Origin of the sequence: Ramlibacter alkalitolerans (assembly GCF_016722765.1) — a bacterium.
Classification (GTDB): Bacteria; Pseudomonadota; Gammaproteobacteria; order Burkholderiales; family Burkholderiaceae_C; genus Ramlibacter; species Ramlibacter alkalitolerans.
On sequence record NZ_JAEQND010000005.1, the window covers coordinates 54,541 to 111,890 of the forward strand.

Sequence of the window (57,350 nt, forward strand, 5' to 3'; positions counted from 1 at the left end):
CCGTGCCAGCCCTCACAGCCCCCATGCCAGTCCGCCTGCCCCGTCCCCGCTTCGCCCGCTCCGGTCTTGCCGGCGCGCTGATCTGCCTCGCCGCGGCTGCGGCATGGGCGTCGCCTGAACCCTCTGCGCTCGCGAGTTCCGCGACCGGCGCGGCTGCCACGCACCATGCCGCGGTGGCCCAGCCAGGGCCGTTGGCGCAGTTCGGCTCCACGCGCGTCTCCGCCGGCGTGCGCGAGGTGGCGAACTGGGCCTTCTTCACCCGCGACAACCGCGGCCGGGCGGTGGTGATCCTGGACAAGCACGAAGCGACCGTCTACGCCTTCGACCCCCAGGGCAAGCTGCTGGCGACGGCACCGGCGCTGCTGGGCCTGACCATCGGCGACGACACGCCGCCGGGCGTCGGCGACAAGCCCTTGTCCGAGATCCCGGAACACGAGCGGACCACGCCCGCCGGCCGCTTCATCGCGCAGCCGGGAGAGGACGACACGGGTGTCGACGTCGTTTGGCTGGACTACGGTGCGGCCGTCGCGATGCACCGCGTGATCACCACGTTTCCGGCGCAGCGCCGGCCGGAACGGCTCGCTTCGCCCGATCCCAAGGTGCGGCGCATCTCGTATGGCTGCATCAACCTGCCGATCCCGTTCTACGAGCAGGTGCTGAGCCCCACGGTGCGCAAGATCGGCGCGGTGGTGTACGTGCTGCCCGAGACGCGGCCCCCGGGCGAGGTCTTCGGCTCCTGGGACGTCACCGATCCCGCTGCGCGGCCCCCGGCGGGCGCGCCCGCGGCGTCGGCGCGACCGGCCAGCCCCCAGGCGCACGCGCTGCGCACGGCGGCCGCGGCGGCGGGGTTCTGAGCGTGCCTCAGGAGTCGGCGACGTTCCAGAACGGCCGGATCTCGATGTAGCCACCCGCGCGTGCACAAGGGGTCTCGGCCACCAGGCCGATCACCTCTTCGATAGCATCCGCTTCGATCACCGAAAAGCCCGCGAGCGCGAGCGCATGCTGCGCATAGGCTTGGGTCGTGACGACCGGCTCGTCTTCCCAGTTGCGCACCGTGCGGACTTCCGGGCGCACCGCGGCCATCAGGCTGCCGCGCCGGCGGATCACATCGTCGGCAGCGGTCACGCGCGCCTTGTCGGCTTCACTCAACGCGTTCCACCCGGCTTCATCGCCGTAGGCCAGGCACAGGAACTTCATCGCTACCTCCGGAGGGTGTGGGTGCGAGCGGATTGTGCGGCTGGCTGGACTCTGCTTGGCAAGGCTCACGCCAGCAGTTGGTCCGGCCGGGTGTGCCCGGCCGTGGGAGCGAAGCCACGGCCCGGCGGGACGTGGCCACGCGCCCGTTCGACAATCCGCGCAGGAGAACCCCATGAGCTTGCCGTCGCCCGGGCGCAGGGAGATCGACCACCGCACCATCAAGCTGCTGGTCGGCCTGATCGCGATCACCTTGCCGCTCCTGACCAGCGCGTTGTCCCCCTCGCCGCTCGGCTCGATCAGCGCTTCGTACTACGAAGGCGGCTGGCCGCAGAGCATCTTCACGGGCTTCCTGTTCGCGATCGCCGCCTTCCTGCTGGCGTACAACGGCTACTCGAGGCGCGAGATGGCCTTGAGCAAGACGGCAGCGGCAGCCGCACTGGGCATCGCGCTGTTTCCCTGCAAGTGCGGCACGCACACGGAACTCGTCCCCGGGGTGCACGCCATTTCGGCCGCCGTCATGTTCGTGATCCTGGCCTTCCTGTGCCACGAGTTCCGCCTGCGGGCGCTGGTCAAGGGGTACCCGGAGGCGAAGCTGCGCGCGCACATCTACGTCGCCTGCGGTTCGGTCATCGCGATCTGCATCGCGGTGCTGGCCCTCGATTCGTTCAGCGGCGGCGCCTTGAGCGCGCGCGCTCCGCGGCTGACCTTCTACGGCGAGGCGGCGGCCCTGCTTGCCTTCGGCGTCTCGTGGCTCACGGCCAGTCGCGTGCTGCCGGGGCTGACCACGCAGGGGGAAAGGTTCTCCCCCTTGAAGGAATCGGCGCCGGACTAGCGCCGGCCCGGCGCCGCACGCCCGCTCGCCATCGGCCGCCCGCTACAATGGCGCGACGCGGCTGTAGCTCAGTGGATAGAGTATTGGCCTCCGAAGCCAAGGGTCGTGGGTTCGATCCCCGCCAGCCGCGCCACTGGAAAGCCTTTTCGAGATCTCAGTGACCAGAGGAGGGGCCGCAACGACGCCCGCCGGCTCGGGCACCGCCAGTGGTTCTCCTGCGTCCGGGCCCCAACCGGAGCCGGCCGGCCATCCAGCGTCACGACAGTATCCAGCGGGCGAGCTGCCTTGCTTCCCGATCGCTGATGCGGGGGCGCTCGCTGCCGTTCGGCATCCTCGCGCGACCCCAGTGCGGCCCGAGGTTCGCGTCGTTGCCTTCCTGGATGACGGCCATGAGGCTTGCTTCAGGATTCTTCATCCGCTGGTAGACGGCCTTGATCGTCTGGAAAGACGGACCGATGCTGCCCCTGTCCATGGCGTGGCACTGCATGCACTGCTTCTCTTCGGCCAACTGCGCGTTCGCGAGAGCGGGTCTCGAAGCGCCGAGGGCAAGGAGGGCGATGGCGGCGATCGCGAATTTCACGGATCTTCTCCAGGAGGGAACGCCAGACTCAAGCTACTCGCCAGGTCGCCATCCGGTTTGATGCGCCTCAGGATTCCAACGCCCCGTCCCGCTGCTCCCTGCATCAGAGTTCCACGCGCTGCAGGTGTTCGGCCACGACACAGGACCACTTGTGCTGCTCCTCGATCGCCTGGCGCAGGCTGTCCGCGGCGACGGGCTCGCCGTGCGTCAGGAACACGCGCTTCGGCGCACGCGGCAGGAGGCCGATCCAGCGCAGCAATTCGCTTCGGTCCGCGTGGGCCGAGAGCGAGCCGAGGCTGGCAACCTCGGCGCGAACCTTGACGTACTCGCCGTGGATCTTGATCTCCCTGGCGCCGCCGGCCAGGGCTGCGCCGCGCGTGCCTGCCGCCTGGTAGCCGGCGAGCAGGATCGTGTTCCGCCGGTCCGGCGCAAACGCCTTCAGGTGGTGGACCACACGGCCCCCGGTTGCCATGCCGCTGGCCGAAACGATCACTGCGGGGAAGCGCATGTCATTGAGCTTGCGCGACTCGTCGACTGAATTCACCACCCGCGCCGCATGGCACATCAGGTGGCACTGGTCCTCGTCGAGCCGGTGTTCGCTGCGGTGCTTGTGGTAGATGGCCGTCACGTCGGCGGCCATGGGACTGTTCAGGAAGACCGGCAGGTCAGGAATCCGATGCTGCTGCTTGAGGACGGCGACCAGGTACAGCAAGGCCTGCGCGCGGCCGACGGCGAAAGCGGGCACCACGACGATCCCGCCTCTTGCCGCCGTCCGGTTGATCACTTCGGCGAATTGCGTGGCGGCATCTTCGTGCAGGTGCATGCGGTCGCCGTACGTCGACTCCATCACGACGTATTCCGCAGCCGGCGGGGCGTCCGGCGGGCGCATGAGGATGTCTTCGTCGCGCCCGAGGTCACCGGAAAACAGCAGCGACCCCGTGTCCCAGCGGACGTGCACGCTGGCCGCGCCCAGGATGTGTCCGGCGAGGCCCAGACGCATGCGGACACCTGGAACCGGCTCGAACTCTTCTCCGAACGCCTTGGTCCGGAACAGGGGAAGGACCTTGCGCGCGTCCTGTTCGGTGTAAAGCGGCAGCGCGGGGTGATGCTTCGAGAACCCATGGCGGTTCGCGAAGAAGGCGTCCTCCTCCTGCAGGTGACCGGAGTCGGGCAGCATCAACGCGCTGAGGTCGCGCGTGGCTTCGGTGGCGAACACGGGTCCACGAAAGCCCCGTTGCGCCAGCGCCGGCAGGTAGCCGCTGTGGTCGATATGGGCATGGGTCAGTACCACCGCATCGATGGACCGGGCATCCACCGGGAAAGCATCCCAATTGCGCAGGCGGAGTTGCTTGAGGCCCTGGAAGAGCCCGCAGTCCACCAGCACCCGCTTGTCCTCGTGCTCGAGAAGGTAGCGGGAGCCGGTGACGGTGCCCGCCGCACCCAGGAAGGTCAGACGCATGCCATCCTCCATTCAGGCCAGCCTGAGACACCCAGCCAATGTAGGAGTCGCGGTGCCACGGACCTTGAGCACCGTCAAGCGCACGGCGGCATCCGGACCGCGCCAGTTCCCCCGTCGGCGTACTTCAGCACCGCTTCGGCCTGGCCGGGACGCGCTTGATGGCCATCAAGGTCCTGCGGCGAACGCGCCCTAGATTGGATCCACGTCCTTGCGGGGCGATGGAGGAAGCCATGTCACGGATCGCTCTCGTCACCGGCGGAACCCGGGGAATCGGTGCCGCCACCGCGCTTGTGCTCAAGCAGGCGGGCTACCGCGTGGCCGTCACCTACGCCGGCAATGAAGCGGGCGCCCAGCGATTCCGGGAAGCCACGGACATTCCCGCGTACCAGTGGAGCGTGGCCGACTTCGCCGCTTGCCAACGGGGCGTGGACCGGCTCGCGACCGAGCTCGGCCCGGTGGAGATCCTGGTGAACAACGCCGGAGTGACGCATGACAGCATGCTGCACAAGATGACGCACGAGGCCTGGGAATCGGTCATCGGCATCGATCTCGGCGGCTGCTTCAACATGTGCCGTGCCGTGATCGGTGGAATGCGCGCGCGCAGCTTCGGCCGCATCGTGAACATCGGTTCCGTCAACGGGCAGCAAGGGCAGGTCGGCCAGGCGAACTACGCAGCAGCCAAGGCCGGCATCCTCGGCTTCACCAAGGCGCTCGCGCTCGAAACGGCCTCCCATGGGATCACCGTCAACGCCATCGCGCCGGGCTACACCGCCACCGACATGGTGACCGCCGTGCCGGCCGCCATCCTGGAGACCATCGTCGCCCGCATCCCGGTCGGGCGTCTCGGAAAGCCGGAGGAAATCGCCCGGGCCGTGCTGTTCCTGGTGGCCGACGAGGCCGGCTTCATCACCGGTTCGACCCTGTCCGTCAACGGCGGGCAGCACATGGAGTGAGCCGGGAGACGAGTGTGGCGCAGGCCTCCAGCACCTTGTCGGCATCGACCCGTTCATGGCCGCAAGCGGCCGGCATCGGCGTGCGATGACACGCCCGCCGCGGCGGCGCTCATTGCATGGCCGTCCCGAAACCCGGATACACCATGAAGGGCTCCGAAGGATGGTCCGCCCGATCAATCTTCCCTGGAAGGTCGTTGGCGCGGCCGTCGCCGTAGGTGCACTCCTCGGGCTTCTCATGCGTGGCAGCGGTCGATGACCACGCGTGAGCCGTGGACGCGGCTAAACGTCCACGGCTCCCGAATGACGAACGCCCGTCCGGCGAAGCACCGCGCGGGCGTTCTTGCATGCCTCAGGCGACGAAGTCCTGCGGCTGCGCGGCGAATTCCGCAGCGCCGATCACCCCGAGCACCTCCGGCGCCGCGGCGGCCAGTGCGCCGTTGTGCGCATAAACCATCGCCAGCTCGCCACCCACGGCCGCCGTGTCGCTTCCCGACACCAGGACACCCTCGAGAGCGGGCTGCAGCGCCCAGTTGGGCGCCGCGCCCTGCTGCTCGAACTGCGACGCCAGTCCGGCGAAGTCGAAGGTGACGACCTTGCTGTGATGCAGGACATCGGCCGCCGTCGGGTCGTAGTCCGCCGTGCCGTCGATCACCATCTGCAGCGTGGACACCGTCTGCTGGCCGGCGAACCAGTCCTTCAGCACGAGACCCTGGCCCGCGCCGGTGGACAGCGTCAGATCGTTGCCACCGCGCGTGAAATGCAGGTCGGCGAACTGCACCTTGCCCAGCGACAGGGTGTCGTTCTGCGCGCCGGAAGCCGCCACCGTGTCCAGGCCGTCGCCCGCATTGAACGCGATCACCTGCGCATCGGCCGCGCCGGTCTCGATGCGGTCGTTGCCGGTGCCCCCCGCGAGGAAGGCCTTGCCGCCGGCCTGCAGGGTGTCGGCGCCCGCGCCTGCGTCCATGGCGCTGCTGCCCTCGAAGTCCCGCAGCAGGTCGTTGCCGGCCAGCCCTTGCAGGAAGTCGTCGCCGGCCTGGCCGTCCAGCGTGTTGGCGCCGGCGTTGCCCGTGATCCGGTTGGCCAGCGCGTTCCCCGTGCCCGCCACGGCGGCCGCGCCCGTCAGCACCAGGTCCTCGACGTTGGCGTCCAGCGTCCACGCGACCGCCGACTTCACCGTGTCCACGCCCTCGGCGGCCTGCTCCAGCACGCTGTCATGCAGGCCGACGACGTAGGTGTCGTCGCCGGCGCCGCCGGCTAGCACGTTGGCCGCGCTGTTGCCCGTCAGCACGTTGTCCTGCGCATTGCCGGTTCCGTCGATCGCCGCCGTCCCGGTCAGCGTCAGGTTCTCGAGGTTGTCGCCCAGCGCGTAGCCCAGCGAACTGCGGACCGTGTCCGTGCCCGCGCCGGCGTTCTCGATCACCACGTCACCGGCGGCATCGACCACGTAGGTGTCGTTGCCGGCGCCGCCCGCGAGCGTGTCGTTGCCCGCCTTGCCGTCGAGGGTGTTGGCCCCGCTGTTGCCGGTGAGGCTGTTGTCCTCCGCGTTGCCGGTCCCGGAAATCCCGGAGCCGCCGGCCAGCACCAGGTTTTCCACGTTGAGGCCCAGCGTGAAGCTGGTGCTCGCCACCGCAGTGTCCGTACCTTCGCCCCCGTTCTCGACGATCGTGTCGATGGAGGTCACGAAATAGGTGTCGTCGCCGGCGCCGCCCGCCAGCACGTTGGCCGCCGCGTTGCCGTGCATCTCGTTGTCGAGGGCGTTGCCGGTGCCGCTGATGGCGCCTGCGCCGGTCAGCGTCAGGTTCTCCACCGTGGCAGCGAGCGTCCAGCTGACGCTGCTCTGCACGGTGTCGCGCCCTTCGCCTGCGTTCTCGACCACCAGGTCGCCGGCGTTGTCGACGACGTACGTGTCATCGCCCAGGCCGCCGGCCAGGATGTCGGCACCGGCCTTGCCGTCCAGGACGTTGGCGCCGTCGTTGCCGGTGATCTCGTTGGCCAGCGCGTTGCCGGTTCCCTTGAGGTTCGCCACGCCGGTGAGCGCCAGGTCCTCGAGGTTGGCGGCAAGTGTCAGCGAGACGCTGCTGATCACCGCATCGCGGCCTTCGCCGGCGGCTTCGCCCACGATGTCCAGCACGCTGTCGACCAGGTAGGTGTCGTCGCCGGCGCCACCCCGCATGGTGTCGCGCCCGGCGCCGCCATCGAGCACGTTGTCGGCGCCGTTGCCGGTGAGGATGTTGGCCAGTTCGTTGCCCGTGCCGTCGATGCTCGCCACACCGGTGAGCGTGAGGTTCTCGAGGTTGGCACCCAGCGTCCAGCCCACCGAACTGCGCACGGTGTCGGTGCCGGCCCCTGCGGCCTCGATCACGACGTCGCCGGCCTCGTCGACGACGTAGGTGTCGTTGCCCAGGCCGCCGGCCATGGTGTCGGCGCCGGCTGCGCCGTCCAGCGTGTTGATGCCGGCGTTGCCGGTGATCACGTTGTCGGAGGCGTTGCCCGTCCCGGAGACGTTGACCGTGCCCGTGAGCGTCAGGTTCTCCACGTTGGCGCCCAGCGTGAAGCTCACGCCCGAGCGCACGGAGTCCAGGCCTTCGCCGGCCTGTTCCACCACGCTGTCGCCGAAGCCCACGACGTAACTATCGTTGCCCAGTCCCCCCGCGAGCACGTTGGCGCCGGCGTTGCCGGTGATCACGTTGTCCGCCGCGTTGCCGGTGGCACTGGCCGCGGCCGCGCCCACCAGCGTGAGGTTCTCGAGGTCCGCGCCCAGGACGTAGCTGATGCTGCTGTTGACGGTGTCGGTGCCTTCGCCGCTTTGCTCCACGACCACGTCGCCGGCGTTGTCGACGAAGTAGCTGTCGTTGCCCAGGCCGCCGGTCAGCGTATCGGCGCCGGCCTTGCCATCCAGCGTGTTGTTGCCGGTATTGCCGGTGATCACGTTGGCCAGCGTGTTGCCGGTGCCGGTCACGCCCGCCAGCAGCTTCAGGTTCTCCGTGTTCGCCCCGAGCGTCCACGAGCCGGAGGACACGACCGTGTCGACGCCCGCGTTCGCCTGCTCCACCACCGTGTCGCCCAGGCCCACCGTATAGCTGTCGTCGCCCAGGCCGCCGGACAGCACGTTGGCGGCGCCGTTGCCGACGATCACGTTGGCCAGCGCGTTGCCGGTGCCGTCGATGGCGGCCGTGCCGACCAGCGTCAGGTTCTCGAGGTTTTCGCCCAGCACGTAGGTGACGGAGCTCTTCACCGTGTCCGTGCCCTCCAGTGCGTTCTCCAGCACCTGGTCTCCGGCCGCATCGACGACATAGGTGTCGTTGCCGGCGCCGCCACGCAGGGTGTCGTTGCCGCCCTGGCCGTCCAGGGTGTTGTTCCCGGTGTTGCCGGTGATCTCGTTGTCCAGGCCGTTGCCCGTGCCGGAGATGTTGCTCGCGCCGCCCAGCACCAGATTCTCGACTTCGGCGGCGAGGCCCAGGGTCGTCGTCACGACGGCCGTGTCGATGCCCTCGCCCGCCTGCTCCACGATGGTGTCCAGCGCCGTCACGAAGTAGGTGTCGTTGCCCGCGCCGCCGCTCAGCACGTTGGCCGCCGTGTTGCCGCGCATCTCGTTGTCCAGGGCGTTGCCGGTGCCGTTGATGGCCGCGGTGCCCGTGAGCGTGAGCTTCTCCACGTTGGCGCCGAGCGTCCAGTCGATGCTGGCGAGGACGGTGTCGTCGCCCTGGCCCGCCTGCTCCAGCATCGTGTCGCCGGCGCCGACGATGTACGTGTCGTCGCCAGCGCCTCCGGCGAGCACGTTGGCGGCGGCGTTGCCGGTGATCACGTTGGCCTGCGCGTTGCCTGTACCGTCGATCGCAGCGGCGCCGGTCAGCGTCAGGTTCTCGAGGTTCGCACCGAGCGTCGTGCTCACGCTGGCGCGCACGGTGTCGACACCGGCCGCGGCGTTCTCCGTCACCGTATCGCCGGCGTCGTCGACGACATAGGTGTCGTCGCCCGCGCCGCCGGCGAGCGCATCGGCGCCGCCCTGGCCGTCCAGGACGTTGGCGCCGGCGTTGCCGGTGATGGTGTTGGCGAGCGCGTTCCCCGTGCCGTCGATCGCGGCCGCCCCGGTCAGGACCAGGTTCTCGACGTTGCCGCCCAGCGTGTAGCTCACGCCGGAACGCACCGTGTCCGTGCCTTCGCCGGCGTTCTCGGTCACGCTGTCGCCGGCATCGTCCACCACGTAGGTGTCGTCGCCCGCGCCGCCCGCGAGGCTGTCGGCACCTGCGCTCCCGTCCAGGGTATTGGCCGCCGCATTGCCCTGGATCACGTTGGCCAGCGCGTTGCCGGTGCCGTCGATCGCGGCACTGCCGGTCAGCGTCAGGTTCTCCACGTTCGCGCCCAGCGTGACGCTGAGGCTGGCGAGGACGGTGTCGGTGCCTTCGTTCGCGTTCTCGGTGACGGTATCGTCGGGAGCGTCGAGGACGTAGGTGTCGTCGCCGGCACCGCCGATCAAGGTATCGCCGCCGAGCAGCCCGTCGAGGACGTTGTTGCCGCTGTTCCCCGTCAGGACATTGTCCACCTCGTTGCCGGTGGCGGACACGTTGGCCGTTCCGATGAGGGTGAGGTTCTCGAGGTTGGCGCCCAGCGTCCAGTCGATCGCGGAGTCGACCTCGTCCTTGCGGCCTTCGCCGGCCAATTCGATCACCGTGTCGCCAGCATCGACGAAGTAGACGTCCTCCCCGAGGCCTCCGATCAGCACGTTGGCAGCAGTGTTGCCGGTAAGGACGTTGTCCAGGTCGTTGCCGGTGCCGTTGATCGCATCGGTTCCGGTCAGCGTCAGGTTCTCGAGGTTCGCGCCCAGCGTCCAGCCGATGCTGCTCTGCACGGTGTCCTTCACGCCCTCGCCGGCGTTCTCCACCACGACGTCGCCGGCGTTGTCCACCACGTAGGTGTCGTCGCCCGTGCTGCCGATCAGCGTGTCGGCCCCGCCCAGGCCATCCAGCACGTTGTCGGTGTCGTTGCCGGTGATGGTGTTGGCCAGCGCGTTGCCGGTACCGTCGATGCGGTTGGTGCCGGTCAGCGTCAGGTTCTCGACGTTCGCCTCCAGCGTCCAGTCGATACTCGTGAACACCGAATCGATGCCCTGGTTGGCCAGTTCCACGACGGTGTCGCCGGCGTCGACGAAGTAGGTGTCGTTGCCCAGGCCGCCGGTGAGGATGTTGCGCCCGCTGTTGCCCGTCAGGACGTTGTCGAGCGCATTGCCGGTTCCGTCGAGCTTGTTGCCGGCACCGACCAGCGTGAGGTTCTCGACGTTCGCCGCCAGCGTGTAGCTGACGCTGGCTTGCACGGTGTCCGTGCCCTCGCCGGCGTTTTCGATCACCACGTCGCCCACGTCGTCCACCAGATAGGTGTCGTTGCCGGTGCCGCCGCTCATGGTGTCGGCGCCGGATCCGCCATCGAGCAGGTCGTTGCCGCCGTTGCCGATCAGGGTGTCGTTGCTGCCGCGGCCATCGAAGATGTCGTCGGCGGCGGTGCCTGTGAGGATGTCGGACTGGGCGGTGCCGGTGAAAATGGCCATGGAATGGGCTCCCTTGATGTGACTTGCTTGCACGCACCTGCTGCGGCTGGGCAGCAGGTCGTCGATGAACATGGAACGGGGCGCCCGCGCGCAGGTGCGCAGCGGACGCGGATCGGCAGGCAGGCAGGCGTGCGCGCCGTCGAAGGCACGCCCGTCGCTCGCTTGGCGACGGTTGCTGGGTGTTCTTCCTCCCTCCCTTGCCGCGCCGCTGGACGACCGGCACGGCGCTACGCGTTGGAACGAATGCGGCTGAAGCTGTTCGACTTCTTGTTGCGAAACGGGTGCAAGAAGCGGACCATCGATCCGTGTGAAAACTTTCGCATGCTGCGAGCGTCGGCGGGGAGAAATCCCCGGCGCAAGACCCAACTCCGCGGAAAGCTTGATCCACGGCAAGGTTCTTCCCCCACTCCCGGGGGCGGCCGGAAGCGACGGTCCCTCGCGTCTCGCCTTCGAACCCACATGACAGGAAAGTCGCGTGAAGTGCCGCCCATCGACACGTGACTTCTTCACGTCCAGGCGGGCCTTCTGTCGCGCAGGCCGTCGCGCGTGCAATTGCGGCTTCACTCTTGCTTGCAGGGCCGATACTCTGCGCGGTTGCTTCTCGCCCCCATGCCCATCCCATTGAACCGCCGCCCCTGTTGCGGCAGCGTCCGAGCACGGCGCTGCACTGCATGCGGCCGCCGCCATCCCTCATGAATTCGGATGAACTCCGGGCCGCGGTCGCCCAGACGGCGCCCCTGCTGCGCACCGCGGCCCTGTTCGCCCTCGCCGGGGCGCTGCTCCTGCTCGTCCCGAGCTGGTACATGCTGGAGGTGTACGACCGCGTGGTCGGCAGCCGCAGTCACTCCACACTGGCCATGCTGACGCTGCTGGCCGTCGCCGCCTACCTGGTGATGGAGGTGATGGACTGGGCGGCCGCCAGCGTGCTGCGCGCCGCGGGCGCCCGCTTCGAGCGGCAACTCACACCGCGCGTGTTCGATGCCTGCTTCGCTGCCCGCCTGCGCAAGCTGCCGGCCGGCAGCCTGCAGCCGCTGCAGGACCTGCATCTGCTGCACGTTTTCTTCCCGGGTCCCGCGGTGCGCGCCGCGCTCGAGCTGCCGGTCGCGGCCGTGTTCCTGGCGGTGGTGGCGGCGATCCACCCCCTGCTCGGCTGGCTCACGCTTGGCGGCGCGCTGGTGCAGGCGGCCGTGGCGTGGGCCAACGAACGCAGTACGGCGCAGCGGCTGGTCGCCGCCAACCGCGCTGCGCGCGAAGCGCAACTGCAGGTGGACGCGTCGCTGCGCAACGCGCAGGTCATCGAGGCGATGGGCATGCTGCCGGACATCCACCGCCGCTGGATGCAGCGCCAGCGTGACTACTTGGCGCTGCAAAGCCTCGCCTCCGACCACGCCGGCACCTGGCAGGCCGCGTCCCGCTTCGTGCAGACCACCATGGCCTCCGCCCTGCTGGGCGTGGCCGCGTGGCTGATCCTTCGCGGCGAACTGCACAACGGAGGCGGCCTGATGATCGTGGCCTCCACCCTCGGCGGCCGCGTGCTGGCGCCGCTGGTCACGCTGATCGCGCAGTGGCGCAGCGTCGCGGGCGCGCGCGATGCCTGGCAGCGCCTGTCACGACTGCTGGCAGCCCTGCCTGCGGCGACCCCCGCCATGGCGCTGCCGGCCCCGAGCGGCCGCTTCGCCGCCGAGAACCTCGTCGTCCCGGTGCCGGGCACCGGCATCCCGGTGCTGCGCGGCGTGCGCTTCGCGCTCGAGCCAGGCGAAGTGCTGGCGGTGGTCGGCCCGTCCGCTGCGGGCAAGACGACGCTGGCGCGCGCGCTGGTGGGCCTGTGGCCTTCCACGGGCGGCCGCGCACGCCTCGACGGCGTCGATGTCGCCGCCTGGGACAAGGCCGAACTCGGGCCCCACCTGGGCTACCTGCCGCAGGCGGTGGAACTGTTCGACGGCACGGTGGCCGACAACATCGCGCGCTTCGACACGCCGGACCCGGCCAGCGTCGAGGCGGCAGCGCGCAAGGTGGGCCTGCACGACACGATCCTGGCGCTGCCCCAGGGCTACGCCACCGAGATCGGCAGCGACGGTGCGCGCCTCTCGGGCGGCCAGCGGCAGCGTCTGGCGCTGGCGCGCGCCTTGTACGGCGATCCCGTGTTCGTCGTGCTGGACGAACCCAACGCGAGCCTGGACGAGGCCGGGGAGCGGGCCCTGGCCGAAGCCATCGCCGCTGGCAAGGCGCGCGGCACCACCTTCGTCGTGATCACACACCGGACGAGCATCCTGGCGGTGAGCGACAAGATGCTGGTGCTGGCCGACGGCCAGATGCAAGGCTTCGGTCCGCGCGACAAGGTGCTGGCGGCGCTGCAGGTGGCGAATGGCGACACGCGCCGGCAGGGCGAGCCGCCACGCAGTCCTGCAGCGGCGCGACCGGGCGTGCTCGGCTGGCCAACGCGCCAGGAGGAGGCGTGATGCGCGCCGCCTCGCACGCCAGGCAGGACGCCGGCGCCCTGCTGCGCCCGTTCCGCCGCGAGTTCGCTGCCGTGGGGGTGTTCAGCGGCGTGGCCAACCTGCTGCTGCTGGCGCCCACCATCTACATGCTGCAGGTCTACGACCGCGTGCTGGTCAGCCAGAGCGAGCTGACGCTGCTGGCCGTGTCCGTCATCACCCTGTTCCTGTTCGCCGTGCTGGCGTTCGCCGAGGGCGTGCGGTCGCGCGTGCTGGTGCGCACCAATACACGCCTGGACCGGCAGCTGGGCACGCAGGTCTTCAACGCCAGCTTCGAGGCTTCGCTGCGCGAGACCGGTCACAGCCCGGCGCGCTCCTTCGCCGACCTGGCCGTCGTGCGCCAGTTCCTCACCGGGCCGGGCGTGTTCGCCTTCTTCGACCTGCCCTGGGTTCCGATCTACCTGGGCGTGAGCTTCTTCCTGCATCCGATGCTGGGCTGGGTGTCCACCGCCTTCGCGGTGCTGCAGGTGCTGCTGGCCCTCTTCGGCCACCAGCGCACGGCCGGGCCCGCCGAGGCCGCGGCGCGCAGCGCCTCGGAAGGCGACCTGTACCTGCAAGCCAAGCTGCGCCATGCCGAGACGCTGGACGCCATGGGCATGCTGCCGCGGCTGCGCGCGCGCTGGCGCCAGCGACGCGAGGCGGCGCTGGCCCTGCACGCGGCCGCCGCCGAACGCAACCAGCGCATCGCCAGCCTGAGCAAGTTCGTGCGCTACACGCAACAGTCGCTCACGCTGGCCGCCGGGGCGCTGCTGGTGATCGACGGCCAGCTCACGCCGGGCGCCATGATCGCTGCCAACGTGCTGGCGGCGCGCGCGCTGGCGCCGATCGACCACGTGGTGGGCAACTGGCGCGCCTTCGTCGGCGCCCGGGGCGCCTGGCAGCGCCTGCGCGGCCTGCTGCAGTCCTTCCCGCTGCAGCCTGCTCAGGAGCCGCGCGCGCGTCCCGCCGGGGCAGTGCGACTGCGCGGGCTGACCGCCAGCGCACCGGGGCGCGCAACGCCGATCCTGCGCGGAATCGACCTGGACATCGAGGCCGGCCAGACCCTCGTGATCCTTGGCCCCTCCGGCTCCGGCAAGTCCACGCTGGCGCGCTGCCTGGTGGGCATCTGGCCGGACGCGCAGGGCGAGGTGCTGCTCGATGGCCGGCCGCTGGCGGGCTGGAACCGCGAAGCGCTGGGCCCGCACGTCGGCTACCTGCCGCAGGACGTGGAGCTGTTCGACGGCAGCGTCGCAGAAAACATCGCCCGCATGGCCGTGGCCGAGCCGGCGAAGGTGATCGCGGCCTCGCGCGCCACCGGCCTGCACGATGCCATCCTGCGCCTGCCCCAGGGCTACGACACGCCGATCGGCGAGGCCGGCGGCGTGCTCTCCGGCGGCCAACGCCAGCGGCTGGCGCTGGCGCGTGCCCTGTATGGAGACCCGGCGCTGCTGGTGCTGGACGAGCCGAATGCCTACCTCGACGACGCTGGCGAGCTCGCGCTGCTGCAAGCCATGCGGGAGCTGCGCCGCCAGGGTCGCACGCTGGTGCTGGTCACGCACCGCCTGCCGGCGCCACAGCTGGCCGATCGCGTGCTGGTGCTGCGCGATGGCGCCGTCGCCGCCTACGGGCCGCCCGCGCAAGTGCTGTCCTCCGGGCCCGCCGGCGGTGCGCCCGGCGCCGCCCTTCCCCAACCTGCCTGAGTCGAAGCTGAGCGAGTTTCCATGGCCCTCGTCTCCTTTTCCCGCCGCAACGCGCGGCCGCCGCCCCCGCCGGCCGAAGAGGCCCAGCCCGCGCCGGCCGGCGAAGACGCGCGCCGGCCGGTGCGCATCGGCCTGGCGGTGCTCGTCCTCGGTTTCGGCGGCTTCCTGTTGTGGGCGTCCGTGGCGCCGCTGGACGAAGGCGTGGTCGCGCCGGGCAGCGTCTCCATCGATACGCGGCGCAAGGCGGTGCAGCACCTCACCGGCGGCATCATCAGCCAGGTGCTGGTGCACGAAGGCGAACGGGTACGCGCCGGCCAGCCCCTGGTGCGGCTCGACGCCGCCGCGGCCAAGGCCAACTACGAGTCGGCCCGGCAACGCTACCTGGGCCTGCGCGCGGTGCAGGCGCGCCTGCTGGCGGAGCAGGCCGGCGCTGGCCAGATCGCATGGCCCAGCGAGCTCGTCGAGGCCGCACGCGATCCGCTGGTGCGCCAGCAGATGGACAACCAGCAGCAGCTGCTGGCATCGCGTCGCGCGGCGCTCGCCGCCGAAGTGCAGGCGCTGCAGGAAAGCGTCCGCGGCCAGGAAGGCCTGATCGTGTCGTACCGCCAGATGATGGACAGCCGTCGCGGCCAGCTCGCGCTGCTGCAGGAGGAGCTGAAGAACACGCGCGAGCTGGTGCAGGAAGGCTACGTGCCGCGCAACCGCCAGCTGGAACTGGAGCGCATGGTGGCCGACTCCGTCACCGCGCAAGCCGACCTGCAGGGCAATGCCGTGCGCGCGCAGCAGGCGATCCTGGAATTGAAGCAGCGCGAGCTGGCGCGGCGCCAGGACTATCGCAAGGAGATCGAGCAGCAGCTCGCCGACGTGTCGCGCGACGTGATCGCCGAGGGCGAGCGCTTCCGCTCGGTGCGCAACGACCTGGAACGCACCGAGATCCGGGCGCCGGCGGACGGCCAGGTGGTGGGACTCGCGACGCAGACGGTCGGCGGCGTCGTGCAGCCGGGGCAGAAGCTGATGGACATCGTGCCCGAGCACGATCCGCTCCTGCTGGAGGCGCGGGTGCCGCCCCAGTTCATCGACCGGGTGCATGCGGGACTGGCGGTGGACATCCGCTTTTCCTCCTTCGCGCATTCGCCGCAGCTGGTCGTCGCCGGCCAGGTGCGCTCGGTGTCCGGCGACCTGATCACCGAGGGGCAGAACACGCCGCCCTACTACCTCGCGCGCGTGTCGGTCACGCCCGAAGGCCTGCGCGCGCTCGGTCCGCGCCAGCTGCAGCCGGGCATGCCCGCCGAAGTCGTGTTCCGCACCGGGGAGCGCTCGCTGCTCACGTACCTGCTGCATCCCCTGGCCAAGCGCATGGCGGCCTCGATGAAGGAGGAATGAGCTTGAGGGCACGGAGCAAGAGCGCGGCGTGGCTGCGCTGCCTGGCGCTGGCGTGCGCCAGCGGCGGGTTCGTGCCGGCAGCCGGCGCGATGGACCTGCTGCAGGCCTGGCAGGCCGCCGTGATCAACGACGCGCAGCTGCGCGCCGCGCGCGCCGCTGCAGCATCGAACCGCGAACGGCTGCCGCAGGCGCAGGCGCAGCTGCGCCCGCAGGTGAACCTGAGCCTGCAGCGCAGCCGGAACGACCTGAACAGCGAGTCGGCCGGGCCGCTGGGACGGCCGGTGCAGGATCAGCTGGTCTACACGAGCGCGGCCGATTCGCTCACCGTGCGCCAGCCGATCTACCGCCCGCAGTTGCGGGCGCAGGTGCGGGTGGCCCGCGCCCTGGTGGAGAACGGCGAGGCCGTGTTGCAGCAGGAAGAGCAGCGGCTGGCGATGCGCGTCACGCAGGCCTACTTCGAAGCGCTGCTGGCGGAGGAGCAGCTGCGGCTGGTGGGCGTGCAGCAGGCCGCCACCACCGCGCAGCTGGAGGCCGCCCGAAAGGGCTTCGCCGGCGGCAGCGGAACGCGCACCGACATCGAGGAGGCCCAGGCGCGACTGGACCTCAACTTCGCGCAGGAGCTGGAGGCGCGCCAGGCCGTCGAGTTCACGCGCCGGCAGCTGGCGCAGATCGTCGGCCAGCCGGTGGCGCAGCTCGCGCCGGTCGACGCCGAGCGGCTGCCGCTGGCGATGCCGCAACCGGCGCTGCTGGAGGACTGGCTGGCGCGCGCCCGCACGGCGAGTCCGGAGCTGCGCGCCGCGGCCGCGAACGTGGAAGCGGCGCGCCAGGCGGTGGAGCGCGCGCGCGCCAATCACCTCCCGACCCTGGATGCGCTGGCGCAGGTCGTGCGCAGCGACAGCGACAATCCCACTCGCGTGGACACCCGCTACACGCAGAAGGCGATCGGGCTGCAATTGAACGTGCCGATCTACCAGGGCGGCCTGGTCGACTCGCAGGTGCGGCAGGCGCTGGCCGACGTCGAGCGCAGCGAGAGCGTGCTGGAGGCCACTCGCCTGGACCTGGAGGCGCGCGTGTTCCGCGAGTTCCGCGGCGTCGGCGAAGGCATCGCGCGCATCCGAGCCCTCGAGCAGGCCGTGCGCTCGGCAGAACAGCTGGTGCGCTCCAGCCGCCGCTCGCAACAGGGTGGCAGCCGCAGCGTGCTGGACGTGCTGAACGCGGAGCAGCAACTCGGATCGGCGCAGCGCGACCTCGCGCAGGCGCGCTTCGCCTACCTGCTGTCGCTGGTGCGGCTGCGAGCGCTGGCCGGCGAATGGCAGGATGCCTCGCTGGCGCAGGTCAACGGCTGGCTGCGGCCCTGAGGTCAGGCCTGCCTGGGCGGGATGTCCAGCCCGCGCTGCACCGCGGGCCGCGCCACGAAGGCATCGAGCACGCGCCTGACCTCGGCGAAGCGCTCGAACTCCACGAGCTCCCCCGCGCCGTAGAAGCCCACCAGGTTGCGCACCCAGGGGAAGATCGCGATGTCGGCGACGGTGTAGTCGTCGCCGACCATCCACTGCCGGCCCCTCAGGTGCTGGTCCAGCACGGCGAGCAGGCGCTTCGATTCGCTGACGTAGCGATCGCGCGGGCGCTTGTCCTCGTAGTCCTTGCCGGCGAACTTGTGGAAGAAACCGAGCTGGCCGAACATGGGCCCGACGCCTCCCATCTGGAACATCAGCCACTGGATCGTTTCCCAGCGGCGTGCCGGCTCCTGCGGGATCAGCTTGCCGCTCTTCTCGGCCAGATAGAGCAGGATCGCGCCGGACTCGAACAGCGGCAGCGGCTGCCCGCCCGGGCCTTGCGGATCGATGATGGCCGGGATCTTGTTGTTCGGGTTGAGCGACAGGAACTCGGGCGAAGTCTGGTCGTTGCTCTCGAAGCCGACGCGATGCGGCTCATAGGGCAGCCCCGTTTCCTCCAGCGCGATCGACACCTTCACGCCGTTGGGCGTGGGCAGCGAGTAGAGCTGGATGCGGTCGGGGTGGCGGGCCGGCCACTTCTTCGTGATGGGAAAGGCGCTCAGGTCAGGCATTCGGTTTCCTTGCTGCGAAACCCGCGAGGCTACGTGCAACCTGCCGCGGGATCAACCCGCTGCGGCGGCTTGCTTCATGAAGTGGGCGACCCCGACGATCTTCTCGACCGGCACGACGAAGGCGATGCCCTTGCCGGTTTCGTTCAGCTCCGCGGCCCGCACGATCTCGGCGAGGATGGTGTCGACCAGGTCGGCCCGCACCACCGTCAGCACGATCTCCTTCTCCGGCTCGATCGAGACGCCGAAGATCTTTTCCTGCTCGTTGATGCCGCCGCCGCGGCCGACCAGCACGGTACTGCCGCGCGCACCGGCCTGCACGGCGGCTTCCAGCACGGTGCTGCCCCAGCCGCGGCGCACGATGCTGACGATCAGCGATGTCTTCATGACGGCGACTCCTTGCGTTGCCCCTTGCGGCCCACCACGATGCCCAGCACCATCACCGACAGCGCTGGCGCCAGCGCGATCAGCGCGACCAGACCCAGGCCGTGGACCAGCGGATCCTGCCCGCCCATCGTCGACGAAGCACCGAAGGCCAGCGCGAGCAGGAAGCTGTTGGCCAGCGGCCCGGTGGCGACGCCGCCGGCATCGGCACCGATCGCCACGAAGTCGGTGCGGCACAGCCACATGGCGCCCAGCATGATGCCGTAGCCGGGCACCAGCAGCACCAGCAGCGGGATCTCGTGGTCGATGCGGAACAGGCCCAGGCCGACCGCCAGCGCGACGCCCACGCACACGGTGACCAGCACGAGACTGCGGCGGATCGATCCGCCCGAGGCTTCCTCCACCTGGTCGGCCAGGATGCGCACGGCCGGCTCACCCCAGGTGGTGACGAACCCGAGCAGCACCCCGAGCGGCACCACCAGCCACTGCTGCGGCAGCGCGCCGAGTGCTTCGCCGGTGATCCGCCCGAAAGGCAGGAACGCCAACCCGACGCCGAGGAGGAAGAGGAACAGCCCCAGCGCCGCCAGCACCGTGCCCAGGAGGATGCGCCGCACTTCCCTGGCCGGCATGCGCAGGAAGAGCGCCTGGAACACCAGGAAGACCAGCGCGAGCGGCAGGATCGCGAGCAGCACGCTCCAGCCGGTCTCCAGCACCTGCTCCAGCCAGGGCGCGGCATTCATCGCGCGAACACTCCCAGCAGCAGGATCGCGAGGATCGGACCGATCGACGCCAGGCCCAGGAGCCCGAAGCCGTCCTCGGAAGTGGAGCGCCCGGCCAGCACGGAACTCACGCCGAGGGCCAGCGCCAGCAGGGCCGGCGCGGCCACCACGCCGGTGGTCACGCTGCCGGCGTCGTAGGCGAGCGGAACGAAGCTCGCGGGCGCGAGCAGCGACAGTGCGATGACCAGCAGGTAGCACGCGGCCAGCAGGGTGCGGAAGGAAGAACCGCGGACGATGCGCAGCAGCGCGACGACGGCCAGCAAGCCGACGCCCACCGCGATGACGTACACGAGTTGCTGGCCCGAGATGGCACCTTGCGTGACCCGGTCGACCTGCTGCGCGAGGATCAGCACGTCGGGCTCGGCGGCCGTGGTCGCGAAACCCATCGCGAAGCCCACGATGGCGATGAGCCAGGCGGAGCCCTTCGTGGGCAGGTCGGCCCCGATGTAGCGCCCCATCGGCAGCACGCCGATCTCCACCCCGGCGAAGAGCAGCAGCAGCCCCAGCACCACCAGCAGCGCGCCGCCGAGGAACTCGAGGAACAGCGGCGCCGGCGCGTGGACGACGGTGAACTGCAGCACGCACACGACGGCGATCAGTGGAGCGATCGACTGCAGGACTTCGGGCAGGCGTTCGCGCAGCAGCGCGAGGAGGACGGCCCCGGCGCCGCGTCGTGCGGGCGAGGGGCTGTCAGTCTGCCGTGCAGCCGTTGCGGGCTGGGGACGGGTGCGACGGGAGGGAGAGCTCACGCGTGCCGATTCGATGCTGTGCCGCTGCATGCATCGTGGGTCCCCTGCGGCGCGCTGTCATTGCGCGAGCGCAATCACGCGGTCAGGTTTTCGCGAGCCGGAAAGAAGAAACCCGCGGTACGCTTGGGGCGCCACGGCGGGTCGATCGAGTTGGTTGCGCGGGCACGCACTGGCATTTCCTACACAACCTGCACCGTCGTGGTCGTCCCAGCGAGAGCCCGCAGGGCTGGTCCCTCCAGCTAGTACTCGGTTCGTGGCGTTCCCTTCGAATGCCCGGCACTACGGGTCACGCATGTACGGCAGCACGACCGGCAAGCAACGAGGAGCTGCCCTCGGACTGGTCGCGGTATCGCTGTTGCGAAGGAACGACATGGCCTAGTTGCCGAGCGCCTCTGTTACCGACCAGCTGTGAGCCGAATCACAACCCAGGACACACGGGAAGCGACGGTTGGCACCGCGGCCGTTATCGTCGCCTTGTCCATTTGCTCGTGTACTCAGAGGTCCCATGGTCACCGCCAACACAAAACACAAAGCTCTCCGCTCTTCGCTAGACACCATCATTGACGAATCGCTGTTGGCGCTCCACGCGGAAGCAGCACGCGTGTCGCAACCGATTTCACTTATTGAGTGGAAGCAGGACCACTCGGAATTGGATGACCTTAGCGACTCCGGATGGCTCATGATTGCATCCCAGAGCTTGAGAGCTGCTGGTTTGAAGCTGGTGTACTTGGCCGAGGATGAGGGGTCAGAGCCGTTCCCCATCAACGACGTCTTCTATGACATAGAAGCGGGAGGCACCTAGCCTGCAGGCAAGTCCTGCATAGAGCCCAGTAGCAATAGCACTCTGTTGTGCGGCATTCTTCCTCACACTCTCTCTTGGGCACGGTGAGGCCAAGGGGAACTGGTCCGCGGCGCTCCGACCGGGAGGTCGCCAAGCGCTCTGGCTCGTCGCGACGACTGCGTCAGATGGACACCCGTCCTGTACCGTTCCAACGGCACGGCCGAAGTGGAGGCATAGACGTTCGGGTACTTGACGACTCAGCTGGCCAAGCACTCCTTGAGAGGTGCCGCCCGACCTTTAATGAGGAGCTCAGGAGTCCCCGTCGGCCAGCACGAGTCCGGCGTACGAACTCTTGGGGCAGGCGGAACGTCAAGCACGGGCGACGGGGTCGCGCCTGCGCGGGAGTTCATTGGTGGAATCGCCGTCACAGCGGAAAGAACCCGCTTCCTTGCCGAAGATTGTAGAAGGACTCATTTACTGAGAAACCGCTAGCCATAACCTGAGAAATCATCGGCCGGAGACCCCGGCCCGTCGCTTCAGAGCCCCTCGCCGGCTGCCCGCCGGGGAGGGGGTTGTATTTGTGCGGTCACTGAATCAGCCTGGCCGCTTCCTTGCCGAAGAGCTGCTGGGTACCATGTGGAAACTGGCCCTGCGCGGAACTGCGCGGGGTTGTCACGCTTTAAAGGTCTCATGCTCACAGGCGAACTCCGCTCTCAAGTCGACGCCATCTGGAACGCCTTCTGGTCCGGCGGCATCTCCAACCCGATGGAGGTTCTAGAACAAATTACTTACCTCCTGTTCATCCGTCGCCTGGACGACGCTCACACCCTTGAGGAAAACAAGGCCTTGACCCTCGGCAAGCCCATGTCGAACCGGGTGTTCCCGGCGGGCACGGACGAAAAGGGGCGCGACTACCAAGACCTGCGCTGGTCGCGCTTCAAGAACTTCGCACCGGCCGAGATGCACAAGGTGGTCGGCGAGCACGTGTTTCCGTTCCTGCGTCAGCTGGGGGGCTCGGGCAGCAGCTACGCGCTGCACATGAAGGACGCACGCTTCACCATCCCCACCCCAGGTCTGCTGGCGAAGGTGGTAGACATGCTGGACCACGTGCCGATGGAGGACCGCGACACCAAAGGCGACCTCTACGAGTACATGCTCGGCAAGATTGCGTCCGCCGGGCAGAACGGCCAATTCCGCACGCCGCGCCACATCATCAAGCTGATGGTGGCCATGACGCAGCCTATGCCCAAGGACGTCATCTGCGACCCGGCCAGCGGCACCTGCGGCTTCCTCGTGGCGGCCGGCGAGTACCTGCGCGAACGCCATCCGGGGTTGTTCCGTGACGCTGCCGCCCGCGCCCATTTCCACAAGGGCATGTTCCACGGCTACGACTTCGACAACACCATGCTGCGCATCGGCAGCATGAACATGGCGCTGCACGGCGTTGACGACCCGGACATCCGCTACAAGGACTCGCTGAGCGAGGAACATGCAGGCGACGAGGAGAAGTACAGCCTTGTGCTCGCGAACCCCCCTTTCGCGGGGAGCTTGGACTACGAGAACACGGCCAAGGACCTGCTGGCCATCGTCAAGACCAAGAAAACCGAGCTGCTGTTCTTAGCCTTGTTCTTGCGACTGCTGAAGCCCGGCGGCCGTGCCGCCGTCATCGTGCCCGATGGCGTGCTATTCGGCAGCAGCAAGGCGCACAAGGAACTGCGGCGCATCCTGGTGGAAGACCACAAGCTCGATGGCGTCGTGTCGCTCCCGTCCGGTGCCTTCAAGCCCTACGCGGGCGTGTCCACCGCCATCTTGCTGTTCACGAAGACTAACTCCGGCGGCACGGACCACGTGTGGTTCTACGACATGCAGGCCGACGGCTGGAGCTTGGACGACAAGCGCCAGCCGCTGCTGGACGAAACGAAGTTGGGCCCAACACCGGCACTACCACTCAGCGAGGCCGAACACGCGAAGAACAACCTGCCCGACGCGCTGACTCGTTGGGCCGAGAGAGACTCCGGCGAGCGGGAACGTCCGCGCACCACGCAGAGTTTTTGCGTCCCAAAAGAGGAAATTGCCGCGCAAGGCTACGACCTGTCTCTTAATCGCTACAAGGGCGTGGTCTCTGAAACGATGGAGCGAGAACGCCCGTCGGAAATCCTCGCGAAGTTGAAGCAGCTTGAGGCCCAGATTCGAGAAGGAATGGAAGAGTTAGAGGGGATGCTGAAGTGAGCTTGGCGCAGTTCGGGACGTTGTTTGAATTCATTCGTAATGGAATGAATATCAAACAGGACAAGTCCGGGAAAGGCCTTCCCATCACTCGAATTGAGACCATCTGGAACTCGGCAATTGACCCTGAGAGAGTCGGTTTTGCGGACTTGGACGAAGCAGACGCACGAGGGTGGCTCCTGTCGGCTGGAGACATTCTCTTCAGCCATATTAACAGTGTGGAGCACATCGGGAAGTGTGCAATCTACGAGGGCCAGCCATCAAGACTTGTGCACGGGATGAATCTCCTCTGCCTTCGACCAAATTCCGAACGATTGATTCCAAGTTACGCCAAGCATCTCATTCGCAGCCCGATGTTTCGGGCAAAGCTTTCGAGCTATATAAACAAGGCCGTGAACCAAGCGAGCGTTTCCATTGGCAATCTAAAGGCCATCGAAGTTCGGGTAGGCTCTTTGTCAGAACAACACCGCGTTGCAGCCATTCTGGACAAGGCGGATTCCCTTCGCGCTAAGCGGTTCGAAGCTTCCGCACAGCTGCAGCGTCTAGGTCACGCGATGTTTGCGGAGATGTTCTCGGATGCATCCGCCAGTGGCTCCACAACAAACACGCTGGAAGAGGTGACTGAGCTCATTACGAAGGGGACCACGCCGACCACTCTGGGGATGCCGTTTTCAGAGTCAGGCGTCCCCTTCATTCGGGTGCAGAACTTAGTGGATGGCGTTGTCGATTGGAGGAGAGATACCCTATTTATCGACGGGCGGACTCATGATGCACTCGAGCGTTCCAAGATTCGCGGCGGAGACGTGCTGGTGTCAATTGCCGGCACAATCGGGCGAGCAGCACTCGTCCCAGCAAGGGCGCCAACGATGAATTGCAACCAAGCAGTCGCGATTGTTAGACCCAACACCAGACATCTGCTGCCGGAATTCCTGCGCTTTTGGCTTGCCGATAAGGAAGCCCAAGTCCAGATTCGCGGGGGAATGGTAACGGGTACTATCACCAACGCTAGCCTTGCGTTAATCCGCAGTTTGAAGATTCGATTACCCAGCATGCAGCGGCAAGCAGAGTTCGTTCAGAAGTTGTCTGCAGTAGAAAGGATTGGCCTTGAATTCAAAGCCGCCTGTTCGCTCCAAGAAGCGTGTTTCAACGCGCTTCGCCACCAGGCGTTCGCGGGGGAACTCTGAATGCGCGCACTCGCGACTGCAGTCGGCACGTTAATGCACGTTTGCGGCCCCGCCGAGCTAAGCCAGCCCACCTTACTGCAGTTGTGATGCCATGGCGGCGCACCAAATCCCTCCCTCAGAACACGCCCGCGCATGAGTAATTTCGCCTTTCTCCAGGCCGAGTGGGCCTTGGTGTTCGAAGCGGCCCAGAAGGCCGAACACCATACCCACGCCGACGCGCGCAGCGCCTGCTTCTATGCGCGTCGAGCCCTGGAGTTGGCGGTGTCATGGCTCTACACGCATGACAAGGCGCTGAAGCTGCCGTACCAGGATAGCCTCAGTGCGCTCATTCATGAGCCCACCTTTCGACAACTTGTCGGGGACGCACTGTTCACAAAGGCTAGGCTGGTCAAAGACTTGGGTAACCAGGCCGTGCACAGCACCAGAAAGGTCGCAACCAGTGACGCAGTAGCCGCCACACGCGAGCTGTTCCACTTCTGTTTCTGGCTCGGACGGACGTATGGTCGGACTGGGCGGCCTTCTCCGGGGCTCACGTTCGACGCCGGGCTGCTGCCCAAATCGCCTTCTCATAGTCCTGCGGTCACTCAGTCCGCGGAGCAGCTCCAGAAGCTCGGCGAGCAGTTGCGCGAGAAGGACGCCAAGCTGTCGGAGGTTCTCGCGAGCCGTGCGGCACTAGACGCGGAACTCCAGAAGCTGAGGGAGGAAGTCGCAGCGGCAAAGAAGGCGAACAGCGCTGTTCCCGACACGCACGACTATGCCGAGGCCGAGACCCGCAAGGCGTACATCGACCTCCTGTTGCGTGAGGCGGGCTGGGAGCTGGACCCGAAGAAGAATTTCGAAGTCGAAGTGACGGGCATGCCGAACGGCCAGGGAACAGGCTTTGTTGACTACGTGCTGTGGGGAGATGACGGCAAGCCCTTGATGCTCGTGGAGGCCAAGCGGACGACCAAGAGTCCGATGGTCGGCCAGCAGCAGGCCAAGCTGTACGCGGACTGCCTGGAGCAGCAGTACGGCCAGCGGCCGGTCATCTGCTATTCCAATGGCTACGAGCACTGGCTGTGGGACGACCTGTCCTACCCGCCCAGGCTAGTACAAGGGTTCTACAAGAAGGACGAGCTGATGCTGCTCGTTCAACGCCGTGGCTCCCGCAAGAAGCTCGCAGAGGCCCCTGTCAATGGCGCCATCATCGAGCGCTACTACCAGACACGTGCGGTACGCCGCGTCAGCGCCACCTTCGAAGTCGACCAGCAGCGAAAGGCGCTGCTCGTCATGGCGACCGGCAGTGGCAAGACACGCACGGTCATTGCTCTGGCCGACCTGCTGATGCGCTGCAACTGGGCCAAGCGCATTCTGTTCCTCGCTGACCGTGTGGCGCTGGTTAACCAGGCAGTCAACGCCTTCAAGGCCCATCTCCCGGACTCGGCCCCAGTGAATCTGGTGACAGACAAGGCCACGGAGGGCCGGGTGTTCGTCTCCACTTATCCCACCATGATGGGTCTCATTGACGAGACCTTTGACGGGCAACGTCGCTTCGGGGTGGGTCACTTCGACCTGGTAGTCATCGACGAAGCACACCGCTCCGTCTACCAGAAGTACGGCGCCATCTTTCGGTACTTCGATTCGCTGCTCGTCGGCCTGACAGCGACGCCCAAGGACGAAATCGACCGGAATACCTACGGCTTGTTCGAGCTCGAAGCGGGTGTTCCGACGGATGCCTATGACTTGGACCAGGCGGTTGCCGATGGACATCTGGTTCCGCCGGTGGCCATCTCCGTGCCGCTGAAGTTCCAGCGCGAAGGCATCAAATACGCGGACCTCTCCGAGGAAGAGAAGGCACAGTGGGACGAACTAGAGTGGAATGAGGACGGGACGGCACCAGACTCGGTCAGCGCCGAGGAGTTGAACAAGTGGCTGTTCAACATCGACACCGTCGACAAGGTGCTCGAGGTCCTGATGACGAAGGGCCAACGGGTCGCAGGTGGCGACCGCTTGGGCAAGACCATCATCTTTGCCAAGAACAATGCCCACGCGGACTTCATTGAGCAGCGGTTCAACGCGAACTACCCTGAGTACAAGGGCCATTTCGCTCGAGTGGTGACGTACAAGACCGAGTACGCCCAAAGCCTCATCAACGACTTCTCCCAGAAGGAGAAGATGCCGCACATCGCCATCTCCGTCGACATGCTGGACACCGGCATCGACGTCCCGGAGGTCGTGAACCTGGTCTTCTTCAAGATGGTGCGGTCGAAGACCAAGTTCTGGCAGATGCTCGGACGCGGAACGCGTCTTTGCAAGGACTTGTTCGGGCCGGGCGAGGACAAGAAGAACTTCTTCGTCTTCGACTTCTGCCAGAACCTCGAGTTCTTCAGCCAGAACCCTGCGGGGGTGGAAGGAGCGGCGGCCGAATCACTGACCACCCGGCTGTTCAAGAGCCGCTTGGAAATCCTGGGCGAGCTAGATAAGCGTTTGAAGGAGGGCGTCGCCGAGGCCGCGCCAGGCCCTTACGGCCACCCGACGCTCGCGGAATTGCGCGAATGGACGGTCCAATCGTTGGTTGAACGCGTGGGGGCGATGAACGTGGACAACTTCATCGTCCGTCCGCATCGGCAGGCCGTCGAGCGGTACGCCCAGCCTTCGGCCTGGAAGTCGCTTCAGCCGGAGGACTTCGACACTCTCAGCTCCGAGGTCGCGGCATTGCCGTCCCAATTGTCCGATTCGGACGAGGAGGCCAAGCGGTTCGACCTGCTTGTCATGCGTGCGCAGCTCGCGATTCTTCAGGCCAAGCCGGATTTCATGGGCCTGCGCCAGAAGATTCAGGCGATTGCGGTGGCGCTCGAGGACGAGATGTCCATCCCGGCTATCAAGGCGGAGGCCATGCTGATTCACGCAGTTGCCGGCGACGAGTGGTGGCAGGACGTGACGGTGCCGATGCTCGAGACGGTGCGCCGGAGGCTTCGCGCTCTGGTCAAGCTACTGCCCAAAGGTCAGAAGAAGGTGGTCTACACCGACTTCGAGGACGAGGTCGGCGAAGGCGCCCTCATCGACCTGCCCCAGGTCACGGCCGGCCTGAACATGGCGAAGTTCAAGGAGAAGGCGCGCGCATTCCTGAAGGAGCACGAATCGCACCTAGCCCTCCAGCGGCTACGGCGGAACCAGGCACTGACGCCGACTGACCTTCAGGAACTCGAGAGGATGCTGGTGCAGGCGGGGGGCACCGAGCCGCTGCTCGCAGACGCCAAGCGCGTTGGCCTGGGACTTTTCGTTCGGTCGCTCGTTGGACTGGACCGCGAAGCGGCCATGCACGCGTTCAGCGAGCTCCTTCAGGGCAGCAAACTGACTCCAGAACAGATTGAGTTCATCGGGTTGGTGGTCGAGGAGCTGACGCAGAATGGTGTTGTGCCCCCAGAACGTTTGTTTGAACCCCCCTTCACGGACATCAATGCGCACGGGCCGACGGCGCTCTTTCCGTCAGCACAGGTCACTCGCATCGTGGGCGTTCTAAACGAGATTCAGGCGCGCGCAGTAGCGTAGGGGCGCTGAGGGACAAGCTGTAGCAGCCCGCGCGCCGAAGGCTATTCATGGAGGTGCAGTCTGGCGGCGCTCCGCCTTGTCCAGCTTACGGTGGACGAGAGATGACAGGGTTAATATGTCCAGAGCATCCTGTTCTGTCATCGTCCACTCCACCTTTGCGTGATGCGCTAGTGGATTCCGGACGCAGCCGAAAAGACCGACCAGCAGGCTCACAAATCCTCTCTGTTCGCCCCGGTCGGTCTCCGACCTCAAGCTGTTGATGGCCAGTGTAGGAGCGTCCGCTTTACCGAACCCGAAGGCACGTTGCACTAGGTCCGCGCCGTCGCCATCGAGCCCCGATAGCGTGCGCACCTTGGCGGCGATGCTCTTGGTCGCCTCAAAGACAGCGTGAAAGTAGTTCTCCTGCAAGAGTTCTGCGCGACAAAACTGAAGGACGTCGGGATGCACACCCCTGGCTGATAACGCCGCTGAGAGCCTGTTCGCACGCTGAAGCGCTTCCGTCAGCGTCTGAGCAGCACTAGCTCGACTAACCTTTCCGTCTTCTCGCACCTGATACCCCGACAGCAGGAGCACTGCGTTCAGGCGTTGACGTCTGAGCTCGAACAACGCTGGCGTATTCGTGTAGCGCACCGGCGCCATGGCGCGGTTAACGAACATGATGAGATAGTTGCCGATGCATTTCTCGTTCTGGATGGATGCGAGTGCGCTGTACAGGCGCTTCCACTTGGTGTTTGTCGAATCAACATCAGGAATCTCCGCATCCCTGAGAATGAAGCCAATCTCCGGCCCTGTCAGTCCATCGTTCGTGTCGCCGAGAACACGAGCCACAGCTTCGATGTGCGCCGATGTGAATGGCGCGAGACTGTCTGCCATTTGCCTCCTTCATCGTTTGACCAGCATAGGTGGCCTATCCGCCTCCCGCGCAGCGCAAGCGGACTTCATGCTGGACGGCCTTTGTAACCCGCAGGCGGATACTTCAGTTTCCTGGGCGCTTTCGCGACGGCAGTCGATTTGAACGGAGCAGGGTCCACTTCAAAAACGCTCACCGCAACCTGGTTGTTGCCATGAACATGCGCAATGAGCCGGTCTGGTTGCGGGAGGGGAATTTGGGCGGTTGACCCACCAAATTGGCCCATGTTCGCTAGTACCACTGGCTGGTACATGTGAAAGTGGAGGGCGGCCACCATGTTGTCGAAGGTTTGCACGTCCTGATTCAATGCCGCTACCAGGAACATGTCGGACTTTTCGCGCAAGTCTGCGACCAGGTCCAGGTCCGTGGCGTCATAGCAAATCGCGGCCGCGATGCGGGTTCGGGTCTTCGTGCCTACGGGCAACTCCAGCAACGTCAGGTGAGGACGATGTCCCTTGATGCCCATCTCTAACTCGAGCTTCATCGGGTGCTTCTTGCCCTGCCAGACATACTGAATGCTTCTGCCATGGGCCGGAGACGCCGTTCTAATCATCCACAGCCCTTGATTCACTGGACCGCCGCGCTTGTGCGAATGAACAAAGGTGAGCCCGGTGAAGATGCTGGCCCGCAACTTGTCAGAAAGGCGGCGCAGAAGAAAGACGTGCTCAGGGTGCACAGCCAACTCCGGGAACAATATGACGTCGACGATGGCGTCATCCTCGCTCTTTCCGCCTAACGCGATTCCCTTCGCAGAAGCCCAAGTACGCAGCTTCTGGTTGGCAAGTCTGCACACCTCGGCCAAATGTCGCCGGTGCGCAGCCAGCACCCCTGCCGTCCAGTGAATTGGGTCCTTCGTGTCGAACTCTTCTGACCGGGGGCGCATCGGCTGAACAATGGCGACGCGAAGGAGCCTTTCCCGAAGAGGCGCGCTGTCGTCGGTGGGCACCACGTACATTGGCGTTCGGCTTCGCCGGCCGAAAAGCGCCCGCTGCTCGGTGATGCGCTTGTCGAGAAGCTTCAGCAGCTCCTTGCGCGTGCGTACCTCGCCCGCCGCAGTTCCATTCTGCGCGCGGAACTCGACGCCAGGCCACTGCAGCAGCGTCGACAGGAAGCCAGAGAGCCACGGTGACACGGGGCTGGGCTCGTCCATCAAACCGCGGGCGGAGTTAAGTAGTCCGAACCGGCGCTTGTACCAAGTACTCCGCAGCCCTTTATATCGGCCGACGTCTTCTGTCACCAGGTATCTTCTCGTGGTGAAGTCGAACTCCCCAGTTAGGGCGGCGCGAAGAATACGCCCGAGGCCATATAGCCATGCCTTGTCGTCGGCCACCCAAGGAGGGTTCTGGTACATGGGATTCGTGACCAAGTGCGTTTCAGAAGGAGCCATCGTCACCTGAATGAATCCGGCCTCGGTCGGTAACGCTTGTATTTCATCCCAGGCTGCACACTCCAGGACGATGTCGCTGGGAGTCAGACCGTTGGCGAGCCTGTCCTCGATTCCCTCTTGTTGAAGCAGGGACCGTGCGAGCATCAATAGCCCGTTCTCCTGGCCGAAAATGTTCTCGTCGCTCGCCATCACCTGCGTCAGCGACCGCGGGGCTTGCCGCCCTTCGGTACTTCGTCGCGCAGGGGGCTTCCTAGCAGCGTCAATGAGACCGGTGGGAACGTATTTCTTCCAAGCAGCCGCGCGCACGCCCCGAGTGGAACGAATGGCTTCCAAAACGAGGTCCGGTCGACTCAGGACGATGGTCCTCACCGCGTGCTCTTGCTGCTTTTCATCGTCCGTATTCCTTAGGCCCTCTCTGAGCCAGACAGCGAAGCGTCTGCTGTCCGGGGTAAGCTGCTGGCCCACGAGGGCAAGCGGAATCGCTGTCACCAACCGGGCGGAGTGCGCCGGCGCGTACATCATTGAGCGCTGGAGCTCCACATACGCTGCAATCTCGGGTGGCATGCTCGCCTGGTGTGCGGCCAAGGAGAAGTCGCCAATGGACGACAAATACAGGTACGCCTGCTGGAGAAGGTACCAGGGTGAAGTGGCGCGCTCGCTGATGATGCGGCGTGCAAATGCACCAAGGTCCTGGCGATACCCCGCTATATCCACAGAGTCTGGGTACTCCTCGCTGTCGCGGTAGCCGGTTTCGACCGCCCCCGCCCTCAAGAGGTCCGCAGACACGTACTCGGAGACACGTACTTCTCGCCACCGGTCAAGGTCCAGGTCCGTAGGTGCGCCGAACAGCTTCACGGTCAGCGCTTCCACCACCGGCGCCAGAAGCGCAGGATGCGGGTACAGGTCCATCCCGCAGCGCAGAAGCAACGCAAGCGACGGGTTCTCGGCCCAGCACTTCACGAGTTTTCTTGCTGTGGACTCGAACTCGTGGGCGATGACCGCACCTTCGCTGATGCCATCCACGAGAGCTTCCTCGCGCTCGGCGGGAGCGGTTACGTCGGCCATTGCCAAGCGATGCCGGAGCATCTGCGCCAATCGGGTGGCTACGAAGCGTTTGACCGTGTCATCGCGAACGTCTGTTGATGGGACGGCTACCGTTGCCAACCGCATGCGCGAGCCCTTGGGCTCGGGGCGCTCTTCAATCTGGTCCGCCATCCACAAGAGGCCGTCCAATCCGCCCGCGGCTTGTACGAGCGACTCCAAGTCGAACGTGCCACTGAGCTCCGCGTTCAGAACGTCCATCAACGCAGACATGTTGCTCTGCGCCGAGATTGAACGGTATGGCGTTATCGTACGTTTGTGGTCCTCGCTCGAAAGCTTGAGCACGTGTTTGGCTTCGATTCTCTTGCAATGCTCCGTGAGTTGTGCTTCGACGAAAGACACCACCTGCGCCAGAATTCCATTCAGCAACGCTTCTTGCGCCGGCGCTTCAACGACGATGCGAATGTCATCGACATAGCGGCTGTAGTCGAGAATCTTGACCTCGCCTGAAAGCGTCTTGCCGCTCGTGACCGCTTGGTGCATTGCACGGTCGAAGCCAATCATGTAGGCGTTCGCCAGGAAGCCGGACGCCACCAAGCCTTGCGGCAGTCCCAGATTCAGCGTCTTAGCATCGGCTTCTCGAATGAGCGGCGCGTGCACCTGGTCTTCGTCACGCCACTTCCAGGCAAAGATGCGCGTGGTCCGCGCCCAGAACACATCGTCAGCCCAGAGATGCTGCGGGTTGCCGGTGTTAGTCCGGTGCTCTAATTCAAATTTTCGGAGCTCTCCAACCAGCGCAGTGGTATCAATGCAGTCGAAGAACGACTTGATGTCCAGCGAAACAACGAATAGCTCCCGCCGCTTCGGCACTTGCGCGACTAGCTCAGCGCATATCCGCCGAGGCCTGGCCAGGAATAGCCGGTAATCCTGAAAGTACTGCCGATAGGTGCGACCGTTTCCCCAGGAAAAGTCCGCTCGGGGATGATGGTCGGGGGAAGTGACCTTCCATCGGCAATCCAGTCGATTTCCGTAGCTAACGGTTCCGGCTTCGCGAGCCTTCCAAAGGTCCGTCTCACCCGAGTCCCCTTGGGCTGACTCAATGGCCTCCGCCAGGCACATCATCACCGCCGTTGCCAATGTTTGGTCGCGGATACAGAGATGCGCCAAGGGACGAAGTTTCTGCGCTGAAGCTGCTCCCTCCTCGGTCGATGCTGAATTCGCGGACTTTGGCCTCCAGTCGTCGAACGCCGGGTCTGGGCCTAGGTCGTCCCAGTTCACATCCATCAGATTTTCAATCGAAGGCAGTGGTGCTCTTTCCGCGAACTCCCATCTAGCGTTCTTGGGCGCCGGCACAAGCAGCAGCGGAGCAGGCAAGAAATCCTGGGATTGCGCCTCCATCGACCAAGCAAGGAGTCTTGCCTCCAAGTCGATGGTGGATACATCCAGCTCGAGCACATCCGCATACCAGTTGTGCCTGCGAATGAACGCATGCGACTTCTTCCAGGCCTGCGAAAGCACCACTACGTCAGATAGGTACCGACCCTGAGGCGCCAGCTCCAGGTACTCGCTTCGAACAATCGTCATCGAATTCCCTCCCCCATTATTCTGCTCATCCTGTTCGTCGCGCATGCTTGGCCCACCAAGTCGCGAACGCTCGATGCCGGCCAACGTATCTGCGCTATGGCTTCCTGCTTACGAGTTTGATGCGCCGCGCGCCAGAAATGGTACTGCTCGCGCGTGACTGCCTCCAATCAACCAAAGGAAGGCCACCAGCGCCAACCTATAACTCATTCGCGTCAGCTCGCCCGTGTCTTTGCATTCCCGATTTTCTTCGCACGGCTCGCCCTTCGCGCGCGAGTGCCGCTAGCAGCTCCGCTCGGAACGCGCTTTGCTCTCGCCTCACGAAAGTTCTTCGGCTGGATTGCATTGATGCCGATGACTCGCAAGAACTTCGACGAGTCATCTCGCATCAGGGCATCGGCTCTCGACTGAAGTGCCTTAACGAGGTCATCAAACGACAGGGCCCGGCGAGTCCCAGGGCATCTCCAGGTGCGCTTACGTTGAAGGACGATTACCAAGAACCCGGTGTTGGCATTTCGCTGGCGCATGTATTGCCCAACCAGTTGCTGCTCGAGTGCTTCGAAATACTCTGGCAGTGTCCATCGCTCCGACATCTTCAGCTCAATGGATGCTGTCAGGTCCAGAGATTCCTTGGCGCAGTGCACATCTCGACGGTTGTGTTCCGCTGTCTCGGGCTCACGTTGCACAACGAACTCGCCACGAGCGTGGTGCTTCAGTTCACTGGCGAGCAACTGTTGAAAATCGCTTTCGAGGGCAAGGCCGGACTTGTCTGTCTTCAGTGCCCGGAGCTCGACGGCGCTGAAAAACCGTCGAAGACTATGCTCGCCGTGCTCAATGTCGTACTTCACTGCAACTAGGGCGTTCTGGACTGCGAGGTCGAATGAGACCCGCCCTGTGATACCCGCCTCGAAATCCCGTTCGAATTTCTCAAAGGCACGCTGGTCCAGTGGCGGCCGGGCGAACTGTGCTTCCCGCATGTGATATTGAACGCGCCTGAAGTACGGCCTCTGTTTGTCACCAAGCTTTAATTTGAGCCACTCCAGCACGTCGTATGCTCGTTGGGTGCGCGCCTCGGCTATCGCAGGAACAAAGGCGTCTCGGAAATCTTGGGCACTTTCCCGGCCGCCAATGGCATACACCTCGCCATCCGCGTGCTGAGCGTCGTCGGTAGGACGGACTACGTCGAGCGCAATCACATACAGGGCTCCCAACGCATCGACGCCATCGTGCGTCTCCGTTGCGATGCCGCTGAGGAGTGCGCCACGGTCACGCCCAAGCTCCATGGCAAGTGCATACACGAATGCCTTGGCCGCACCTGCGTCTTCAGCTGTCCATCCTTGCATCCGCTCCACAAAGCTGCGCGGATGCCGGCGAAGCCAGTGGCTTCCCCAGACCGTCGCTTGGCTAACCGCCTCTGCGCGTGTGGCGTGGTCTTGGGGCGATGCCGCGGCCGCACCCATGAAGGGCTCGCTCACCCTTTTCCATGCGAGCGCTTCGAACTCCGTCTGCGAAGCTGCGTCCGGGGCCACCGCCGTGGCGGTTAGCATCTTGTCGACGATAAAGCCGCGGCGGTCAGACTCTTCGCCTTCCAGAATTTGCCAAGCCAGAGGAGCAAGGCGTTCGCGAATCCGCTCCGGGGCTTGGTCGAGCGCGGAAAACAGGTTTCCGGCATGCTCGCGTGACACGGCGCCGGCACTTGCTGCCTTCGCGAGTCCCTCCAGCTCATCTCCCGCGATGTCTTCGTGCGCCCGCACTAGCGCCCAGAACCACTTCGGAAACCCGTTAATCTCAAACGCCGCGTAACGAATCGCCTGTCGTACCTCGTTCTCGCTGAGAGGAGGCAAATTCTTCCCTTCGCCTAGCTCTAAGTGGAGGGCCTGAAGGCCTGCCGCCGTGAGGTGATATGTGGAATTGGGCTCATCCTCTTTGAAGCGAGGGGGTTGAGAACGCCAGAAGTGGCCGAGTCCTTCGCGAACGGCTCCCGCCATTGCGTGTCCAGCTCTGTCCTCCAACTGCTTGAAATCGACCTCGCCGTATCGTGACCGCCTGGTTGTGTGCAGCAGCCATCCTGCAAGCCAAGCAAATTCATTCAGAGCGGCTCCGCTGCGTATGGCTTCAATGGAGGCCTGAAGCGCTGCCTTGGCCGTGTCTGCGAGCTGCAAGCGGTCCTTCGGTTGTGGAGTGCGGGGGGCCTGCCCCGCCATCCGTTCTATGCGCGCCGTCTCTTCCCTGACCAACCGCCTCAAAGGCTCTGAGCCGAGGGTTGACACATCGTCGTCTGTTGGCACGCAGATGCTTCCGTACCCATACACCAACTGCCACAAGTCACCCTTGGTGCCAGCTGCCCAACGCACCAGCATCGCGAAGTACGCCTGACGCACATCCGCACGTTCTTTAAGAGCCCCCTTCAACTCTCGAACATCGGCGCTCCCGTGATGCGCGTCTCTTATCGCGCGGAATAGGATTAAGCACAGGATGGCCAATTTGTCTGCTGTCGGCGCGTGCTGGCGGCGCAACAAGATGGCCAGAAGCTCGGCCGAGAACTCTACGAACCGCTCGTTCGTCATGTGAGTCGAAGGATTTCGACGCCCCTGCCTCCCGCGAACCTGCGACGCCTTCATCACCAAGCCGCGCACTAGCCAATACAGCTGCTGGTCGGAAGCAGCAGGAACAAGCACCTCCTTCACGTCGCCTGTGAGATGAAATGCGGACCGTCCTCGCTCAAGGTACCTGCCTAGAACAATCACGACGTCCCGCGCATTCAGATAGGTCCAGCCGAGGGTTGCCACCACGCGCGAGGCAAACGATTCCGGCGTATGGGCCGAGAGTAGAAGGGCGCCCGCCAAGCCTTCAAGGTCCTCTTCACGCCCGAGCTCGAGGATGTAGTCTGCGTCCATCGTGGACCTCAGAAGGCTGTGATAGTCGCCGCGGTGCGATGACATCACCAAATCCCGCAGTACATCTGAACCCGAATAAGCGGCGATGTCGAGAAGCACGTCGCGCGCAACGTTGCTCCCCCCGTGTTCGTGAAAAAGCTCCAAAATCACGGACAGGGTGCGCGTGGAGCCAGCTTGCCAGTAGTGTTCTGAAGTGAGCCGAAACTGCCCGCGACCGGGCCAATCGTTGCTTCTCGCTATCGCAGACACGGAGTCTCGCAGTGCTCGCTCGGCGTCAGGCGGCGCCACCGAACGATTGCGGAGGTCTCCGAAGAAGGCGAGCGCTTGCGGGTCGATTTTGAGGATTTCCGCTCTGCAGTGCGGATTCAGCGTGGCCAACCATCCCATGACTGGGAGCAACCGCCGGTCGACGCCACTTTCTCCCGTGGGTGCCTGCCAAGACAGCGCCGCTACCAACCGATACGCGAGCTCAGGCGACTTTGCCAAGCCTGAAAGGTGGCATGCAGCCAGGTAGGGGGGTAACTCGTTCGGAAAAATCTTTACCTGATGGTGTCCGACGTCGCTGAACCCGTGCGCGCCGAGTAGGACCTGGAGAACGGCCTCAGAAATTCGGCTGCCCACGATGAGCCGAGCAGAGATTGCGTCAGCAGAAGGCAGCAATCCTTCCTGCGGCAGCTCGATATTCGGTAGCTGACATAGTTGGGAGGCTGCAGCTAGCCGCCTTACCGATTCAGTAACCAGTTCCACACCCTCGTTCCCCGCGTCCTTGATTCGCCGGTCTGCCGCGAGCTTCCTCGCGATACTCGACTCAAGCCGTTCGAAGATTTCGGTGAGGCTCTCGGGTGGCCTGGTGAGAAGGTCAATTTCTGCAAGTGTCGCCAAACCCCCTGGGTTTTCGACGAGAGTTCCCAGTCCTCGGCGCGAGGCGAGTGCAATAAGCTCCGGAGCGCGGTCTATGCCCAGCCTTTCGGACAAGTACCTGATGGACTGGTTCCTATCCAGCTCCGTCATTCGAAACACTGCGAGCGCCTCCGGGTCCGTCACTCTCTCTCTGAAAACCGCGTCCATCGCGGCGTCATTTGGCGACGTCTGGTCACTCGCGGTGCTTGCAGGCGTTACCGTCTTCCCTCGGCCGAATAGCCTCTGCAGGTCAGATACGACCTTGGCTGTCAGTAGCGCAGGACGTGTGGAGATAACCCATCGCACGTCGTTTGCCGGCCAGTTCACCGCAGCCGTAACCTGCCGCAGCCAGTAGGTTAGGTCGTCGTCGTTTCCCGGTGACGCCTCGTCCAGCGAATCCAGGAACACCGTCATAGGGCTTGTAGTCGCCGCCTGCCAGTCCTTGAAGCTTTCGTAATCGTCGCCGGTATCCGAAACTGCAGCCTCGAAACCTCCGCGGCTTCGTACGCGTCTGAGTGCGACAAAAATCGCGTGTTGTCCCTGTTCGCGCATGCGGCGGGCCTGCTCCACCATCTCGGTTGTTTTTCCGAAATTTGCAGGCGCCCGAATCACTGACGCCCTGCGGGCGAGAACCTCGCGCCACCCGATTCGGCCTTCACCAGACACATCGTGTTCTTCGGTGTCAGCGGGGTCAATCTCGATGAACGTGCGCTGTAGGTCCAAATACTCGGGAGTACTCATCCCTGTATGTGTATCACCAACTGCAGATTCAGCAATCCTCTGTTCAAGGCAGGGGCGCGAGTGGACGGCTGAAAGGGCAGCACCGCCCGCCGCACTCCGTACGACCGCCAATATGTCAAGTGGACGCACGCTTCTCGGCGCCGGAGTGGCTAGGCTCCAGTCTGAATAGCCTCCATTCGCTTCTGATTGCCCTGCGGCAGCCCCCAGTTGCGTGCCACTGCGGTTATGAGTCCCAGGGACTCGGCGCTCGGCGCATGTTGATTGGCCGCCTTGTTCCGACCTCGTATCTGACAGCGGCGAAGTGCTGAACGTCGCTGGCGAGGACCTGCACGCTCTTTCGCATGTACGCCGGCCTTTTCGCATGCACACCCTCGTGTCGGTCGCGTTCGGCCTGTCCGCATCGGACATGTCGCAGAGGACGCCCCAAACTGACTCCCCTGGTGCGACGACGAGTTCAGCGACGCCGCAGGCGCCCTCTTCTGAAAAGCGCGTAAAGGCGCGCTTGTAGGCTCTCTCCGCAACACAGACGAAGGTGTGTGACGGGCACCGTTGCCGGATTTGTTCATCCGACATTTTCGAGCCGTAAAGCAAAGTGCTTGTGCATTTCACCTCTTGGCTCGCCGACTGGCCGTCGCTCCACCGTCGCCTTCAAGAGGGTCACCACAGTGCCAACATCAGCAAGACCTCGACGCTTCAGCCCTGACTTCCCTGCGCGGAACAAAACTCTTGGATGGAGGGAGGGAGAGGCGTTCTAGGGCAAAGCGCCCCCTAGCCCGCTTGGCGGACTGAGCGCGCATTGCCCTTGTGCTACTTGGACGGCGGAGTCGAGTTGGCGCACCGGGCGTCACGGAAGAGAGTCTTCCCCGTGACACGGCCAGACTTCTGGGCGAGCATTCCGCCCCCTGTCGCGCTCTAGCCGAAGCACCCACGCCGCTGCCATGACATCCCGCGTTGCAGCAAAAACCGGGGCGCGGTGTGTTGAGCCCCCTCCTCCCGGTAAGCAGGATATGCAACGGTTTTAAATTTCCTAATCGATTGATGCGCCGTACTCCGGTGGACCTCCGGCCTCGGGTTGGCATCTCCCGAAAACCGCTGTTTGGCGAGGCAGCTGCTTCCTTCCGAACCGAACCCGTCGGTCGGCGCAACGAGCGGTTCGCCGTCAATTCCTGGACAAGTTCAGGCCTCGCGCACGTTCTTTGTTGCCGCAGTGAACCCCTAGGTTGACGGAATGACAGCGCGAGAAGCGCCTAAAGAGTAGTTCTGACATCGGTGCTCTCACACCCTCGAGACGTGTCGCTTGCTGGACCTTCGGTCGAAAACCGTGACTCGCCACGCTGCCTTCGAACGCCACATGTCACTGCCTTGGCTCGATAGGCGACTTCGCGCTAGCGAGCCTCCATTTAAAACGGCATCTCTAGACAGGGGCCGACCAACTCACTTGTCTTCCTCAGGAGCTCTCATAACGTAGCCGAGCCCTACTGATTTTGATTCAGTCACTCAGTCAGTAGAGGAAATCGTCAATGTTTACCTACAGCTTCGCCATGTCTCGTTATTCCATAACGGGGCCCGGTAACGGCAAGTTGGTGGCCGTCTTGAGCAGCCCTGGGAGGCTAACCCCTTCAATGGCTACCACTTATGTCCTGCTAATCGAACGGCATACCGCGCGGCTTCGTGAGACATCCACTTCGACCTCCAAAGAGCAAATCGTCCGCAATCATTTGACGGCGCTTCGTGCGTTCCTGCGCTCGCACAATTTGTCGGAAACCGCCCCGGTCGGCACAGAAATGACTACGGATTTCGCGGACGCAGTCGAGCGTCACGTAGCTGCCTCGGGACTCGGTGGCCGCTCAAGGAGCGACAGATTTGGACTGCTTCGTGCCTGGAAGACTACGTTCGAATATATGCAGAAAGGACCGGAGTCGAAGTCGATTGGTCGTCAGCGCCGAAGTGCGGAGGCCGCTGTCGCTGACATGACTCCGTTTGAGCGTGGCCTCAGGGCGGCGCTGAAAAGCCAAGGGCTATGCCCGAAGAGAGCCGCGCACTTGGCAGGCATTAGCCCGTCCGCGCTTGGACGTTGGACCCGAGGAGCCCTGCCCAATCAACGGTCCACGCAGAACCTGCCACGGCTTGAGAACGTCCTAAAGCTCGAACCCGGGACCCTCTCAACGCTATTGCACGAGTCACTCACCGAGGACGGCCCTACCCACGTCAGTGCGTACAGACAACGACAGTCGGCCGCCCCCAAGATTTCGTATTCGCTCAAGAGGGAAGAAGTGTCTCAAGACCTCCTGAACGAGTGGCGCTCATTGCTCGCGTACAAAACCGACGTTGTTCCATCCGGCGAACTCAAGAGACGAGCGGGCGCAGAGTGGACCTTGGTCGAAGCAGACCAAGCCGCTCGCGCACCGACAGAATTCAACTCGTTGGACGGCTTGGTGGCAGACACCGCGGATGGGGATTGGAAGCGAGTCGCACGCTTCCTTGGATTCTTACGGCTGGAGCAACACGGAGGCTACGGGCGCCCTGTAGACGATGTGCAAACATTGGCTTGGCTCGCAGTACCAGAAGCAGTGACCGCATTTCTGAACTTCATGACAAAGCGCTCGTGCGGCTTGAAGCACATGGGTCACGCGGTCTTCTGCTCCTTGGTCGCTAGTCTGACATCCGCCGAATACGGCTACTTAGCGCAAAGTCAAGAGCTGCTCGCGAAGCTACCTGCCGACATCGTAAAAGGCCGCAGTTGGTCGACGCTTTGCCTGAAGGCGTACGCCATCGCCCGGACCTGGAAATCGAAATCGAAAGACGTTTCGCGTTCGCCGGCTGACGCACTCCAGTTCTTCCTGAATCAGAGTTTCCCTTTGGCACCCGTCTTTGCTGCGATGAAGAAGCTTCGTCGACAGGGCGATTTGGCGGCGCGGGGGAGCACGGAAGAAGCAGTCGCGCGCCGTGACGAAGTACTCCTTGGGCTACTCTCTTCAAACCCGTTGCGTTCAAAGAACATAGGAAATCTGACGCTCCAGGCACTGAAGAGCGGCGGAAACATCTACAAGACAGCAACCGGTGACTGGAGACTGCGCATCCTCGGCAAACATATGAAAAACCGTAAGCGCGTTCGGGCGCAAATTTACGACGTACCCATCGCGAAGTGGCTCACGGGCCGGTTGGACGACTACGTAACTCATTTCCGACCAGTGCTCGTCGGAGAAGGTCAAGATTGTGGGCTGCTGTTTGTCACCCGCGCAGGCGCGCGCCTGAACGTGAGTGCCCGCGTGTATAGCCTAACAAAGACGTTGATTCCTCAGAGCGGTGGCATCTACACGCACGCGTTTCGCCATCTGGTCGCGACGGATTGGTTGACAAGAAATCCGAACGACTTCCTTACGGTTTCAGAGCTTCTCAACGACACAATTGCCGTCGTGATGAAGAACTATGCGCACCTGAAGAAGGACGTGGCCTTCGTGCGATATGAGGTTTACCTGGAGAAGATGATTGCTGCCCAGAACCTGTGACGGCGTGATGCTGTTCGCTGTCAGCACGGCGTTCGATGCGCACGCGGGACCGCACGTTCAGCCGGCGGAAGAATTCGCGCTCCGCCGCATCTGGAGCCTCTCGAAAGACTTCCTTCGCCACCCCCTGCCCAAGCCGCAGCCCCGTCCTCTCATATCGGCCAACCGTCGAGCAGGTGCACCTGCGTGCGCTCAGGCACGGGCGTCCGCCGCACACTTCCGGGTCCGTGATACCAGGGGCTGGGCAGTGAGGGCGTCGACGTGCCCTATTGCGCGGCGAAGGCAATGCGCCGCGGCTACGACTTTCTTCCGCAACTCGGGGCGTGCGAGTGCTTCGAGCGTGTGAGGGCGCTGAGCGACCCCCTGCGATTGAGGAAAAACTGCAGCCGGCCGCCCACGCCGACGGCCTCCAGCATCTCGCTGACTTCTAGTAGCGCCTGGAGAGTCACAGGGTCGCTCAGGTCTAGGGGACAGCACCAGGGCCGATGATGATGACGGGCTTGGGGGCTATTGCTTTAGACCGCCCAGGTTCAGTTCCCGTCGGGCCCGGGCTCGTTTGTTGGCGGCTCACCCGCGGGAGGCGGGTCCAGGAAAGGCGCGACCGGTCCATACCAGCCGGGCAGAGCCATATGCGCTAAGTCGATGGCAGCCAGGGTCGGGTAGTGCCGCGCGAGCGCTCTGGCGCGCTGGCGAATCGATAGAGTTACATCCGGAGTGGCACTGGGGTCCTGGAGGTCGCGCAGGAATTCCCGCGTGAAGACCAGGGCGCGCGTTCGTTCATGGGGCATGGTCATGGAACCTCCTGGTGGCTTTGCTAGTCATTGCAAGCGCGCTCTCGCGGCGTCCTGGATGGCGAGGAACACTTCCGCGGTCACGTCCCGCATCTGCGGCATGCGGTTGATGCGCATCCAGCGGTTCAGGACGTACTGGCCGTCAGAGCACAGCCCCGGAGCCCGGAGGAGGCGGTACACGCGACCACTCTGCGTCATGCAGGTTGCTGTCACAGGGTCGAAGGCGGCCACGGGCGAGCACACCTGTCCGTGACCGCCCTCGCAGGACCAGCCCGCCAGATGCCGCGTCCAAGGCTGCTCTGGGCCGTACAACGGCACCTCGAATACGGCCCAATCGCGTAAGGTCACCTCTGGCAACTCCTGAATTGACTCAATCGCCCACACTGACATGGCTACTCCTCCTGAAATGGCGGATGGGTAGGGAACACCGACGGGGGTTTCAGGTCCGCGAGAAGCGCGAGGCGCTCGCGCAGTTCGTCTTGCAGGTGCGGCGGGCTGATGCCTTCATAGGGGTCCGTCTGCAGGAAGTGCGGCTGCGCCCAAGTGGGCCAGCCGAGCGGGTCGTCGTCTAGCGCCAGCCAGGCACCAGGTCGGCGTCGCAGAACGTCTTCGGTGACCTGCTCGCCGCGCGGAAGAAGCGCGAAGCCCTGGAGCGGCATTCGGGAGTGGAACGTGGCTCCGATGACGCGTACACGCAAGCCCGGGGGTAGCCGCTTGGCCGCGCCGGTGCACCCATACTGATGGACCCAGGAGGTACTCAGCACCACCTTGATGTTTGGATACGGCTGCAGCATCGCGTCGAGGAGTGGCGCATGCTGGAAAAGGCGGTACCGCTCGGGAGCCTGCAGGTATGCGCCTCGCCTCGGGTGCCACAGCACGTTCTCGTGCGTCAGGACGCCGTCGAAATCGAGGTACAGCAGCGGCGCCCCGCGGCCCTTTGGCCTCTTCATTTCGCCGCCACCGAAGGCTGCGGAGTAGCCAGCCAAGCCGAAATTCGTGCTTGGACCTCAGGGTCAGAGACATCTACATGCGGCTGGCAGACCACCAGTCGTTCGCCCATATCGCTCGGGAACTCGCCGGGCGCGTCATCGAGAACGAGGTAGCTGTGGATACGCGGGTTGGCGTGCACGAACCACCGGATGCTCTCGGCGCGCTGACCACGGGGAACGCACCCGATGAAGCGCTCACCGAGCGGGCCGAGCAGGTCTCGCAGTTCCGCAGGCGTGTGCGTGTACCTCCACGTCGAATGCACTGCGACGAACACGTCGGGCCAGGGCGCCAGCAGCTGGGCCAGGAGCGGCAGCCAAACGAAATACTGGACCTGTTCGTCCTCCGTCCCCGCACGGCTCAGGACGCCATCGAAATCGAGAAAAAGCACACGCATGCAGTGCTCCCTTGCGCCCGGCGCGTGCGGGCTGAAGTCACAGGTTTCAGGCAAAAGCTGTCCCGGTGTACCTCGCAAGGGCCACAGTCAGCTGGCTGTAGGCGGCCTTACGGCCGCGGATGGGAGGTGGTCAGGCGGGTCACCCCCGGTACGCTCGGACCTGACCTACGACGACGCCCAGAATCTCGAGCTCGCCCCCCCCGGCAGGATGTCCGCGAACGCGGGGTTTGCCGGCTGCAGGTAGAAGCGGCCGTCCGGCCGCTGGCGCAGGTACTTCACGGTCACCTGGCCGTCGATGACCGCCACGAGGATGTCGCCGACCTTCGTCGGACAGTTCTCTTGCACGACCACCATATCGCCGTCCAGGACGGCTCGCATCACGCATCGAGGCACCTTTGACTTTCGCAAGGAAGGTCCTGTTCGGGTCCGGCACTAGGTAGTGGTCAATGGTGAGGACCTCGAACTCGTCATCGTCTGGCGCGGGGTGCGGCACGCCAGCGCGCACGGCACCTATCAGTGGGCGGCCGAAGAAGCGCAGTGTCGGAGCGATGCGGCCTTCGACGCGCTGAATGTACCCGGCGTCCTTCAGCCGGGTGACCATGTCGAACACGCTGGCCGTCGACGAGAGGCCGACAACGTCGCACAGCTTGGCGATGGAGGGAAACGCGTGGTGGCGCTTCCAGAATGTCCTCAGGCGCTTGAGGTGCTGCGTGTCGGTTTGAGTGCTGGCCATCGTGGTCTCCGCGACGAATGCTCGTTCGTTGAGGGAACTGTATGCACAGTGTTGGCGAGCACCTTCCAAAACGGGCGCAGACGGGCTTGGGCTATCGAGCCCCGCTGTTGTCTTTGCCCGCGTCGCCTGTGGCACATATTCATAGCGGCATCTGTGCCTCGGACGTCTTTGGTGCGCGCTTCAGCTCTCAGCGTAGGCGCGCGCCACGTCCAGCACCTTCGTGCGGAGTTCTGGACGCTCAAGCGTCTGCAGCGGCGTCAGCCCTCCGAGACTGCCCTTGCCGCCAAGGAAGAACTGCATCCTGGAATCGACGGGCACCACCTGCAATGGTTCCACAGTCTCAAGCAGCGCTTGGAGCGTTATCGGGTCGTTCAGGTTAAGCATGACTGGTGGCTCTCATGCAAAACGTGGCCTCGCATTCTCACGACCACACGTCCAGCGGTAGCACTCCCGTGACGGACACATTCTTAGGGATGGGAGTGCCGTGCGCCGGCCGTAGCGATTGCGGCCGCAGCAACCCTGCCGTCGTGAGCAACATTGCCGGCAGCACAGTGGCTGGTGAAGTGTCATGCGTGTGCTTGGCCCTCAAGGCAGCGGCAAGTTCGCGCGAAACATCTAGTCGTGCATGGTGCTGGGTCTCAATGCCGTCCGCGCGAAGCTGCAAGACAATTCCCTTGGAACTGACGCTCTCGAGCATCTCGGCGACCTGCGCTCCCACGAGCGGCAAGACAAACCGGTGCTGGGTGTCTGCGACCTGATAGCCGATGACCCAGTAGGAGTCGTCCCCGAGCCCCAGAGCATCGGAGGTCATTACGCAGGGGCGCTCCTCGCCGAGAAACAAGGACAGCGCGGCGCGCGGCACCAAAGAACGGATGCTCCAAACGCCGTCGCTCGAACCGGTGGCCTCGCCAGCGGAGGGCGGGCCGAGTTCGCCGTCGAACAACAGCCCCTGCTGCTCCGCGGCCGAAATGATGGTGCTGACGCTTGCCGACTGGCTCGCTCTCCTGGTGGGCATGCGGCAATCTTCTCCGCGAGCCCGAGTTATCGCAACTATTTCGATTACGAAATTCCTCAGGCCCACGTCGGTGCGGGTAGCTACACGCAGAGCCGGGATGCGCCGGCTTTCCGTGGACATCGACATGAGTGAAGGCAAGCGAAGCAGAGGACGACCAGGAGTGACGGAGGAAGAAGTTCGGCGCGCATGTGAGGCGCTCATGGCGCAAGGACGCCGTATTGGGCCGACCAATGTTCGCCTCGAGCTTGGGCACGGCAGCTATGAGACCATCATCAAGCACCTGCGCGCACTTGGGTACCGGTCCAAATAGAACGTCATCATCTGATTACGGCGGCCACCGGCCGCCGTTCTTCTCTTGACCGCCTGTCAGGTCCACGCGAGCTGGAACGGCACAGCCTCGTGAACGCAAGTCCGCTGCGCAGACCGAAATCACGACACGACCGCAACGCGGGGCTGCACCTCGGGTCCTTCCGGCTGGAGCACTTCTGAAGTCGTTCCGTCTGCGTACGACACCCGTGCCGTTCCAAAAAGTGATGCATCGGTTAGCAGGCGCACCCCGGCCAGAGCAGGGGGAACCTGTCTCCGAGACGCATGTCTTCGAGCCAACGCAACTCCTCGCCTTCTTCCGCGCGGAACTGCGCTTTCTCTTGTGCTTCCCACGAATCCTTCGACATAGGGGTCCTTTCTCAGTGTGTTGAGCGAACCTCGTCTAGCACGGGACTCTTTTTAGGAGAGGCGTCACTGTGTTCACTTTAGGAGGGCGGTGAGCGGTCGACGTTCGTGCTGGTGCTCGCAGCTTCTCGTTGGAACGCTCTCTCTTGCGGCGTGACGTCTGAATTTCAGGCGCGGTTCGTCTCAGCTCCGCAACTGCATGACTACCTCCGGGAGCTACACGCCCCTCGGCCCCGAGGTCACCTTCCAGCAGCGCCTGGCCCGGCTCACGGCGACTGCCCGCCGAAGTGCCGGGGTGAGCACTCGGGCCGGCGAACGTTCTCCCGGCCTTGAGGGTGTCGGGGTATTTCACATGGAGAAACAAGCTCTACGCGCTTCTACAATCGTCTACAAAACGCTCAAATTGGCGCCGCGCGCGCGTAAGTCATTGATTTGAAAGGCTGCGTGACCGCCTTTTGGTCATCTGCTGCATACGCCCGCAGCGGGAGTAGCCGTCCCCGTTGTCGTCCACCGTGCTTGGCCCAGAGCTGCGCCACAGCCGGCGCCAAGGAGGCCTGTTTGACGGTTCGCACATTGTGCGCGCACAATGTGCGGAATACAGGAGGTGCAACGATGGACCCTGACGCTTTGGCTCGCCGAAACAGGCTGTTCGACTTGGTGCACAACTGCTTCGGGGGCGAAACCGATGTGGTGGCTCATGTCATCGAAGAAAACACACCTGGGGCGAAGGTCTCCGTCCGCGCAATTCAGGCTTGGCTAATGCCTCCTGGCCGGGTCAGCAGCCGCAACTGCCCGCCTTGGGCGCTCAAGGCGGTGGAGGATTTCGTGGCAGACCCCATCAACCAACCTCGCCTGCAGGTAATGGCCCGCCGGCGGGAGGAAGACATCCGAAGAGTGACGACGCCAGTGGAATGGGCGGACAAGGTGCGGCGCGAGAAAGCGGTCGAGTTTGCTACTTGTGAAATCGAGGACGAAAGCCGCACCTTGCGACAGTGGCAGGAGCAACTGGGTAAGGACTCCGGCCGGTACATTTTTGCGCTGGAGCTGCGCCTCCGCTCAGCCGAGAGAGAGCTCAGTGACTCGGTGGCGGCGATTCACCAGGCGGTGCACGGGAGCGAAAACTTCGAGGATTTCAAGAAGGCATACCTTGAGGCGGAGAGGGGCCGCCGGCTACAGCGGTTCTCGGTTAAAGAGGCTCGAAAGCACATTGAGAATGCCTCGGAGGAGTTCGCGTCTGACGACGGCGTAGTGGAGCGGCCAGCTTTGTCTTAGAGCACGGCCGGAACTCGGGACCTCGCGCGAACGAAAAGGCGCGTGTCAGGCGCGGATGCGCGTACCTGCGGATGCGAACGCCGCGCCCCGCTGCGCATCCCGGGCTGCGGTCGCCCAGTGCCACTCCGATGCGCCCGCCCTCCAGTTCGAAAGGAATGCAGGCGGCTGTAATGCTTGCGCGCTGGTTTCGGCGTGCCACCGCCAACCTGTCTGTGGATGAGAATTGCCCCATGCCCAAGTACTTCGCATACGGCTCCAACATGTCAGACGAGCAAATCGCGCAGAGGTGTCCGTCTCATCGCTTCGTCTGCGTGGCGAAGTTGCCCGGCTACCGACTTGCATTCACGCGGCGTTCGGCGAAGCGCGGATGTGGGGTGGCTGACGTAGTGGCCACGGCGGACGAGGCCGTTTGGGGAGTCGTGTTCGAGATGTCCGATGCGGACTTGGCCGCACTCGATAAGCATGAGGGCGTGCACATGAATCCTCCTGCGTACGTGCGAAAGAACGTGCAGGTCGTCTCCACGGACGGCCAGCTGCTGGATGCGATTACCTATGAGGTGTTCACCAAGGCGGCAAACGAGGACGCGCCGAATGCGGAATACCTTGGCCTCATCACCGCTGGCGCGCGCAAGTGGGGTCTGCCACAGGAGTACCAGCAGGCGCTCGCGAACATCAAGGAGCAGACCTAGTCTGCGCATGTGCCGCCCCACGCCAGCCCGTTTGACATATTGGCCCTCGCGTTAAGCCGTCGTTTTGTCTCCGGCGGACTTCCCTAAGCGTGTATACGTTCTATGCAGTCGGATGCACGACCAGCCAGTGGGATTACTGCCGACGAGGTGCGGACGCTCCTTACGCGCTGCATCGAGGCGACCGAGTACCTGCCCAGCGCATACATCGACATCGCACTAAGTGCTGCGAGTCGTCCTGGCTCGCCCTATCGACGGTCGACTCTTGATGGACTTCCCGAACCGAACGGGGCCTGCCGATGTGGTTCTCTGCTCATGCCGAGGCGGTTGAATCGCCTTGGCACCGGCGTGGTCGACAAACTCACAGTCTTACTCGAGAAGGTCTAGCTGGGCTCCCCTAGCGTCGCGGTCACGTCATTTGTCGAGTAGTTAGTTGCGCCACGAACTTCTTCGCCAGCAGTCGGAGAAGCAGGTCCAACTCGGAGGGCACGGGTCTTGCGCACGGGGTTCGGTGTACAGAATGCTTATTCATGCCCCGTAAAGCGAACGAGGCTTTTTAGACGGGTTGCGCCGGTTGCTTTAGAGCGACCAGACCGTTCACGTGAAGTGTGATTGCGCTCACACCTTCAATCATCTTTCGCTGGCGCACTTTCGCCCTGACATGTAAGGTGGCTCCATGACTTTGACCCAGACTGTTCAAGGCGTCCGCGCAGTCGTATACGCGCGGTACAGCTCCGACGCGCAACGACAGACTTCAATCATCGACCAAGTGCGTCGCTGCACTCGACGCGCCGAGGACGAGGGACTCACCGTGATACGGCAGTACGCGGACGAAGCGCTGAAGGGTTGGAACCCTGAGCGCTCGCAGTACCAAGCCATGCTGCTGGCTGCAGAGGCCGGGGAGTTCGACGTTTTGCTCGTGGACGACCTGAGCCGGATATTTCGGGACGTGGGTACCCAGAGCAGCGTCTTGAACCGACTGCGCATTCTCGACATCAGGGTTATCGCCGTCGCGGACGGCTGGGACTCTGCCGCGCGCGGGTCGAAGCTCACCGCTGGTATCAAGGGGCTGATGAACGAGCATTACTCCGATGCGTTGGGGGAGGCCACGTGGCGCGGCCAAGAAGGGCGTATCGTTTCTGGATTGAGTGCAGGAGGTGCCGTCTACGGATACAAGACGGAAAGGGTGGAAGCTCCGGGCGCGAAATCTGGCGACTACGCGTGTCGAAGAATCATCAACGAAGTTGAAGCCGAGGTCGTGCGAGAAATCTACGGACTCTTCGCGGACGGTCACAGCCCTGCGGCCATTGCCGAACTCCTGAACGCGCGAGGAGTCAAGGGCCCGCGGAATGGCCTGTGGAGCCGAAACGCAATCTACGGCGATAAGCGCGACCTGAGTGGAATTCTCAACAATCCCATCTATCGCGGCGAGGTGGTCTGGGGCCGTTCCCAGTTTTTGCGTGACTCCGGGAGGGGTAAGAGAGTGAAGATGCGGATTCCCGAGTCCAAGTGGACGAGAGTCTCTGCTCCAGAGCTGCGCATCATTGACGATGACCTCTTCGCGGCCGTTCAAGGGCGCTTGGCGCGCACAGCCCAGAAGGGTGACGCTATCCGAAAGGCCCTAGCCAATCCTGCTGCGCGCAGTGGGGCGGATGGCAAGTACATCCTGACAGGACTGCTCCGGTGTGGCGTCTGTGGCGGTCCGGTTTCGTCAACCGGCCGGGACAGGTTTGGGTGCAGCGCGCGGCACAACCGGGGTACGTCGGCATGCAGTAACGCAGTTAAGTTCAGTCGGAGCTTGGCCGAGCGAGAGGTGCTCGAGGCTTTGCAGGCGCAGCTGTTTTCGCCGTCTGCTGTCGAGCGGTTCTGCGAGCTGGTCGCCCAGGAGTACACACAACGGGCCGGTACGGACTCTCATGCTCTGAGCAAGCTCACGAAGTCGCTGGGGGCAACGGAGAAGGGAATCGCGGGCTGCTTGGCATTCATCGAGGCTGGCAACGCAAGTGCGAGCGTTGCCAAGCGACTGGCTGACCTCGAGGCCGAAGCAGCTGCCACCCGGGCCGAAATCACACGTTTGCGGTCTCAGCGGCCCGTGACCGAGGAGGACCTGTTGCAGCTGAGAGAGGGTGCTATTGCCGCTCTCAGGGAGCTGCCGGTCCTGTTGGCAGGGTCCGAAGCTGAAGTGCGCCATCTACTCTCAAGTCTGGTCGGTGAAGCGACCGTGCGACCCGTGGAAAACGGCGCCGTGGAAATCCGGCTCACCGGTCACGTGGCGGGGTTGCTCTCTCTGCAGAGCAAACGGACACGCCGCAACGACAGTGCAAAAGAAATCGGGCCGGCTGAACCAGCCGGCCCGATGCTAGGAAATGTGGTTGCGCGGGCAAGATTTGAACTTGCGACCTTTGGGTTATGAGCCCAACGAGCTACCAGGCTGCTCCACCGCGCGTCAGTGTTTGTATTGTAGCTTATTCGGCAGCGCCCTGCTCACCGGCAGGGGCTTCCGTGGGCTCGGGACGGTCCACCAGTTCGACCAGCGCCATCGGCGCGTTGTCGCCGACGCGGAAGCCCATCTTCAGGATGCGCGTGTAGCCGCCCGGGCGCGCCTTGTAGCGCGGGCCGAGTTCGTTGAACAGCTTGGTCACGTTGTCGCGATTGCGCAGGCGGTCGAAGGCCAGGCGCTTGTTGGCGACGGTGGGTTCCTTGCCCAGCGTGAGCATCGGCTCGACGACGCGGCGCAGTTCCTTCGCCTTCGGCACGGTGGTCTTGATGACCTCGTGCTCGATCAGCGAATTCATCATGTTGCGCAGCATCGCGAGCCGGTGCTCGCTGGTGCGATTGAGTTTGCGAAGGCCGTGGCCGTGGCGCATGGTGATTTTCCTTTCCTTATGTGTGCCGCAGCCGGATCAGGTACTGCGGGGTCACCTGTGAAATACGGGTCTTCAACGCAGAAGCCGCGAAGGTTTCGCAAAGCCGCAAAAGGGAGATTCCGAGATCTTCTTCTGCGGTTTCTGCATAGCTTTTGCGGTTTTTGCGTTACGAAGTTGAAGTTGCAGTTCAGCGCTTGTCCAGACCCGCCGGCGGCCAGGACTCGAGCTTCATGCCCAGCGTGAGACCGCGGGAAGCCAGGACTTCCTTGATCTCGTTGAGCGACTTGCGACCCAGGTTCGGGGTCTTGAGCAGCTCGTTCTCGGTGCGCTGGATCAGGTCACCGATGTAGTAGATGTTCTCGGCCTTCAGGCAGTTGGCCGAACGCACCGTCAGTTCGAGTTCGTCGACCGGGCGCAGCAGGATCGGGTCGAACTGCTGCGAGCTGCGCTGCACCGGCGCGTCGAACGCGGCCAGTTCGGAGCCTTCCAGCTGCGCGAACACGGCGAGCTGTTCGACCAGGATCTTGGCCGAGGCGCGCACGGCGTCTTCGGCGGTGATCGCACCGTTGGTCTCGATCTCCATCACCAGCTTGTCCAGGTCGGTGCGCTGCTCCACGCGGGCGCTTTCGACCGTGTAGCTCACGCGCTTGACCGGCGAGAACGACGCATCCAGCACGATGCGGCCGATCGACTTGGTGGGCTCGTCGCCGTAGCGGCGCACGTTGCCCGGCACGTAGCCGCGGCCCTTCTCCACCTTGATCTGCATGTCGATCTTGCCGCCTTGCGACAGGGTGGCGATCACGTGGTCGGGATTGATGATCTCGACGTCGTGCGGGGTCTGGATGTCGGCGGCCGTGACGACGCCCTCGCCGTCCTTGCGCAGGGACAGGGTCACTTCATCGCGGTTGTGGAGCTTGAACACCACGCCCTTGAGGTTCAGCAGGATGCCCACCACGTCTTCCTGCACGCCGTCGATCGACGAGTACTCGTGCAGGACGCCGGCGATGGTTACCTCGGTCGCCGCATACCCGACCATCGACGAGAGCAGGACCCGGCGCAGCGCGTTGCCCAGCGTGTGGCCGTAGCCGCGCTCGAAGGGCTCCAGGGTCACCTTGGCGCGGTTGGTGCCAAGCTGTTCCACGTTGATGGATTTGGGTTTCAGCAGGTTGGTTTGCATGCAGGACTTTCCTCTCAATACCCCCGGCTCGTTACGCCGGTAAGGCTGGGGCCCGGTCGCGGTGCCCCGTGCCGGGAATACGAATTTCGCGGGACGAGGGCGCGGGCGCGGCCTCGTCGTGTCCCTTAACGGGAATAGAGTTCGACGATCAGCGATTCGTTGATGTCGGCGCCGAATTCGTCGCGGTCCGGGACCTTCTTGAAGGTGCCTTCGGCCTTGTCGACGTTCACCTCGATCCAGGCCGGGATGCCGACCTGCGTGGCCAGCTGCAGGGCCTCGACGACGCGGTTCTGCTTCTTGGACTTGTCGCGCACCGCGACCACGTCGCCGGCCTTGACCTGGTACGACGGGATGTTGATGGCCTTGCCGTTCACGGTGATGGCCTTGTGGCTCACCAGCTGGCGGGCTTCCGCGCGCGTGGAGCCGAAGCCCATGCGGTACACCACGTTGTCCAGGCGGCTTTCCAGCAGGAACAGCAGGTTGGCGCCGGTGTTGCCCTTGCGGCGGTCGGCTTCCTCGAAGTAGCGGCGGAACTGGCGCTCCAGCACGCCGTACATGCGCTTGACCTTCTGCTTCTCGCGCAGCTGCAGGCCGAAATCGGACGTGCGCTGGCCGGAGGTGCGGCCATGCTGGCCGGGCTTGGAGTCGAACTTGGCCTTGTCGCTGATGGCGCGGCGGGCGCTCTTCAGGAACAGGTCGGTGCCTTCACGGCGGGAGAGCTTGGCCTTGGGGCCGAGATAACGTGCCACTTTTACTTTCCTTCAAATGACTACCGCGGCCTGATGCCGCGGGAGCTGGGGGCCGGAGCCGCCAGCGGTGGGCTTGAAACCCTGGATCCCCGCCTGCGCGGGGATGACGGGGTACCCGACCCGCCATGCGGGGACGGGCTGCTGCGCCTTAGATGCGGCGGCGCTTCTGCGGGCGGCAGCCGTTGTGCGGGACCGGCGTCACGTCGGAGATCGACGTGATGCGGATGCCCAGCGCGGCCAGCGCACGCACGGACGATTCGCGGCCCGGGCCGGGGCCGCGGATCTCGACGTCCAGGTTCTTGATACCCTGCTCCATCGCGGCGCGGCCGGCGACTTCCGAAGCCACCTGGGCAGCGAACGGCGTTGACTTGCGCGAGCCCTTGAAGCCCTGACCACCCGAGGAGGCCCAGGACAGCGCGTTGCCCTGGCGGTCGGTGATCGTGATGATCGTGTTGTTGAAGGACGCGTGCACGTGGCAGACGCCGTCGCTCACGTTCTTGCGGACCTTCTTGCGCACACGCTGCGCGGCGTTGTTGGCAGGAGCCTTGGCCATGTCTTACTCTCTTCCGGATTTATTTCTTCAGCGCCTGCGCAGCCTTGCGCGGACCCTTGCGGGTGCGGGCGTTGGTGCGGGTGCGCTGGCCGCGCATCGGCAGGCCGCGGCGGTGACGGAAGCCGCGGTAGCAGCCGATGTCCATCAGCCGCTTGATGTTCATCGTCGTCTCGCGGCGCAGGTCGCCCTCGATCGTGAACTGGGCGATCTGGTCGCGGATCTTTTCCATGTCGGCGTCCGACAGGTCCTTGATCTTCTTGGAATAGGCGATGCCCACCGCTTCGCAGATCTTGCGGGCGCGGGTGCGACCGATGCCGAAGATCGCCGTCAGGCCGATCTCGGCGTGCTGATGCGGCGGGATGTTGATACCAGCAATACGTGCCATGTCTGTCCTCTAAATCTGTCTGTCAGCCCTGGCGCTGCTTGTGACGCGGGTCGGTGCAGATCACGCGCACGACACCCTTGCGGCGGATGATCTTGCAGTTGCGGCAGATCTTCTTGACGGAAGCCGAAACTCTCATTTGTGTTCTCCTAAATTCCCAGTCCGCCTACTTGCTGCGGAACACGATCCGTGCCCGCGACAAGTCGTAGGGCGTCAATTCCACGGTGACCTTGTCACCCGGCAGGATGCGGATGTAGTGCATCCGCATCTTTCCCGAAATATGTCCGAGCACCAGGTGCCCGTTTTCCAGCTTCACCCTGAAGGTTGCATTGGGGAGGTTTTCGACCACCTCCCCGTGCATCTGGATGACATCATCCTTCGACACGTTCAGCTACCGAGCGACGTCTTGAAGTTCGCTTTCTTCAGCAGAGATTCGTACTGCTGGCTCATGAGGTAGTTCTGGACCTGCGCCATGAAGTCCATCGTGACGACCACGATGATCAGCAGCGAAGTCCCGCCGAAGTAGAACGGAACGTTGTACTTCAGGATCAGGAACTCCGGCAGCAGGCACACGAACGTGATGTAGATCGCACCGGCGAGCGTCAGGCGCGCCAGGATCTTGTCGATGTACTTCGCCGTCTGCTCGCCCGGACGGATGCCCGGGACGAACGCACCGCTCTTCTTCAGGTTGTCCGCCGTCTCACGGCTGTTGAACACCAGCGCCGTGTAGAAGAAGCAGAAGAAGACGATCGCTGCGGCATAGAGCATGACATAGATCGGCTGGCCGGGGCTCAGCGTGCTGGCAATGTCCTTCAACCACCGCATGCCTTCGCCCGTGGAGAACCAGCCCACCACCGTGGCCGGCAGCAGGATGATCGACGAGGCGAAGATCGGCGGGATCACGCCGGACATGTTCAGCTTCAGCGGCAGGTGCGAGGACTGGCCACCGTAGACCTTGTTGCCCACCTGGCGGCGCGCATAGTTCACGAGGATCTTGCGCTGGCCGCGTTCGACGAACACCACGAACCACGTCACCAGGAACACGATCGCCACGATGAAGATGGCAACGATCGGGCCCATCGCACCGGTGCGCACCAGTTCCAGCAGCCCGCCGATCGCGTTGGGCAGGCCCGCGGCGATGCCGGCGAAGATGATGATCGAGATGCCGTTGCCGAGGCCGCGCTCGGTGATCTGCTCACCCAGCCACATCAGGAACATCGTGCCGGAAGTCAGCGTCACCACCGCCGTGAGGCGGAAGCCGAAACCCGGGTTCAGCACCAGGCCGGCCGAACCTTCCAGCGCGATGGCGATGCCCAGCGACTGGAAGATCGCCAGGCCCAGCGTGCCGTAGCGGGTGTACTGCGTGATCCTGCGCCGGCCGGCCTCGCCCTCCTTCTTCAGCTGCTCGAACTGCGGCAGGACGTACGTCAGCAGCTGCATGATGATCGAGGCCGAGATGTAGGGCATGATGCCCAGCGCGAACACGGTGAACCGGCTCAGCGCGCCACCCGAGAACATGTTGAACAGGCTCAGGATGCCGCCCTGCTGGCCCTTGAACAGCTGCGCGAGCTGGTCGGGGTTGATGCCAGGAACGGGGATGTGCGCGCCGACGCGGTAGACCACCAATGCCATCAGCAGGAAGACGAGCCGGCGACGGAGGTCGCCGAACTTGCCGGTCTTCGCGATCTGGGCTGCGTTGGTTGCCACGGAAGCCTTTCTAGGTCAGCAGTGCTCAGGCCAGGGAGCCGCCGGCCGCCTCGATGGCAGCCTTGGCACCCGCGGTCGCACCGATGCCCGTCAGCTTGACGGCGCGGCTCAGGCTGCCCGTGTTGATGACCTTGACGGTCTTCACGTTCTGGGCAACCAGGCCGGCGGCCTTGAGCGACAGCAGGTCGACTTCGGCAGCGCCCAGCTTCTCCAGCGAGGCCAGCGTGACCTCGCCGTTGAACTTCAGGCTCTGCGACTTGAAGCCGCGCTTGGGCAGCCGGCGCTGCAGCGGCATCTGGCCGCCTTCGAAACCGACCTTGTGGTAGCCGCCCGCACGGGACTTCTGGCCCTTGTGGCCGCGACCGGCCGTCTTGCCCAGGCCGGAGCCGATGCCGCGACCGACGCGGCGACGCGGCTTCTTGGCTCCGTCGGCGGGCTTGATGGTATTGAGTTCCATGTCAGATCACCTTCACCAGGTAGTCGACCTTGTTGATCATCCCGCGCACGGCCGGGGTGTCTTCCAGCTCGCTGACGGAGTTCAGCTTGCGCAGGCCCAGGCCGCGCACGGTGGCGCGGTGGTCCGTCTTGGTGCCGATGGGGCTGCGCACCAGCTGCACCTTCACCGTCTTCTTCTGTTCGTTCGCCATTTGTCTGCGACTCCTTAAGCGGCGAAGATCTCTTCGACCGACTTGCCGCGCTTGGCCGCCACATCACCGGGGGTGGTGGCGTTGCGCAGCGCGTTGAGCGTGGCGCGGACCATGTTGTAGGGGTTGGTCGAACCGTGGCTCTTGGCCACGACGTCGGTGATGCCCACCACCTCGAACACGGCGCGCATCGGACCGCCGGCGATGATGCCGGTGCCCTTGGGGGCCGGGGCCATCATCACGCGGGCGGCGCCGTGCTGGCCCAGCACCATGTGGTGCAGGGTGCCGTTCTTCAGCGACACCTTGGCCATGTTGCGGCGGGCTTCTTCCATCGCCTTCTGCACGGCCGCGGGCACTTCCTTGGACTTGCCCTTGCCCATGCCGACCTTGCCGTCGCCATCACCGACCACGGTCAGCGCGGCGAAACCGAGGATCCGGCCGCCCTTCACCACCTTGGTCACGCGGTTCACCGCGATCATCTTTTCCCGCAGGCCGTCTTCCGGACCGTCACCCTGGGTTCTCGCTTGCACTCGTGCCATGTTGCTTATCCCGTGTCCGTTAGAACTGCAGGCCCGCTTCGCGGGCGGCCTCGGCCAGCGCCTTGACGCGGCCATGGTAGGCAAAGCCGGCGCGGTCGAAGGCGACCTTCTCGACGCCGGCGGCCTTCGCCTTCTCGGCGATGCGCTTGCCGATGATCTGGGCGGCCGCCACGTTGGCGCCCTTGCCCGAACCACCCAGCTGCGAGCGCACTTCGGCTTCCGCGGTGGAAGCGGTGGCCAGCACCTTGGAGCCGTCGCCGGAGATCAGGCTCGCGTAGATGTGCAGGTTGGTCCGGTTCACCGTCAGGCGGGCCGTGCCCTGCGTGGCGATGCGGATGCGGGTCTGCTTCGCACGGCGCAGACGCTGTTCCTTCTTGGTCAACATCGTCATGCTCCTTACTTCTTCTTCGTCTCTTTGATCGTGATCTTCTCGTCCGCGTAGCGGATGCCCTTGCCCTTGTACGGCTCGGGCGGGCGGACGGCGCGGATCTCGGCGGCCAGTTGGCCCACGCGCTGGCGGTCGGCACCCTTGACGACGATTTCCGTCGGGGTGGCGGTCGCCACGGTGATGCCGGCGGGCATCTCGATGTTCACGGGATGCGAGTAGCCGACCTGCAGGTTCAGCTTGTTGCCCTGGGCGGCGGCCCGGTAGCCCACGCCCACCAGCGTCAGCTTCTTCTCGAAGCCCTTGGTGACGCCCTGGACCATGTTGTTCACCAGCTGGCGCATGGTGCCGCTCATGGCGTTGGCTTCGCGCGATTCGTCGGCGGGGACGAAGGTCAGCTTGCCAGCCTCGTTGTTCACCTTGACCAGCCTGTTGGTGGCGAGCTGCAGCGTGCCGCCCGCGCCCTTGACGCTGATCTGGTCTTCCTTGATGGCCACGTCGACGCCCTGGGGGACGGCGACCGGCATTTTTCCGACTCGGGACATTTGTCAGTTTCCTCCGGTCAGGCGACGTAGCACAGCACTTCGCCACCGACACCGGTCGCGCGCGCCTTGCGGTCCGTCATCACGCCCTTGGGCGTGGTCACGATGGCGACGCCCAGGCCGTTCATGACCTGGGGGATCGCGTCGCGGCCCTTGTAGACGCGCAGGCCGGGGCGGCTCACGCGCTCGATGCGTTCGATCACGGGACGGCCGGCGTAGTACTTCAGCGCGATCTCGAGTTCGGTCTTGTTGCCGTCGGTCTTCACCTGGAAGCCGTCGATGTAACCCTCGTCCTTCAGCACCTGGGCGATGGCCACCTTCACCTTGGAAGAGGGCACCGACACCGTGGCCTTGGAGACCATCTGCGCGTTGCGGATACGCGTCAGCAGGTCGGAGATGGGATCACTCATGCTCATATCTGAATCTCCTGCCTGCGCTTACCAGCTGGCCTTGACGATCCCGGGGATGTC

49 protein-coding genes and 2 tRNA genes (1 of these 51 running past the window's edge) are annotated in these 57,350 nt (G+C 64.6%); 17 read left to right on the top strand and 34 right to left on the bottom strand.

The genetic code is table 11. From position 1 onward, the window contains the following. Nucleotides 1-23: 23 nt before the first annotated feature. Complete coding sequence (locus tag JI746_RS09710) at nt 24-854, top strand: L,D-transpeptidase family protein (RefSeq protein ID WP_201688957.1); 831 nt, start codon at nt 24-26, stop codon at nt 852-854. 7 nt (nt 855-861) lie between these two features. On the opposite strand, the gene JI746_RS09715 is transcribed toward JI746_RS09710, so the two are convergent. After that, nucleotides 862-1,197 carry a YciI family protein gene (locus tag JI746_RS09715; protein ID WP_201688958.1) on the bottom strand — a complete coding sequence of 112 codons (336 nt, stop codon included), beginning with the start codon at nt 1,195-1,197 and terminating at the stop codon, nt 862-864. 172 nt (nt 1,198-1,369) lie between these two features. Between JI746_RS09715 and JI746_RS09720 the strand changes: the two genes are divergently transcribed. Continuing rightward, nucleotides 1,370-2,029, top strand: coding sequence for a hypothetical protein (locus JI746_RS09720; protein WP_201688959.1), 660 nt, complete (start codon nt 1,370-1,372; stop codon nt 2,027-2,029). A gap of 57 nt (nt 2,030-2,086) precedes the next feature. After that, nucleotides 2,087-2,162 (top strand) — tRNA-Arg (locus JI746_RS09725). Between the two features lie 123 nt (nt 2,163-2,285). Here the strand turns inward: JI746_RS09725 and JI746_RS09730 are convergent. Next, nucleotides 2,286-2,609, bottom strand: coding sequence for a c-type cytochrome (locus tag JI746_RS09730; protein WP_330892978.1), 324 nt, complete (start codon nt 2,607-2,609; stop codon nt 2,286-2,288). A gap of 103 nt (nt 2,610-2,712) precedes the next feature. Then, nucleotides 2,713-4,068 carry an MBL fold metallo-hydrolase RNA specificity domain-containing protein gene (locus tag JI746_RS09735; RefSeq protein ID WP_201688960.1) on the bottom strand — a complete coding sequence of 452 codons (1,356 nt, stop codon included), beginning with the start codon at nt 4,066-4,068 and terminating at the stop codon, nt 2,713-2,715. Nucleotides 4,069-4,298: 230 nt separating this feature from the next. Here JI746_RS09735 and phbB point away from each other — a divergent pair, with 230 nt between their 5' ends. Continuing rightward, on the top strand, nt 4,299-5,021 hold the full coding sequence (gene phbB / locus JI746_RS09740; protein ID WP_201688962.1) for an acetoacetyl-CoA reductase: 723 nt from the start codon (nt 4,299-4,301) through the stop codon (nt 5,019-5,021). A 349-nt stretch (nt 5,022-5,370) separates the two neighbouring features. On the opposite strand, the gene JI746_RS09745 is transcribed toward phbB, so the two are convergent. Next, the gene (locus JI746_RS09745) at nt 5,371-10,563 is read right to left on the bottom strand and encodes a beta strand repeat-containing protein (protein ID WP_201688963.1); all 5,193 of its coding nucleotides are present in this window, start codon (nt 10,561-10,563) and stop codon (nt 5,371-5,373) included. Nucleotides 10,564-11,255: 692 nt separating this feature from the next. On the opposite strand from JI746_RS09745, the gene JI746_RS09750 reads away from it, so the two are divergent. From JI746_RS09750 to JI746_RS09765, 4 genes are read left to right on the top strand one after another with little or no spacing between them, the layout of a single operon-like run. Further along, entirely contained in the window at nt 11,256-13,022 is a 1,767-nt protein-coding gene (locus JI746_RS09750) for a type I secretion system permease/ATPase (RefSeq protein ID WP_201688965.1), read from the top strand. Beyond that, a complete protein-coding gene (locus tag JI746_RS09755) occupies nt 13,022-14,737 on the top strand; it encodes a type I secretion system permease/ATPase (protein ID WP_201688966.1) in 1,716 nt (571 codons plus the stop codon). Before JI746_RS09750 ends, JI746_RS09755 begins: the two co-directional genes overlap by 1 nt. A gap of 21 nt (nt 14,738-14,758) precedes the next feature. Next, a complete protein-coding gene (locus tag JI746_RS09760; RefSeq protein WP_201688967.1) occupies nt 14,759-16,120 on the top strand; it encodes an HlyD family type I secretion periplasmic adaptor subunit in 1,362 nt (453 codons plus the stop codon). After that, nucleotides 16,117-17,478, top strand: coding sequence for a TolC family outer membrane protein (locus JI746_RS09765; RefSeq protein WP_201688968.1), 1,362 nt, complete (start codon nt 16,117-16,119; stop codon nt 17,476-17,478). The genes JI746_RS09760 and JI746_RS09765 overlap by 4 nt, the downstream gene beginning before the upstream one ends. 2 nt (nt 17,479-17,480) lie before the next feature. Here the strand turns inward: JI746_RS09765 and JI746_RS09770 are convergent, their stop codons facing one another. The 4 genes from JI746_RS09770 to JI746_RS09785 are packed head-to-tail and all read right to left on the bottom strand — an operon-like array spanning nt 17,481 to nt 20,097. Continuing rightward, nucleotides 17,481-18,188 carry a glutathione S-transferase N-terminal domain-containing protein gene (locus tag JI746_RS09770; RefSeq protein WP_201688970.1) on the bottom strand — a complete coding sequence of 236 codons (708 nt, stop codon included), beginning with the start codon at nt 18,186-18,188 and terminating at the stop codon, nt 17,481-17,483. A 51-nt stretch (nt 18,189-18,239) separates the two neighbouring features. Continuing rightward, nucleotides 18,240-18,572: a P-II family nitrogen regulator gene (locus JI746_RS09775; protein WP_201688972.1), complete on the bottom strand. Its 333-nt coding sequence runs from the start codon at nt 18,570-18,572 to the stop codon at nt 18,240-18,242. Then, complete coding sequence (locus JI746_RS09780; protein ID WP_201688974.1) at nt 18,569-19,309, bottom strand: DUF1538 domain-containing protein; 741 nt, start codon at nt 19,307-19,309, stop codon at nt 18,569-18,571. The genes JI746_RS09775 and JI746_RS09780 overlap by 4 nt, the downstream gene beginning before the upstream one ends. After that, nucleotides 19,306-20,097 (bottom strand): DUF1538 domain-containing protein, encoded by a 792-nt coding sequence (locus tag JI746_RS09785; protein ID WP_201688976.1) that lies wholly within the window; start codon nt 20,095-20,097, stop codon nt 19,306-19,308. Before JI746_RS09785 ends, JI746_RS09780 begins: the two co-directional genes overlap by 4 nt. A gap of 505 nt (nt 20,098-20,602) precedes the next feature. Here JI746_RS09785 and JI746_RS09790 point away from each other — a divergent pair. The 4 genes from JI746_RS09790 to JI746_RS09805 all read left to right on the top strand — a co-directional run bounded on the left by JI746_RS09790 (nt 20,603) and on the right by JI746_RS09805 (nt 27,819). Further along, nucleotides 20,603-20,899 carry a hypothetical protein gene (locus JI746_RS09790; RefSeq protein WP_201688978.1) on the top strand — a complete coding sequence of 99 codons (297 nt, stop codon included), beginning with the start codon at nt 20,603-20,605 and terminating at the stop codon, nt 20,897-20,899. Between the two features lie 669 nt (nt 20,900-21,568). After that, a complete protein-coding gene (locus JI746_RS09795) occupies nt 21,569-23,107 on the top strand; it encodes a type I restriction-modification system subunit M (RefSeq protein WP_201688980.1) in 1,539 nt (512 codons plus the stop codon). Next, a complete protein-coding gene (locus tag JI746_RS09800; RefSeq protein WP_201688982.1) occupies nt 23,104-24,288 on the top strand; it encodes a restriction endonuclease subunit S in 1,185 nt (394 codons plus the stop codon). Before JI746_RS09795 ends, JI746_RS09800 begins: the two co-directional genes overlap by 4 nt. 132 nt (nt 24,289-24,420) lie before the next feature. Further along, complete coding sequence (locus tag JI746_RS09805; RefSeq protein WP_201688984.1) at nt 24,421-27,819, top strand: DEAD/DEAH box helicase family protein; 3,399 nt, start codon at nt 24,421-24,423, stop codon at nt 27,817-27,819. A 45-nt stretch (nt 27,820-27,864) separates the two neighbouring features. Here the strand turns inward: JI746_RS09805 and JI746_RS09810 are convergent, their stop codons facing one another. The 3 genes from JI746_RS09810 to JI746_RS09820 all read right to left on the bottom strand — a co-directional run bounded on the left by JI746_RS09810 (nt 27,865) and on the right by JI746_RS09820 (nt 37,276). After that, the gene (locus JI746_RS09810) at nt 27,865-28,692 is read right to left on the bottom strand and encodes a TIGR02391 family protein (RefSeq protein ID WP_201688986.1); all 828 of its coding nucleotides are present in this window, start codon (nt 28,690-28,692) and stop codon (nt 27,865-27,867) included. Nucleotides 28,693-28,757: 65 nt separating this feature from the next. Beyond that, a complete protein-coding gene (locus tag JI746_RS09815) occupies nt 28,758-32,786 on the bottom strand; it encodes an RNA-directed DNA polymerase (RefSeq protein ID WP_236599732.1) in 4,029 nt (1,342 codons plus the stop codon). Between the two features lie 167 nt (nt 32,787-32,953). Continuing rightward, on the bottom strand, nt 32,954-37,276 hold the full coding sequence (locus JI746_RS09820) for a hypothetical protein (RefSeq protein WP_201688987.1): 4,323 nt from the start codon (nt 37,274-37,276) through the stop codon (nt 32,954-32,956). A gap of 1,520 nt (nt 37,277-38,796) precedes the next feature. Between JI746_RS09820 and JI746_RS09825 the strand changes: the two genes are divergently transcribed. Then, complete coding sequence (locus JI746_RS09825; RefSeq protein ID WP_201688988.1) at nt 38,797-40,785, top strand: hypothetical protein; 1,989 nt, start codon at nt 38,797-38,799, stop codon at nt 40,783-40,785. Nucleotides 40,786-41,312: 527 nt separating this feature from the next. On the opposite strand, the gene JI746_RS28350 is transcribed toward JI746_RS09825, so the two are convergent. The 7 genes from JI746_RS28350 to JI746_RS09855 form a co-directional block, all read right to left on the bottom strand. Beyond that, a complete protein-coding gene (locus JI746_RS28350; protein ID WP_408004090.1) occupies nt 41,313-41,576 on the bottom strand; it encodes a BPSL0761 family protein in 264 nt (87 codons plus the stop codon). Nucleotides 41,577-41,600: 24 nt separating this feature from the next. Beyond that, on the bottom strand, nt 41,601-41,963 hold the full coding sequence (locus JI746_RS09830) for a hypothetical protein (RefSeq protein ID WP_201688989.1): 363 nt from the start codon (nt 41,961-41,963) through the stop codon (nt 41,601-41,603). 2 nt (nt 41,964-41,965) lie between these two features. Continuing rightward, on the bottom strand, nt 41,966-42,559 hold the full coding sequence (locus JI746_RS09835; RefSeq protein WP_236599733.1) for an HAD domain-containing protein: 594 nt from the start codon (nt 42,557-42,559) through the stop codon (nt 41,966-41,968). Then, nucleotides 42,520-42,957, bottom strand: a complete 438-nt coding sequence (locus JI746_RS09840; protein ID WP_201688990.1) for an HAD domain-containing protein — start codon at nt 42,955-42,957, stop codon at nt 42,520-42,522. Before JI746_RS09840 ends, JI746_RS09835 begins: the two co-directional genes overlap by 40 nt. A gap of 165 nt (nt 42,958-43,122) precedes the next feature. Then, the gene (locus JI746_RS27630; protein WP_236599734.1) at nt 43,123-43,311 is read right to left on the bottom strand and encodes a LexA family protein; all 189 of its coding nucleotides are present in this window, start codon (nt 43,309-43,311) and stop codon (nt 43,123-43,125) included. 559 nt (nt 43,312-43,870) lie between these two features. Then, nucleotides 43,871-44,074: a hypothetical protein gene (locus JI746_RS09850; protein ID WP_201688991.1), complete on the bottom strand. Its 204-nt coding sequence runs from the start codon at nt 44,072-44,074 to the stop codon at nt 43,871-43,873. Nucleotides 44,075-44,111: 37 nt separating this feature from the next. After that, entirely contained in the window at nt 44,112-44,705 is a 594-nt protein-coding gene (locus JI746_RS09855; protein WP_201688992.1) for a hypothetical protein, read from the bottom strand. A gap of 124 nt (nt 44,706-44,829) precedes the next feature. Between JI746_RS09855 and JI746_RS28355 the strand changes: the two genes are divergently transcribed. From JI746_RS28355 to JI746_RS28360, 4 genes are all read left to right on the top strand, one after another. Continuing rightward, nucleotides 44,830-45,015, top strand: a complete 186-nt coding sequence (locus tag JI746_RS28355; RefSeq protein ID WP_201688993.1) for a DNA-binding protein — start codon at nt 44,830-44,832, stop codon at nt 45,013-45,015. A 974-nt stretch (nt 45,016-45,989) separates the two neighbouring features. Next, the gene (locus JI746_RS09865; RefSeq protein WP_201688995.1) at nt 45,990-46,649 is read left to right on the top strand and encodes a hypothetical protein; all 660 of its coding nucleotides are present in this window, start codon (nt 45,990-45,992) and stop codon (nt 46,647-46,649) included. Nucleotides 46,650-46,879: 230 nt separating this feature from the next. Beyond that, nucleotides 46,880-47,338, top strand: coding sequence for a gamma-glutamylcyclotransferase family protein (locus tag JI746_RS09870; RefSeq protein WP_201688997.1), 459 nt, complete (start codon nt 46,880-46,882; stop codon nt 47,336-47,338). A gap of 673 nt (nt 47,339-48,011) precedes the next feature. Beyond that, nucleotides 48,012-49,748 carry a recombinase family protein gene (locus JI746_RS28360; RefSeq protein WP_408004092.1) on the top strand — a complete coding sequence of 579 codons (1,737 nt, stop codon included), beginning with the start codon at nt 48,012-48,014 and terminating at the stop codon, nt 49,746-49,748. Here the strand turns inward: JI746_RS28360 and JI746_RS09885 are convergent. The 16 genes from JI746_RS09885 to rpsN form a co-directional block, all read right to left on the bottom strand. Beyond that, nucleotides 49,705-49,781, bottom strand: a tRNA-Met gene (locus tag JI746_RS09885). The two genes, JI746_RS28360 and JI746_RS09885, sit on opposite strands and share 44 nt — an antisense overlap. A gap of 19 nt (nt 49,782-49,800) precedes the next feature. Continuing rightward, nucleotides 49,801-50,202 (bottom strand): 50S ribosomal protein L17, encoded by a 402-nt coding sequence (rplQ, locus tag JI746_RS09890; RefSeq protein ID WP_201688999.1) that lies wholly within the window; start codon nt 50,200-50,202, stop codon nt 49,801-49,803. A 187-nt stretch (nt 50,203-50,389) separates the two neighbouring features. Further along, complete coding sequence (locus JI746_RS09895) at nt 50,390-51,379, bottom strand: DNA-directed RNA polymerase subunit alpha (protein WP_187075652.1); 990 nt, start codon at nt 51,377-51,379, stop codon at nt 50,390-50,392. A 125-nt stretch (nt 51,380-51,504) separates the two neighbouring features. Beyond that, on the bottom strand, nt 51,505-52,128 hold the full coding sequence (gene rpsD, locus JI746_RS09900; protein ID WP_201689004.1) for a 30S ribosomal protein S4: 624 nt from the start codon (nt 52,126-52,128) through the stop codon (nt 51,505-51,507). 148 nt (nt 52,129-52,276) lie between these two features. Then, nucleotides 52,277-52,681: a 30S ribosomal protein S11 gene (gene rpsK / locus JI746_RS09905; RefSeq protein ID WP_193675917.1), complete on the bottom strand. Its 405-nt coding sequence runs from the start codon at nt 52,679-52,681 to the stop codon at nt 52,277-52,279. A gap of 19 nt (nt 52,682-52,700) precedes the next feature. Next, nucleotides 52,701-53,066, bottom strand: coding sequence for a 30S ribosomal protein S13 (rpsM, locus tag JI746_RS09910; protein WP_201689009.1), 366 nt, complete (start codon nt 53,064-53,066; stop codon nt 52,701-52,703). A gap of 22 nt (nt 53,067-53,088) precedes the next feature. Next, nucleotides 53,089-53,202, bottom strand: a complete 114-nt coding sequence (gene rpmJ, locus JI746_RS09915; protein WP_011481465.1) for a 50S ribosomal protein L36 — start codon at nt 53,200-53,202, stop codon at nt 53,089-53,091. A gap of 27 nt (nt 53,203-53,229) precedes the next feature. Next, nucleotides 53,230-53,448 (bottom strand): translation initiation factor IF-1, encoded by a 219-nt coding sequence (gene infA, locus JI746_RS09920; protein WP_201689010.1) that lies wholly within the window; start codon nt 53,446-53,448, stop codon nt 53,230-53,232. 2 nt (nt 53,449-53,450) lie between these two features. Further along, nucleotides 53,451-54,770 (bottom strand): preprotein translocase subunit SecY, encoded by a 1,320-nt coding sequence (secY, locus tag JI746_RS09925; RefSeq protein WP_201689012.1) that lies wholly within the window; start codon nt 54,768-54,770, stop codon nt 53,451-53,453. A gap of 25 nt (nt 54,771-54,795) precedes the next feature. Continuing rightward, nucleotides 54,796-55,227 (bottom strand): 50S ribosomal protein L15, encoded by a 432-nt coding sequence (gene rplO, locus JI746_RS09930; protein ID WP_201689014.1) that lies wholly within the window; start codon nt 55,225-55,227, stop codon nt 54,796-54,798. Nucleotide 55,228: 1 nt separating this feature from the next. Next, a complete protein-coding gene (gene rpmD, locus JI746_RS09935) occupies nt 55,229-55,417 on the bottom strand; it encodes a 50S ribosomal protein L30 (RefSeq protein WP_201689016.1) in 189 nt (62 codons plus the stop codon). 14 nt (nt 55,418-55,431) lie between these two features. Next, entirely contained in the window at nt 55,432-55,953 is a 522-nt protein-coding gene (gene rpsE, locus JI746_RS09940; protein WP_201689021.1) for a 30S ribosomal protein S5, read from the bottom strand. Between the two features lie 19 nt (nt 55,954-55,972). After that, nucleotides 55,973-56,338 carry a 50S ribosomal protein L18 gene (rplR, locus tag JI746_RS09945; protein ID WP_201689514.1) on the bottom strand — a complete coding sequence of 122 codons (366 nt, stop codon included), beginning with the start codon at nt 56,336-56,338 and terminating at the stop codon, nt 55,973-55,975. Between the two features lie 11 nt (nt 56,339-56,349). Beyond that, nucleotides 56,350-56,883, bottom strand: a complete 534-nt coding sequence (gene rplF, locus JI746_RS09950) for a 50S ribosomal protein L6 (protein ID WP_201689022.1) — start codon at nt 56,881-56,883, stop codon at nt 56,350-56,352. Nucleotides 56,884-56,900: 17 nt separating this feature from the next. Next, on the bottom strand, nt 56,901-57,296 hold the full coding sequence (gene rpsH / locus JI746_RS09955) for a 30S ribosomal protein S8 (protein WP_201689023.1): 396 nt from the start codon (nt 57,294-57,296) through the stop codon (nt 56,901-56,903). A gap of 21 nt (nt 57,297-57,317) precedes the next feature. Then, nucleotides 57,318-57,350: the final stretch of a 30S ribosomal protein S14 gene (rpsN, locus tag JI746_RS09960; protein WP_201689025.1), read on the bottom strand. Its footprint extends 273 nt past the window's final position; only the last 33 of its 306 coding nucleotides appear in the window; its start codon lies beyond the right edge, outside the window — the gene reads right to left on this strand; its stop codon occupies nt 57,318-57,320.

Coding starts and splice junctions, on each gene's coding strand:
- JI746_RS09710 (WP_201688957.1), top strand. CDS start 24: ATGCCAGTCCGCCTGCCCCGTCCCCGCTTCGCCCGCTCCGGTCTTGCC.
- JI746_RS09715 (WP_201688958.1), bottom strand. CDS start 1,197: ATGAAGTTCCTGTGCCTGGCCTACGGCGATGAAGCCGGGTGGAACGCG.
- JI746_RS09720 (WP_201688959.1), top strand. CDS start 1,370: ATGAGCTTGCCGTCGCCCGGGCGCAGGGAGATCGACCACCGCACCATC.
- JI746_RS09735 (WP_201688960.1), bottom strand. CDS start 4,068: ATGCGTCTGACCTTCCTGGGTGCGGCGGGCACCGTCACCGGCTCCCGC.
- phbB (WP_201688962.1), top strand. CDS start 4,299: ATGTCACGGATCGCTCTCGTCACCGGCGGAACCCGGGGAATCGGTGCC.
- JI746_RS09745 (WP_201688963.1), bottom strand. CDS start 10,563: ATGGCCATTTTCACCGGCACCGCCCAGTCCGACATCCTCACAGGCACC.
- JI746_RS09750 (WP_201688965.1), top strand. CDS start 11,256: ATGAATTCGGATGAACTCCGGGCCGCGGTCGCCCAGACGGCGCCCCTG.
- JI746_RS09755 (WP_201688966.1), top strand. CDS start 13,022: ATGCGCGCCGCCTCGCACGCCAGGCAGGACGCCGGCGCCCTGCTGCGC.
- JI746_RS09760 (WP_201688967.1), top strand. CDS start 14,759: ATGGCCCTCGTCTCCTTTTCCCGCCGCAACGCGCGGCCGCCGCCCCCG.
- JI746_RS09765 (WP_201688968.1), top strand. CDS start 16,117: ATGAGCTTGAGGGCACGGAGCAAGAGCGCGGCGTGGCTGCGCTGCCTG.
- JI746_RS09770 (WP_201688970.1), bottom strand. CDS start 18,188: ATGCCTGACCTGAGCGCCTTTCCCATCACGAAGAAGTGGCCGGCCCGC.
- JI746_RS09775 (WP_201688972.1), bottom strand. CDS start 18,572: ATGAAGACATCGCTGATCGTCAGCATCGTGCGCCGCGGCTGGGGCAGC.
- JI746_RS09780 (WP_201688974.1), bottom strand. CDS start 19,309: ATGAATGCCGCGCCCTGGCTGGAGCAGGTGCTGGAGACCGGCTGGAGC.
- JI746_RS09790 (WP_201688978.1), top strand. CDS start 20,603: ATGGTCACCGCCAACACAAAACACAAAGCTCTCCGCTCTTCGCTAGAC.
- JI746_RS09795 (WP_201688980.1), top strand. CDS start 21,569: ATGCTCACAGGCGAACTCCGCTCTCAAGTCGACGCCATCTGGAACGCC.
- JI746_RS09805 (WP_201688984.1), top strand. CDS start 24,421: ATGAGTAATTTCGCCTTTCTCCAGGCCGAGTGGGCCTTGGTGTTCGAA.
- JI746_RS09810 (WP_201688986.1), bottom strand. CDS start 28,692: ATGGCAGACAGTCTCGCGCCATTCACATCGGCGCACATCGAAGCTGTG.
- JI746_RS09815 (WP_236599732.1), bottom strand. CDS start 32,786: ATGCGCGACGAACAGGATGAGCAGAATAATGGGGGAGGGAATTCGATG.
- JI746_RS09820 (WP_201688987.1), bottom strand. CDS start 37,276: ATGAGTACTCCCGAGTATTTGGACCTACAGCGCACGTTCATCGAGATT.
- JI746_RS09825 (WP_201688988.1), top strand. CDS start 38,797: ATGTTTACCTACAGCTTCGCCATGTCTCGTTATTCCATAACGGGGCCC.
- JI746_RS28350 (WP_408004090.1), bottom strand. CDS start 41,576: ATGACCATGCCCCATGAACGAACGCGCGCCCTGGTCTTCACGCGGGAA.
- JI746_RS09830 (WP_201688989.1), bottom strand. CDS start 41,963: ATGTCAGTGTGGGCGATTGAGTCAATTCAGGAGTTGCCAGAGGTGACC.
- JI746_RS09840 (WP_201688990.1), bottom strand. CDS start 42,957: ATGCGTGTGCTTTTTCTCGATTTCGATGGCGTCCTGAGCCGTGCGGGG.
- JI746_RS27630 (WP_236599734.1), bottom strand. CDS start 43,311: ATGGTGGTCGTGCAAGAGAACTGTCCGACGAAGGTCGGCGACATCCTC.
- JI746_RS09850 (WP_201688991.1), bottom strand. CDS start 44,074: ATGCTTAACCTGAACGACCCGATAACGCTCCAAGCGCTGCTTGAGACT.
- JI746_RS09855 (WP_201688992.1), bottom strand. CDS start 44,705: ATGCCCACCAGGAGAGCGAGCCAGTCGGCAAGCGTCAGCACCATCATT.
- JI746_RS28355 (WP_201688993.1), top strand. CDS start 44,830: ATGAGTGAAGGCAAGCGAAGCAGAGGACGACCAGGAGTGACGGAGGAA.
- JI746_RS09865 (WP_201688995.1), top strand. CDS start 45,990: ATGGACCCTGACGCTTTGGCTCGCCGAAACAGGCTGTTCGACTTGGTG.
- JI746_RS09870 (WP_201688997.1), top strand. CDS start 46,880: ATGCCCAAGTACTTCGCATACGGCTCCAACATGTCAGACGAGCAAATC.
- JI746_RS28360 (WP_408004092.1), top strand. CDS start 48,012: ATGACTTTGACCCAGACTGTTCAAGGCGTCCGCGCAGTCGTATACGCG.
- rplQ (WP_201688999.1), bottom strand. CDS start 50,202: ATGCGCCACGGCCACGGCCTTCGCAAACTCAATCGCACCAGCGAGCAC.
- JI746_RS09895 (WP_187075652.1), bottom strand. CDS start 51,379: ATGCAAACCAACCTGCTGAAACCCAAATCCATCAACGTGGAACAGCTT.
- rpsK (WP_193675917.1), bottom strand. CDS start 52,681: ATGGCCAAGGCTCCTGCCAACAACGCCGCGCAGCGTGTGCGCAAGAAG.
- rpsM (WP_201689009.1), bottom strand. CDS start 53,066: ATGGCACGTATTGCTGGTATCAACATCCCGCCGCATCAGCACGCCGAG.
- rpmJ (WP_011481465.1), bottom strand. CDS start 53,202: ATGAGAGTTTCGGCTTCCGTCAAGAAGATCTGCCGCAACTGCAAGATC.
- rplO (WP_201689014.1), bottom strand. CDS start 55,227: ATGGAACTCAATACCATCAAGCCCGCCGACGGAGCCAAGAAGCCGCGT.
- rpmD (WP_201689016.1), bottom strand. CDS start 55,417: ATGGCGAACGAACAGAAGAAGACGGTGAAGGTGCAGCTGGTGCGCAGC.
- rpsE (WP_201689021.1), bottom strand. CDS start 55,953: ATGGCACGAGTGCAAGCGAGAACCCAGGGTGACGGTCCGGAAGACGGC.
- rplR (WP_201689514.1), bottom strand. CDS start 56,338: ATGTTGACCAAGAAGGAACAGCGTCTGCGCCGTGCGAAGCAGACCCGC.
- rplF (WP_201689022.1), bottom strand. CDS start 56,883: ATGTCCCGAGTCGGAAAAATGCCGGTCGCCGTCCCCCAGGGCGTCGAC.
- rpsH (WP_201689023.1), bottom strand. CDS start 57,296: ATGAGCATGAGTGATCCCATCTCCGACCTGCTGACGCGTATCCGCAAC.